The 55,637-nt window shown below is 74.1% G+C and carries 49 protein-coding genes (1 of these 49 running past the window's edge); 34 read left to right on the forward strand and 15 right to left on the reverse strand.

Translation table 11 applies throughout. The annotated features are described in order from the left end of the window. On the reverse strand, positions 1-685 hold the 5' portion of the coding sequence (locus OZ948_12215) for a crotonase/enoyl-CoA hydratase family protein (GenBank protein ID MEB2345497.1). 83 nt of this gene lie to the left of the window's left edge; 685 of the gene's 768 nt are visible here — the first part of the coding sequence; the start codon lies at positions 683-685; the stop codon falls past the left edge of the window. Positions 686-747: 62 nt separating this feature from the next. Between OZ948_12215 and OZ948_12220 the strand changes: the two genes are divergently transcribed. Beyond that, positions 748-1,545, forward strand: a complete 798-nt coding sequence (locus tag OZ948_12220; protein ID MEB2345498.1) for a hypothetical protein — start codon at positions 748-750, stop codon at positions 1,543-1,545. 68 nt (positions 1,546-1,613) lie between these two features. On the opposite strand, the gene OZ948_12225 is transcribed toward OZ948_12220, so the two are convergent. Further along, positions 1,614-2,219 (reverse strand): DsbA family protein, encoded by a 606-nt coding sequence (locus tag OZ948_12225; protein MEB2345499.1) that lies wholly within the window; start codon positions 2,217-2,219, stop codon positions 1,614-1,616. A 26-nt stretch (positions 2,220-2,245) separates the two neighbouring features. Beyond that, positions 2,246-2,851 (reverse strand): hypothetical protein, encoded by a 606-nt coding sequence (locus OZ948_12230; GenBank protein ID MEB2345500.1) that lies wholly within the window; start codon positions 2,849-2,851, stop codon positions 2,246-2,248. A gap of 139 nt (positions 2,852-2,990) precedes the next feature. Here OZ948_12230 and OZ948_12235 point away from each other — a divergent pair, with 139 nt between their 5' ends. Then, positions 2,991-4,196: a CoA transferase gene (locus tag OZ948_12235; GenBank protein MEB2345501.1), complete on the forward strand. Its 1,206-nt coding sequence runs from the start codon at positions 2,991-2,993 to the stop codon at positions 4,194-4,196. 24 nt (positions 4,197-4,220) lie between these two features. Here the strand turns inward: OZ948_12235 and OZ948_12240 are convergent, their stop codons facing one another. After that, on the reverse strand, positions 4,221-5,414 hold the full coding sequence (locus OZ948_12240) for a hypothetical protein (protein ID MEB2345502.1): 1,194 nt from the start codon (positions 5,412-5,414) through the stop codon (positions 4,221-4,223). A gap of 60 nt (positions 5,415-5,474) precedes the next feature. Between OZ948_12240 and OZ948_12245 the strand changes: the two genes are divergently transcribed. Genes OZ948_12245 through OZ948_12255 form a run of 3 tightly spaced genes read left to right on the forward strand, consistent with a single transcriptional unit; the run spans position 5,475 to position 8,043 of the window. Continuing rightward, positions 5,475-6,191 (forward strand): dienelactone hydrolase family protein, encoded by a 717-nt coding sequence (locus OZ948_12245; GenBank protein MEB2345503.1) that lies wholly within the window; start codon positions 5,475-5,477, stop codon positions 6,189-6,191. Between the two features lie 8 nt (positions 6,192-6,199). After that, the gene (locus tag OZ948_12250; GenBank protein ID MEB2345504.1) at positions 6,200-7,111 is read left to right on the forward strand and encodes a lysophospholipid acyltransferase family protein; all 912 of its coding nucleotides are present in this window, start codon (positions 6,200-6,202) and stop codon (positions 7,109-7,111) included. Next, on the forward strand, positions 7,108-8,043 hold the full coding sequence (locus OZ948_12255) for a cation diffusion facilitator family transporter (protein ID MEB2345505.1): 936 nt from the start codon (positions 7,108-7,110) through the stop codon (positions 8,041-8,043). Before OZ948_12250 ends, OZ948_12255 begins: the two co-directional genes overlap by 4 nt. A gap of 135 nt (positions 8,044-8,178) precedes the next feature. On the opposite strand, the gene OZ948_12260 is transcribed toward OZ948_12255, so the two are convergent. Continuing rightward, positions 8,179-8,835 carry a GNAT family N-acetyltransferase gene (locus OZ948_12260; protein MEB2345506.1) on the reverse strand — a complete coding sequence of 219 codons (657 nt, stop codon included), beginning with the start codon at positions 8,833-8,835 and terminating at the stop codon, positions 8,179-8,181. A 216-nt stretch (positions 8,836-9,051) separates the two neighbouring features. Between OZ948_12260 and OZ948_12265 the strand changes: the two genes are divergently transcribed. From OZ948_12265 to OZ948_12280, 4 genes are all read left to right on the forward strand, one after another. Beyond that, positions 9,052-9,423, forward strand: a complete 372-nt coding sequence (locus OZ948_12265; GenBank protein MEB2345507.1) for a hypothetical protein — start codon at positions 9,052-9,054, stop codon at positions 9,421-9,423. A gap of 190 nt (positions 9,424-9,613) precedes the next feature. Then, on the forward strand, positions 9,614-10,675 hold the full coding sequence (locus OZ948_12270) for a peptidoglycan-binding protein (GenBank protein ID MEB2345508.1): 1,062 nt from the start codon (positions 9,614-9,616) through the stop codon (positions 10,673-10,675). A 10-nt stretch (positions 10,676-10,685) separates the two neighbouring features. Continuing rightward, positions 10,686-11,270 (forward strand): hypothetical protein, encoded by a 585-nt coding sequence (locus tag OZ948_12275; GenBank protein ID MEB2345509.1) that lies wholly within the window; start codon positions 10,686-10,688, stop codon positions 11,268-11,270. Positions 11,271-11,455: 185 nt separating this feature from the next. Then, a complete protein-coding gene (locus tag OZ948_12280; GenBank protein ID MEB2345510.1) occupies positions 11,456-12,934 on the forward strand; it encodes an FAD-dependent oxidoreductase in 1,479 nt (492 codons plus the stop codon). 23 nt (positions 12,935-12,957) lie between these two features. Here the strand turns inward: OZ948_12280 and OZ948_12285 are convergent, their stop codons facing one another. Further along, positions 12,958-13,752 carry an SDR family NAD(P)-dependent oxidoreductase gene (locus OZ948_12285; GenBank protein ID MEB2345511.1) on the reverse strand — a complete coding sequence of 265 codons (795 nt, stop codon included), beginning with the start codon at positions 13,750-13,752 and terminating at the stop codon, positions 12,958-12,960. Next, on the reverse strand, positions 13,749-14,156 hold the full coding sequence (gene msrB, locus OZ948_12290; protein MEB2345512.1) for a peptide-methionine (R)-S-oxide reductase MsrB: 408 nt from the start codon (positions 14,154-14,156) through the stop codon (positions 13,749-13,751). The genes OZ948_12285 and msrB overlap by 4 nt, the downstream gene beginning before the upstream one ends. A gap of 112 nt (positions 14,157-14,268) precedes the next feature. On the opposite strand from msrB, the gene OZ948_12295 reads away from it, so the two are divergent. Genes OZ948_12295 through OZ948_12305 form a run of 3 tightly spaced genes read left to right on the forward strand, consistent with a single transcriptional unit; the run spans position 14,269 to position 18,157 of the window. Then, entirely contained in the window at positions 14,269-16,563 is a 2,295-nt protein-coding gene (locus OZ948_12295) for an MMPL family transporter (protein MEB2345513.1), read from the forward strand. A 42-nt stretch (positions 16,564-16,605) separates the two neighbouring features. Beyond that, positions 16,606-17,460, forward strand: coding sequence for an alpha/beta fold hydrolase (locus OZ948_12300; protein ID MEB2345514.1), 855 nt, complete (start codon positions 16,606-16,608; stop codon positions 17,458-17,460). Between the two features lie 16 nt (positions 17,461-17,476). Further along, complete coding sequence (locus tag OZ948_12305) at positions 17,477-18,157, forward strand: spermidine synthase (GenBank protein ID MEB2345515.1); 681 nt, start codon at positions 17,477-17,479, stop codon at positions 18,155-18,157. Between the two features lie 20 nt (positions 18,158-18,177). Here the strand turns inward: OZ948_12305 and OZ948_12310 are convergent, their stop codons facing one another. Beyond that, on the reverse strand, positions 18,178-19,563 hold the full coding sequence (locus OZ948_12310) for a sigma 54-interacting transcriptional regulator (GenBank protein MEB2345516.1): 1,386 nt from the start codon (positions 19,561-19,563) through the stop codon (positions 18,178-18,180). A 233-nt stretch (positions 19,564-19,796) separates the two neighbouring features. Between OZ948_12310 and OZ948_12315 the strand changes: the two genes are divergently transcribed. Beyond that, positions 19,797-21,326 carry a wax ester/triacylglycerol synthase family O-acyltransferase gene (locus OZ948_12315; GenBank protein MEB2345517.1) on the forward strand — a complete coding sequence of 510 codons (1,530 nt, stop codon included), beginning with the start codon at positions 19,797-19,799 and terminating at the stop codon, positions 21,324-21,326. 72 nt (positions 21,327-21,398) lie between these two features. Here the strand turns inward: OZ948_12315 and OZ948_12320 are convergent, their stop codons facing one another. Beyond that, positions 21,399-21,821: a hemerythrin domain-containing protein gene (locus tag OZ948_12320; protein MEB2345518.1), complete on the reverse strand. Its 423-nt coding sequence runs from the start codon at positions 21,819-21,821 to the stop codon at positions 21,399-21,401. A 70-nt stretch (positions 21,822-21,891) separates the two neighbouring features. Here OZ948_12320 and OZ948_12325 point away from each other — a divergent pair, with 70 nt between their 5' ends. The 3 genes from OZ948_12325 to OZ948_12335 all read left to right on the forward strand — a co-directional run bounded on the left by OZ948_12325 (position 21,892) and on the right by OZ948_12335 (position 24,388). Then, on the forward strand, positions 21,892-22,566 hold the full coding sequence (locus tag OZ948_12325; GenBank protein MEB2345519.1) for a Crp/Fnr family transcriptional regulator: 675 nt from the start codon (positions 21,892-21,894) through the stop codon (positions 22,564-22,566). A gap of 283 nt (positions 22,567-22,849) precedes the next feature. Further along, positions 22,850-23,830, forward strand: coding sequence for a hypothetical protein (locus OZ948_12330; GenBank protein ID MEB2345520.1), 981 nt, complete (start codon positions 22,850-22,852; stop codon positions 23,828-23,830). A 69-nt stretch (positions 23,831-23,899) separates the two neighbouring features. Continuing rightward, positions 23,900-24,388 (forward strand): LuxR C-terminal-related transcriptional regulator, encoded by a 489-nt coding sequence (locus tag OZ948_12335; protein MEB2345521.1) that lies wholly within the window; start codon positions 23,900-23,902, stop codon positions 24,386-24,388. On the opposite strand, the gene OZ948_12340 is transcribed toward OZ948_12335, so the two are convergent. Next, entirely contained in the window at positions 24,385-24,975 is a 591-nt protein-coding gene (locus OZ948_12340) for a cytochrome b/b6 domain-containing protein (protein ID MEB2345522.1), read from the reverse strand. The genes OZ948_12335 and OZ948_12340 overlap by 4 nt on opposite strands. Before the next feature lie 179 nt (positions 24,976-25,154). Between OZ948_12340 and mobB the strand changes: the two genes are divergently transcribed. From mobB to OZ948_12405, 13 genes are all read left to right on the forward strand, one after another. After that, on the forward strand, positions 25,155-25,733 hold the full coding sequence (mobB, locus tag OZ948_12345; GenBank protein MEB2345523.1) for a molybdopterin-guanine dinucleotide biosynthesis protein B: 579 nt from the start codon (positions 25,155-25,157) through the stop codon (positions 25,731-25,733). Beyond that, positions 25,730-26,389, forward strand: coding sequence for an ethylbenzene dehydrogenase-related protein (locus OZ948_12350; GenBank protein MEB2345524.1), 660 nt, complete (start codon positions 25,730-25,732; stop codon positions 26,387-26,389). Before mobB ends, OZ948_12350 begins: the two co-directional genes overlap by 4 nt. Positions 26,390-26,429: 40 nt before the next feature. Next, positions 26,430-27,434 (forward strand): 4Fe-4S dicluster domain-containing protein, encoded by a 1,005-nt coding sequence (locus tag OZ948_12355; GenBank protein ID MEB2345525.1) that lies wholly within the window; start codon positions 26,430-26,432, stop codon positions 27,432-27,434. Beyond that, positions 27,431-30,289: a molybdopterin-dependent oxidoreductase gene (locus OZ948_12360; GenBank protein MEB2345526.1), complete on the forward strand. Its 2,859-nt coding sequence runs from the start codon at positions 27,431-27,433 to the stop codon at positions 30,287-30,289. Before OZ948_12355 ends, OZ948_12360 begins: the two co-directional genes overlap by 4 nt. After that, positions 30,286-31,017 (forward strand): molecular chaperone TorD family protein, encoded by a 732-nt coding sequence (locus OZ948_12365; protein ID MEB2345527.1) that lies wholly within the window; start codon positions 30,286-30,288, stop codon positions 31,015-31,017. The genes OZ948_12360 and OZ948_12365 overlap by 4 nt, the downstream gene beginning before the upstream one ends. Positions 31,018-31,131: 114 nt before the next feature. Then, positions 31,132-32,337 (forward strand): acyl-CoA/acyl-ACP dehydrogenase, encoded by a 1,206-nt coding sequence (locus OZ948_12370; GenBank protein ID MEB2345528.1) that lies wholly within the window; start codon positions 31,132-31,134, stop codon positions 32,335-32,337. A gap of 17 nt (positions 32,338-32,354) precedes the next feature. Beyond that, entirely contained in the window at positions 32,355-33,143 is a 789-nt protein-coding gene (locus OZ948_12375) for a nitroreductase family protein (protein MEB2345529.1), read from the forward strand. 34 nt (positions 33,144-33,177) lie between these two features. After that, positions 33,178-34,410: a thiolase family protein gene (locus OZ948_12380; GenBank protein ID MEB2345530.1), complete on the forward strand. Its 1,233-nt coding sequence runs from the start codon at positions 33,178-33,180 to the stop codon at positions 34,408-34,410. 8 nt (positions 34,411-34,418) lie between these two features. Then, complete coding sequence (locus tag OZ948_12385) at positions 34,419-36,038, forward strand: AMP-binding protein (GenBank protein MEB2345531.1); 1,620 nt, start codon at positions 34,419-34,421, stop codon at positions 36,036-36,038. Positions 36,039-36,212: 174 nt separating this feature from the next. Further along, positions 36,213-39,698, forward strand: coding sequence for a molybdopterin-dependent oxidoreductase (locus OZ948_12390; GenBank protein ID MEB2345532.1), 3,486 nt, complete (start codon positions 36,213-36,215; stop codon positions 39,696-39,698). A 7-nt stretch (positions 39,699-39,705) separates the two neighbouring features. Next, positions 39,706-40,836, forward strand: coding sequence for a dehydrogenase (locus OZ948_12395; protein MEB2345533.1), 1,131 nt, complete (start codon positions 39,706-39,708; stop codon positions 40,834-40,836). A gap of 40 nt (positions 40,837-40,876) precedes the next feature. After that, positions 40,877-41,677: an ethylbenzene dehydrogenase-related protein gene (locus tag OZ948_12400; GenBank protein ID MEB2345534.1), complete on the forward strand. Its 801-nt coding sequence runs from the start codon at positions 40,877-40,879 to the stop codon at positions 41,675-41,677. Beyond that, entirely contained in the window at positions 41,674-42,375 is a 702-nt protein-coding gene (locus OZ948_12405) for a molecular chaperone TorD family protein (GenBank protein ID MEB2345535.1), read from the forward strand. Before OZ948_12400 ends, OZ948_12405 begins: the two co-directional genes overlap by 4 nt. Before the next feature lie 1,305 nt (positions 42,376-43,680). On the opposite strand, the gene OZ948_12410 is transcribed toward OZ948_12405, so the two are convergent. Further along, on the reverse strand, positions 43,681-45,933 hold the full coding sequence (locus tag OZ948_12410) for a hypothetical protein (GenBank protein ID MEB2345536.1): 2,253 nt from the start codon (positions 45,931-45,933) through the stop codon (positions 43,681-43,683). A gap of 132 nt (positions 45,934-46,065) precedes the next feature. On the opposite strand from OZ948_12410, the gene OZ948_12415 reads away from it, so the two are divergent. Genes OZ948_12415 through OZ948_12425 form a run of 3 tightly spaced genes read left to right on the forward strand, consistent with a single transcriptional unit; the run spans position 46,066 to position 48,189 of the window. Beyond that, complete coding sequence (locus OZ948_12415) at positions 46,066-46,797, forward strand: IclR family transcriptional regulator (GenBank protein ID MEB2345537.1); 732 nt, start codon at positions 46,066-46,068, stop codon at positions 46,795-46,797. After that, entirely contained in the window at positions 46,794-47,660 is an 867-nt protein-coding gene (locus OZ948_12420) for an aminotransferase class IV (protein MEB2345538.1), read from the forward strand. Before OZ948_12415 ends, OZ948_12420 begins: the two co-directional genes overlap by 4 nt. Then, entirely contained in the window at positions 47,650-48,189 is a 540-nt protein-coding gene (locus OZ948_12425) for an N-acetyltransferase (GenBank protein ID MEB2345539.1), read from the forward strand. The genes OZ948_12420 and OZ948_12425 overlap by 11 nt, the downstream gene beginning before the upstream one ends. Here the strand turns inward: OZ948_12425 and OZ948_12430 are convergent. The 4 genes from OZ948_12430 to OZ948_12445 are packed head-to-tail and all read right to left on the reverse strand — an operon-like array spanning position 48,162 to position 53,915. Then, positions 48,162-48,407 (reverse strand): hypothetical protein, encoded by a 246-nt coding sequence (locus OZ948_12430; protein MEB2345540.1) that lies wholly within the window; start codon positions 48,405-48,407, stop codon positions 48,162-48,164. The genes OZ948_12425 and OZ948_12430 overlap by 28 nt on opposite strands. A 13-nt stretch (positions 48,408-48,420) precedes the next feature. After that, on the reverse strand, positions 48,421-49,596 hold the full coding sequence (dusB, locus tag OZ948_12435) for a tRNA dihydrouridine synthase DusB (protein MEB2345541.1): 1,176 nt from the start codon (positions 49,594-49,596) through the stop codon (positions 48,421-48,423). Between the two features lie 13 nt (positions 49,597-49,609). Further along, positions 49,610-52,732: a hypothetical protein gene (locus OZ948_12440; protein MEB2345542.1), complete on the reverse strand. Its 3,123-nt coding sequence runs from the start codon at positions 52,730-52,732 to the stop codon at positions 49,610-49,612. Further along, positions 52,722-53,915, reverse strand: a complete 1,194-nt coding sequence (locus OZ948_12445; protein MEB2345543.1) for a hypothetical protein — start codon at positions 53,913-53,915, stop codon at positions 52,722-52,724. The genes OZ948_12440 and OZ948_12445 overlap by 11 nt, the downstream gene beginning before the upstream one ends. 397 nt (positions 53,916-54,312) lie before the next feature. On the opposite strand from OZ948_12445, the gene OZ948_12450 reads away from it, so the two are divergent. Beyond that, the gene (locus OZ948_12450; GenBank protein ID MEB2345544.1) at positions 54,313-55,101 is read left to right on the forward strand and encodes a MotA/TolQ/ExbB proton channel family protein; all 789 of its coding nucleotides are present in this window, start codon (positions 54,313-54,315) and stop codon (positions 55,099-55,101) included. Beyond that, positions 55,079-55,513: a biopolymer transporter ExbD gene (locus tag OZ948_12455; GenBank protein ID MEB2345545.1), complete on the forward strand. Its 435-nt coding sequence runs from the start codon at positions 55,079-55,081 to the stop codon at positions 55,511-55,513. The genes OZ948_12450 and OZ948_12455 overlap by 23 nt, the downstream gene beginning before the upstream one ends. Positions 55,514-55,637 lie beyond the last annotated feature (124 nt).

The raw sequence follows: 55,637 nt of genomic DNA on the forward strand, positions 1-55,637 counted from the left end.
GGCCGAGCCGGGTCTCGTTGGCCAGCGCGCCCGGCAGGTCGAGGCCCGCCTGCTGGTAGGCGGAGAGGCGGTCGCTGCGCAGGCAGTGCTGGGGGAAGCGGGTGAGCTGCGCCGCCAGCTCGCGGGCTCCCGCGAGCGCGCCGCCCGGCTCGACGAGCCGGCTCACGAGCCCCATGCGCAGCGCCTCCTCGCCCGAGACGCCGCGCCCGGTGAGGATCAGGTCGAGCGCGTGGCCGAGCCCGGCGATGCGCGGGAGCCGCACGGTGCCGCCGTCGACGAGCGGCACCCCGAAGCGGCGGCAGTAGACGCCGAGGACGGCATTGCGCGCGGCCACCCGCAGGTCGCACCAGAGCGCGAGCTCGAGACCGCCCGCCACCGCCGGGCCCTCGATCGCCGCGACGACCGGCTTCGAGAGGAGCATGCGGGTCGGGCCCATCGGGCCGTCGCCGTCCTCGGCGACGCGGTTGCCGCGGCCTGCGGCGGCCGCCTTCAGGTCGGCGCCCGCGCAGAAGGCTCCGCCGGCGCCGGTCAGCACCGCGGCCAACAGGTCGCTGTCGGCCTCGAAACGCCGGAAGGCGTCGGCCAGGGCGGCCGCGGTCGCGCGGTCGACGGCGTTGCGCACCCCGGGCCGGTCGATCGTGACGACGGCGAGCGCGCCATCGGTCTCGTAGCGCACGGTGGTCATCGCACCCTCCCGCTCTGCGGACTGTGGCACACTGCCGCCTCCGCTGTCTCCGGAGGACGCCGTTGGAGCCGTTCGCGCCGCCGCCCGTTCCCGCCGGCCCCGCCCCGCGCTCGCTCGGACAGATCCTCGACGCGGGCTTCGACGTGGTGCGCCGGCACTGGGTGGTGCTGGTCGGGCTCGCGGCGCTCGTCTACGTGCCGGTCTCGTTCGTCGAGGAGGTGCTGCCCGAGGATCCCTCGCAGCCGTTCGCCGGCGGCGCGGCGTGGCTGCTCGCGTTCGTGATCGTGGCGCTGCCGGTCGTGATCGCCGCCGTCACCGACGCGTGCGGCGACTACCACCACGGGCGCGAGACGGACGCGGGCCGCGCGCTGCGCCGCGGGCTCGGCCTCGCGCTGCCGCTCTCCTGGACCTATCTCGTCCTGGCGCTGGTGGCCTTCGTCGTCCTGCTTCCGCTCTTTGCGGTGATCGCCGTCTGGGAGCCGCTCGGCTTCGCGGCCGTACCGGTCGCCCTGCTCGCGGTGGCGCTGCCGTTCGTGGTGATGCTGCGCTTCTCGCTGCTCACGCAGGTGGCGGTCCTCGAGGGTCGCTCCGGCCCGGGCGCGCTCGTCCGCGCGAGCCGGCTCGTCGAGGGCCAGGTGCTGCGCGTGTTCGGGGTCTACGTCGTCGTGGGGCTCCTGATGGGGCTCCTCGGCGGCGCCGCGGGGCTCGCGCTCGGCACGCTCGCGGGGCTCGCTCCGGTCGCGATCGGGCTCGTGCAGGCAGCGGGCTTCGCCTACACGACGGCGGTGGGCGTCGTGCTCTACGAGGACGTGCGCGCGCGCAAGGGCGAGCACGAGAGGTTCGCAGCGCCGGGCTCCTGAACCGCGCCGGGGCCTCACGGGGTTGCCAGGAACGAGCGCCCCGCGGACGACGATTCCCGGCAAGCCCCTCAGGCCGCGGCCAGGGCCTTGCGGAACCAGCGCCGGTACACCGCCTCGGGCTGCGCGCCGACCAGCACGAAGTCCTGGCCGGCGAGCCGGACGGCGGGGACGCCGGTGGCCCCGAGCGCCTGCGCCTCCTCGTGGTCGGCGAGGACGCGCCCGGTGAGCGCCGGGTCCGCGATCGCCGCGAACGCACCCTCGTCGAGCCCGAGCTCGCGCCAGAGCGCGGCCAGGACGGCCTCGTCGCTGATGTCGCGGCTCTCGGCGAAGTAGGCGCGGAAGAGCCGCTCGCGCATGCGCCGCCCCGGCTCCGGGCCGAGCGCGGCCGCCGCCTTGGCGGCGAGCTGCGCGGGCAGGCTGTGGGTGGGCGGCCCGGCGTCGCCCTGCCAGGGCTGGAAGGGCGCGCGCGGCTCGTCCTCGGCCACCCGCCGCCACCCCTGCGTGTAGGTGCGGAAGGCCTCGAGCGCCGCGGCGCTGCGCGGCCGCGGCCGGGGCCGCAGCAGGTAGCTCCGCCAGTCGAGCGCGAGCGCGCCCGCGAGCTCGGCCTCGACGGCGGCGAGCCGGGTCGCCGCGTTCCAGCACCAGGGGCACAGGAAGTCCGAGTAGACGACCACCGTGATGCCGATCGGCCGTCCTCCCCTCAGCGGCGACGCAGGGCTCCCAGGGTGGCGATGGCGCCGAGCGCCAGGGCGAGGCCCGAGGGCTCGGGGGCGGGCACGAGCGGGCCGAAGCCGCCCTCGTCGTCGACGAGCGCCACGGGATCGACGAGGGTCTCGCCCTCGTGGCTCGCGACGAAGCTCCCGGAGTCGAGCGCGGTCCACGCGGTGCCGGCCGGGACGGTGAAGGAGAAGAGCGCGCTCGCGCTCGACCCGACGCCGAAGGCCGGGCCGGGGAGGTCGAAGCCCACGCCGAAGGGCGGGATCGCGACCTCCAGGTCCAGGACCCACTCCGTCGGCCCTGCTTCGCCGGCGACGTCGTCCAGGAGCCCCCCGAAGAAGAGCTTCAGCGACGAGATCCCGTTGGTGACGGTGGGCTCGGGATCCCAGTCGCCGCTGAGCTCGTACTCGAAGAGCCAGCGGCTCGGGTCGCCTTCGGCCTCGTCGTAGACGCGCGAGACGAGCGAGATCGTCCCGCCGTCGACGTCGACGGTGACCACGTTCGTGTCGACCTGCGCAGCCCCGGCCGGCGCTCCGACCGAGGCGAGAGCGCTGGCGGCCAGGGTGAGGAGGAGGTTCCGCGTCCGCATCGGGGGCGGACTCTACCGCAGGTCCGGCGCGGAAGGCGGGCCGGGACGAGCAGGCAGATCGCGCGCAGCCTGCCCGCGGACGACCGTCCGGGGCCCTGCCGCGCCATACTCGCCCGGGTACCCCCGCCTGGAGGACGAGATGAAGGCGCCGCTCGAGGGGATCCGCGTCGTCGAGATCGCCCACTACGTCGCCGTGCCGGCCGCGGGCGCGCTGCTCGCGGATCTCGGCGCCGACGTCGTCAAGATCGAGCTGCCGCCGGCCGGCGAGATCTACCGGCGCGGGCGCCCGAAGTACAGCGGCTACGCGAGCGACTTCCCCGAAGGCCCCGGCTTCCATCTCGACAACCGCGGCAAGCGCTCGCTCGTGCTCGACCTGGTCGATCCCGAGGCGCGCGGGGCGCTCCTGCGGGTGATCGACGGCGCCGACGTCGTCACCACCAACCTGCTTCCGGCGCGGCGCCGGAAGTACGGTCTCGACCACGAGTCGCTGCTGGCCCGCAAGCCGAGCCTGATCGTGGCGGGGCTCAACGGTTACGGCGGCGGCGGCGAGGAGGCCGATCGGCCCGCCTTCGACTACGCCGCCTACTGGGCGCGCACCGGCATGATGGACCTGATGCGCGACGAGGGGGTACCGCCCTCGATGCTGCGGCCCGGGGTCGGCGACCACGCGGCGGCCTCGAACCTCGTGATCGCGATCCTGGCCGCGCTGCGCCTGCGCGACGCGAGCGGGCAGGGCCGCTACGTCGAGGTGTCGCTGCTCCAGACGGGGCTCTACATCCTCGGCTGCGACACCGCGATGGCGCTCGTGACCCGCGAGCCGGTCCCGCGCCACGACCGCAGGCGCGCCGCGAACCCGCTCTGGAACAGCTACCCGGTCGCAGGCGGGCGCTGGATCATGCTGGTGATGATCGACCCGACCTTCTACTTCCCGCGCCTCGCCGCCGCGGTGGGGCGCCCCGAGTGGCTCGACGACCCGCGCTATGCCGAGCCCTTCACGCGCGCGCAGAACGCGCCCGCGCTGATCGCGGAGCTCGAGGCCGAGCTCGCCCGGCACACGCTCGAGGAGTGGCGGCCCCGGCTCGACGCGGCGGGGGTGATCTGGGCACCCGTGAAGCGCCTGGAGGAGGTCCTCGACGACCCCCAGGCACGCGCGATGGGCTACTTCCGCTCGCTCGAACACGGGACGCACGGCCCCTTCGAGACCCTGGCGCCGCCCTTCTCGATCGCGGGCGTCCCGCTCGGCGCCGCCCGCCCGTGCTCGGCGGCGGACGCCGACGCCCGGGAGGTCCTGCGCGAGGCGGGCCTCGACGAGAGCGAGATCGCGAAGCTGCTCGCGGGCCGCTGAGGGCCTCTGCGGCGGCGCGCGCGCTCAGCGCGCCCCCGGGCCGGCGGCCCACGCGCGCAGCCGTTCGGCCAGCAACTCGCTCGTGTTGCAGGCGGGGTCCTCGAGCACGCACTCGGCGAGATGTTGGAGCGCCCGGCCGACCCGCGGGCCGGGCGGGATGTCGAGCAGCGCCATCACCGCGGCGCCGTCGAGGGCGAGGTCGCGGGGTCCGAGCGCGAGCGTGCCGGCGCCGCGCAGCCGGGCGATCCGCGCGGCCAGCGCCTCGAGCTCCGCGGACGGGCCCCCGAGCTCGGCGCGGCGGAGCGCCAGCAGGGCCTCGACGCCCTCCTCGCCGGCGCGTGCGAGGAGCCGGCGCAGGTCGGCGTCGCTGCGCTGCGGCTGGCGCTCGATCGGATGGCGGGCGAGCAGGCGCGCCACGGCGCGGGCGCGGCGCAGGCCGAAGCGCAGCGCGAGGAGCACGGACTCGGCGCGCGCGCCGCGCAGCCAGCCGGCCAGGCGCAGCTCGAGCTGCGCGGGCAGGGCGGCCACCACCGCGGGCGCGTCGGGGCGCACGCCGGGCGCCAGGTCCTCCTCGATCCCGCTCGCTCGCAGGAGCTCGAGCCCCGCCGCGGCGCCCGGCGCGAGCACGAGCTCCTCGAGCTCGCGGCGCACGCGCTCGCGGGCCACGCCGCGCAGGCCGGGGCGGGCCTCGCGCATGGCCGGGAGCAGCTCGGGCCCGGGGGCGAGCCCGAGCGTGGCCACGAGGCGCGCGGCCCGCAGCGCCCGCACGGGGTCTTCCGCGAAGCGGTCCCGCGCCGCGCCCACCGCGCGCAGCCGCCCCGCCGCCAGGTCCGCGACGCCGCCGGCGGGATCGACCCAGAGCTCCGCCGCGGGGTCCCAGGCGATCGCGTTCACGCTGAAGTCGCGGTGTGCGAGGTCGTCCTCGAGGCGGGGGCCGGCGCGGAAGGTGGTCACGTCGAGGGGCGCGCCCGGGATCGGCACCATCACCGTGCCGTGTCGGATTCCCGTCGGGATCGCGCGCGGGAACAACGCGAGGACGCGCGCGGGCTCGGCGTCGGTCGCCACGTCGAAGTCGGCGACCGCGACGCCGCGCAGGAGGTCGCGCACGCAGCCGCCCACCAGGAACGCCCGATGGCCGCCCGCGCGCAGGGTGGCGAGCGCCGCCCGGACGGCGGCGGGGAGCACGTCGGCCGTGGGACGCGCGAGCGCGAGCGACATCGCGGCAGCGTACCTCTCGCGTGCGGGTTATTCTCGCCGCTCACGCCGGGAGGCCGAGGGATGCCGAAGCGGGGCGGGCGCGAGATCCAGTTCACCAGCGGGCCGGCGAGCGGGCCGGGCGGCGGCGAGCCGGAGCGGGCACGAGGCTATCTCGCGAAGCCGGCCTCGGGCCGCGGCCCCGGCGTGCTGGTGATCCAGGAGTGGTGGGGCCTCGTCGACCACGTGCGCGACCTCTGCGACCGCTTCGCGCGCGAGGGCTTCGTCGCGCTCGCACCCGATCTCTACCGCGGCGAATCGACGGGCGATCCCGACGCCGCCGGGCGCCTCATGCTGGGCCTCGAGATCCCGCGCGCCGCGCGCGACCTCGACGGCGCGGTGAAGGCGCTCCGCGACGAGCCCGGGACCGAGGGCCCCAAGGTGGGTGCCGTGGGCTTCTGCATGGGCGGCCAGCTCGCGCTCTTCGCGGCTTGCCGCAATCCCGCGATCGGCGCGGTCGTCGACTTCTACGGGATCCACCCGAAGGTGACGCTCGACCTGGCGCCGCTCCAGGCCGCCGTGCTCGGGGTCTTCGCCGAGCACGACGCCTTCGTGCCGCCCGAGGCGGCGCGCAAGCTCGAGGCGGACCTGCGCGCGGCCGGCAAGCGGGCGGTCTGCGAGGTGTACCCCGGCGTCGGCCATGCCTTCTTCAACGACACGCGCCCCGACGTCTACGACGCGCAGGCCGCCGCGCGCGCCTGGTCCGACACGCTGGCGTTCCTGCGCGCCGAGCTGCACTAGGCGACAGGATGGCGCGGCGCGCCGCGGCGCTGGTGCCCGTCGGGCGGCCGCGCGACCCGGGCGGGGGCCTCGCGCGGCGGCTGCTGCCGCCGCCGCTGCGCGCGCTCCAGGACGAGGTCGAGGCGCGCTTCGCCGAGCTGCCGGCCACGCTCAACGAGTACGGGGTGGACCCCTTCGGCTTCGAGCCGCGCTACGCGGCATCGCTCCTGCTCCCCGCCGCGCTCCTCTATCGCTACTGGCTCCGCGTCGCGACGCAGGGCATCGAGCGCGTCCCCGCCGGCCGCGTCCTGCTGATCGCGAACCACGCCGGCAACACCTTCGCCTACGACGGCGCCATGCTCGCGATGGCCATGCTGCTCGACGCGCGCCCCCCGCGCGCCGTCCGCGGAATGGCCGAGTACTACCTCCCGACGATCCCGTTCTTCTCGACCTTCATGCACCGGATGGGCTCGGTCGTGGGGACGCCCGGGAACTGCGCGCAGCTCCTCGAGCGCGACGAGGCGATCATGGTCTTCCCGGAAGGCGAGCGCGGCTTCGTGAAGACCTATGCCCACCGCTACCAGCTCCAGCGCTTCGGCACCGGCTTCGTGCGCCTCGCGCTCGGGACGGGGACCCCGATCGTCCCGGTCGGGATCGTCGGTGCGGAGGAGCAGTCGCCGGGGCTCGTGCGCTCGCGCTGGCTGGGCCGCCTGATCGGCGCCCCGGTGGCGCCGATCACGCTGACCTTCCCGTGGCTCGGGCTCGCGAGCATGCTGCCGCTCCCGGTCAAGTTCCGGATCCACTTCGGCACGCCGATCCACTTCGAGGGCGACGCGAGCGAGGAGGACGCCGAGGTCGAGCGCAAGGTCGAGGTCGTGAAGGACGCGATCCGCGGCCTGGTTGCGGAAGGGCTGGAGGCGCGGCGGGGCTGGTTCCGGTGAGCGCGAGCGGCCACGCGCATGCGCATGGCCCCCCGGAGCCCGGCGGCACCGCCCGCGACGCCGACCGCCGCGCGCTGCGCCTCGCGCTCGCGATCACGGTGGCGTTCCTGGCCGTCGAGGGGGTGGGTGGCTGGCTGGCGGGCAGCCTCGCGCTGCTGGCCGACGCCGCCCACATGGCGACCGACGCCTTCGGCCTGGCTCTCGCGCTGCTCGCGGCGCGCCTGGCGGCGCGCCGCCCGACCTTCGAGAAGACCTTCGGCCATCGGCGGGCGGAGGTGCTGGCCGCGCTCGCCAACGGCGTCCTGCTCGGGGTGGTCGCCGTGCAGGTGGCGATCGAGGCGGTGCGCCGGATCGACGCGCCGCCCGCGGTCGAGGGCCGGCTGATGCTCGGGGTTGCCCTCGCCGGCCTGGCGGCGAACGTGGCGTCGGCCGCCGTCCTGGCCCGCACCGGCAGCGGCAGCCTGAACGTGCGCGCGGCGCTCTGGCACGTCGTCGGTGACCTGCTCGGCTCGCTCGGCGCGCTGGCCGCGGCCGGCGCCATCCTCGCCTTCGGCTGGGCCTGGACGGACCCGGCCGTCGCGATCGCGATCGCGCTCCTGATCCTGGTCTCGTCCTGGCGGCTCGTGCGCGAGTCGCTCGACGTCCTGATGGAGGGGACGCCCGCGCACGTCGACGTGGACGCGCTGCTGCGGGCGATCCGCGCGGTGCCCGGCGTCGTCGACGTGCACGACCTGCACGTCTGGACGCTCACCTCCGGCTACCACGCGCTCTCGGCCCACGTCGACGTCTCGCCCGACGCGGACCCCCACGGCACGCTGCACATCCTCGCCGACCTCGCAGAAAAGCGCTTCGCGGTGGCGCACACCACCTTCCAGCTCGAGCACGCCGAGCGCCTGCTCCAGATCGAGGGCGTCGACGGGACGGGGGCGTGACGGCGGGCTCGCCTGGCGCGAGTGCCCTGTCTCGGAAGTTCGCCTGCATTCGATCTCGGTGCACACCGAGCCGCCCGCGACGGCTCGAGACTTCGACGGCGAACTTCCGACACAGGACCCTGGAGCGGCGCGCATTCAGCCCGGGGCTCGGGAGCCGTCGCCCCCGAGCGCCTTCCCGAGGAACACCCGCCCGCGGGAGCCGGTGATGCGCTCGTAGCCCCGGACCGTGCGTTCGCCGAGCGGCTCGAATCCGAGCCGCTCGTAGAGCCGGCGGGCCGGGTTCGCCGTGGCCGTGGTGAGGTCGAGGCGGTGGTAGCCGAGCTCCCCGGCGCGCCGCTCGGCGTGCCGCAGGAGAGCGGTGCCGATCGACCGCCCGCGGTGTCGCGGGTCGACGTGCAGCTCGACCACGTGGAAGGAGCCGGGCGGGATCGGGAAGTCGAGGCGGGAGCGGAGGTGGAGCCGGCGCAGCAGCCCGGGGATCTCCCAGGGCGCGTAGAGACGGAGAGCGCTGCGGAAGAGGGCGGCGCCGGCGCGCAACGAGATCGGGGAGCGGCTTTCGCCGCCGCGCCCGAGCAGCACCCCGACCGGCCGGCCGCCGAGCGTCGCCAGGTAGATCTCGTCGTCGGGCGTCCGACCGATCCCGGCCCGGAACAGCGCGAGGCCGAGCTGGGTCGCCCGCTCGGCTCCGCCGGCGAGGCCGCTCGCCTCCGGCGACGGGTGCCCGTAGACGAGGCGCGCGACGTCTCCGTCGTCCTCCGGCGTCCCGTTGCGGATGCTGGGATCGGGGGGCACGCAGCGGCGTGTCAGAGGGTGCCGGGGCGCTTCCGCCTGGGCACGATGGCTCGTTGGCGCTCCATTCGCTGCCTCCGCGTTGCACGACCGCGCGATTCTACCCCGGCGAGCGACGGCTTCCGAGCCGGGAGCGCGCGCCCGCTGCCGGCCGCTCCGGGGCGGTGCTTCCGCTCCGCGGTCGGATCCGGCATCCTCGGGACGAACCGGAGGAACGCCATGAGGCCGCTCGTGCCCCCCGCTCTTGCCTGCGTGTCGCTCGCCTGTGCGTCGCTCGCCTGGCTCGGCTCGGCGCCGCCCGCCTCGGGCCAGACCGCGGACGTCGTGGTGGGCGTGCCGATCCGGGACGGCCAGGCCGGCCGGCCCCAGCCCGGCGTGATCGTCGACCTCGAGGGCAAGGAGCAGCGCAACGACGTGCCGCCGCCGGTGGTCGTCGAGGAGCTGGGCCGCGACGGCGGCGCCACCGTGCGCCCGCGCTTCGGCGGCGGCTACGTGATCGAGCGCTCCGACGGCGGCACCACGGAGGTGGTGCCCCAGTTCGGCGGCGGCTACCAGGTGCAGCGCCGGCCTCCGCCGCCGCCCGGACGCTGACCGCCGGTCCGCCTGCGCGGGTGCCCAGCGCGAGCGCGCTGCCTCCGCTCCGCGAGCCTCCAGTCCAACGGCTGGCGGGCCGATCCCTGCGATCGCGATCACGGCCTTCCCCTTGACGGGCAGGCAGGCGGGCGCGTATCACACCGGCCGCAGGGTGCGCCTGCTCTGCGGCGCAGGAGGGGAGGGACACATGCTCGGATGCTCGACGACGACCCTGGACGGAGTCTCGCAACGGGAGAGGGACCGCGGGCCGCGGGGTGGCCGCCGTCGGGCCCACGCCGCGCTCGCCGCGGGCGCGGCGCTCGCGCTCGCCGCCTGCCAGGGCACGCCGCAGCTCGGCCAGGGCGGCTCGATGGTGCAGGGCTCGGGCGGCTCCGCCGGCGCCCAGGGCGCATCGCACCAGCTCGTGCGCTGCTCGGAGCCGCTCGGAACCGCCGCGCTCGTCGAGGCCAGCCCCGAGGCGCTGACCGGGCTGCAGAGCCTGGGCCTCTCGTCGCCGCTGCCGCTCATGCGGCTCATCATGGCGCAGTCGAACTGCTTCACGGTCGTCGACCGGGGCGCCGCGATGCGCAACATCGAGCAGGAGGAGATGCTGCGGCAGAGCGGGATGCTGCGCTCGGGCAGCCAGACCGCCCGCGGCCGGATGGTCACCACCCAGTACCTGATCACGCCCAACGTGATCTTCTCGAACCCGAACGCCGGCGGCGGCGCGATCGGCTCGGCGGTGGGCGGCCTGCTCGGCGGCGGCGCCGGCGCGCTCGCGGGCGCGGCGCTCGGCAGCATGCGCATCAAGGAGGCCCAGACGACGCTCTTCCTGACCGACGCCCAGAGCGGCGTGCAGGTCGGGGTGTCCGAGGGCTCGGCGAAGGTGCGCGACTTCGGCGGCGCCGGCGGGCTCGGCGGCTGGGGCGGCGGCGTCGCCGGCATCGCCGGCGTGTCGGGCTACGGCAACACCGACGAGGGCAAGCTGATCGCGGCGGCGCTGATGGACGCGCAGAACAACCTGGTGGCCCAGATCCAGGCCACGCGGCCCTCGGACCTGTACCAGCAGCGGCGCGGCAGCGCGACGCGCAACGCCCTGGTCGCCGACGTCCAGGGCGAGCTGATCCGGCACGGCTACCTGAGCGGGAGCGCCGACGGCGCGATGGGCCCGAAGACCCGCACCGCGATCATGGAGTACCAGCGCGCCCAGGGGCTGCAGGCCGACGGCCAGCCGACCCAGGGCCTGCTGCAGCACATGCGCTCGCACTGAGCGCGAGGCCGTGCAGGGCCTCGCCGTCTGGGTCTCGCGCGTCTTCCATCCCTTCGTCGTGCCGGTGCCGACGCTGCTCGCCGCGCTGCACCTGCTCGGCCTGGGTTGGCGCGCGGCGCTCGGCTGGACGGCCGCCTGCGTCGCGGTGGCGATCCTGCCCCCGGCGGCGCTCCTGGTGGCGCAGCGCCTCCGGCGCGGCGACGGCGACTGGTACGTGACGGTACGCGAGGAGCGCCGCGCGCTCTACGCGCTCGGCGGCGCCTGCCTGGTCGCGCTGCTCGTGCTGCTGCGCGCGGCCGGCGCGCCGGCCCTGCTGGTCGCCTGCCTGGTGGCCGCCATCGTGGCCAACGCGATCGGCGCGCTCCTCAACCGCGTGACCAAGGTGAGCGTCCACGCCGGCGCGGCCGCCGGCTGCGCGGTGCTGCTCGGCTCGCTGGCACCGGCCGCGGCGCTCCCGCTGGCGGCGGGCGTGGCGCTGGTCGGCTGGGCGCGGCTGCGGCTCGGCCATCACACGCCGGTGCAGGTGGTGCTGGGCGCCGGGATCACGGCGGCCTGCATCGGCGCGGCGCTCGCCTGGACGGGTCGGCCAGGTTGAGGCCCGGGCACCCGGCAAGACCGAAGCGGCAGGCACCCACGCCACGGCGCCGGCGCAGCGAGCAGGATCGACGCCCGCGTGGCGATCGCGCCGCTGCGCGGCCGATCGTCGTTGCACCCGGCCGGGGCCGCCCCTAGCTTCGGGCGCCCTTCGATCGGGCCGGACCCTCGGGAGGCACGGACGTCGTGAACGGCAGGGAGAGCTCGTCCTCGGGCTCGACGCGGGCGCTGCGCAGCGAGAGCGTGACGAGCTGGAGCCACGAGGCGGACGTGGTCGTCGTAGGCCACGGCGGCGCGGGCGCGTCGGCGGCGATCGAGGCGGCGCGCGCCGGCGCGCAGACGCTGGTGCTCGAGCGCATGAGCCGTGGCGGCGGCACCACCGCGCTCTCGACCGGCGTGATCTACTGCGGGGGCGGAACGCGCATCCAGAAGGCGTGCGGCTTCGAGGACACGGTCGCCGAGATGACGAAGTTCGTCCGGCTCGCCGCCGGGAGGCAGGCCGACGAGGAGCGGGTGCGCCTGTTCTGCGAGGGCAGCGTCGAGCACTTCGAGTGGGTGTCGGCCCTCGGCGTCGAGTTCCAGGCGAGCTTCGAGCCCGAGAAGACGACCCATCCCTTCGGCGCCGACGGCCTCTACTACAGCGGCAACGAGCTGGTCCACCCGTTCGTCGAGCAGGCGAAGCCGGCTCCGCGCGGGCACAAGCCCGCGCGGCCGGGCGAGGCGGGCGGCTACCTGATGGAGTGCTTCCTGCGCGCCACCGGCGAGGCCGGCGCCGCGGTCCTCGGGGACTGCCGCGCCGAGCGCCTCGTGCAGCGTGCGGACGGCCGCGTGGTCGGCGTCGTCGCCCGGCGCGCGGGCGACGAGCTGCGCGTCCGCGCCCGGCGCGGCGTCGTGCTGTGCGCGGGCGGCTTCATCGAGAACCCGGCGATGGTCGCGGCGCACGCCCCGAGCCTGCTCGCCTGCAACTGGAAGGCGTCGTCGCCCGGGGACGACGGGCTCGGCATCCGGCTCGGCCAGGGTGCCGGCGCCGCCGCGGTCAACATGCACGAGGGCCTGGTGCTGAACGCCTACTACCCGCCCGGCGCGCACACCAAGGGGATCCTCGTCGACGCGCAGGGCCAGCGCTTCGTCAACGAGGACGCCTACGCCGGCCGCACCGGGGACGCGATGCTGCACGAGGCCAAGGGACGCGCCTGGCTGATCGTCGACGACGCGCTCTACGGGCGCACCCAGGCCTTCCACAAGATTGCGGCGGTGGAGGAGAGCTTCGAGGCGCTCGAGCGCGCGCTCGCCATGCCCGAGGGCGCGCTCGTCCACACCATCGAGCAGTACAACCGCTTCGCGAGCCGCGGTGAGGATCCCCTCTTCCACAAGGCGGCGGCATCGCTGCGGGCGCTGCAGGTGCCGCCCTACGCCGCGGTCGACTGCTGCACCGCCACCTCCATCTACGCCGTCTTCACGCTCGGCGGGCTGGCCACGCGCGCGACCGGGGAGGTGCTGACCCCCGACGGCGAGGAGATCCCCGGCCTCTACGCCGCGGGGCGCAACAGCGCCGGGCTGCCGCGCGAGGGCCGCGGCTACGCGAGCGGGCTCTCGATCGGCGACGCCACCTTCTTCGGGAGGCTCGCGGGCCGCCGCGCGGCCGCCGCGCGCGACGCCGGCTGAGGCGGCCGGGCGCGCGGTCGCCTTCAGCGCTCGACGGGCAGGAGCTGCGCGAAGAGCGGCTGCAGGTCCGGGCCCTGGCGGATCGTGTGCCCGCCGTCGACGCCGATCACCTGGCCCGTGATCCAGGACGCCTCGTCGGAGAGCAGGAAGGCGGCCAGTGCGGCCACGTCCTCGGGCGTGCCGAGGCGCGCGACCGGCATCCGGCGCAGGTACTCCTCGACGACCTGCCCGTTGCCGACCAGCGGGCCCGTGAGCTCCGTCGGCACCAGGCTCGGCATCACGGCGTTGACGCGGATCCCGTGCTCGCCGAGGTCGTCGGCGGCGCAGCGGGTCAGCATGTTGACGCCGGCCTTCGAGGCGCAGTAGGCGCTCATCCAGCGGTGGGTGAGGGTGCCCGCGATCGACGAGACGTTCACGATCGCGCCGCCCCCGGCCGCCTTCATCGCGCGCGCCTCGGCGCGCAGGCAGCGGTAGACGCCGGTCAGGTTCGTGTCGAGGAGCGCCTGGAAGTCCGCCGCGGGGCCGTTCAGCACGCTGCCGATGTTGCCGGTGCCGGCGGCGTTCACGGCCAGGCGCAGGGGGCCCAGGCGCGCGGCCGCTTCGACGGCGGCCTCGACGGCCCCGTCGTCGGTGACGTCGCAGCGCGCGTAGGCCGCGCGCGGGCCGAGTTCCGCGGCGGCGCGTGCCAGAACCTCCTCGCGGCGGCCGGCGATCATCACCTGCGCCCCGCCCGCCACGAGCGCGCGGGCGCAGGCGAGGCCGATCCCCGTCCCGCCGCCGCTCACGAAGGCGACCCGCCCCGCGAAGCGCCCGCTCACGCCGGCTCCCTCTTCGCCAGCTCGAGCGAGACCGAGTTGATGCAGTAGCGCTGGCCGGCGGGGCCGGGGCCGTCGGGGAAGACGTGGCCCAGGTGCGCGCCGCAGCGGGCGCACAGCACCTCGATGCGCACCATCCCGTGGCTGCGGTCGGTCTCGGTGCGCACGCGGCCCTCCGCGACCGGGCGCGTGAAGCTCGGCCAGCCGCTGCCGGAGTCGAACTTGTCGCCGGCGTCGAAGAGCACGGCCTGGCAGCAGGCGCAGCGGTAGAGGCCGTCCTCGTGGCAGTCCCAGTAGGCGCCGCTGAAGGCGCGTTCCGTCCCCTTCTGGCGGCAGACCGCGTACTGCTCGGGCGTGAGCGTGCGGCGCCACTCCTCCTCGCTCTTGTGGATCGCCTCGTCGGCCATCGGAACCTCCGTTCGGGCGCCCCGGAGCTTCGCCCGCGCGTGTGGGGGTGTCGAGTGCGCGCACCCCGAGCGCGTGGCGGTGCCCGGGGGCCGGTGGTACACCCGCGCTGCCGTGGAGCGCATCGCTCGTCTGGTGACCCTGCACCCGCGCTGGGTGGTGGCCGCAGTGCTCCTGCTCACCGGGGCCTTCGCGGCGGAGCTGCGGCACCTCCGGCTCGAGGTGCATCTCGCCGACGAGGTGCCCCACGATCACCCCTATACGGTCATCGACCGCCGGCTCGACGAAGCGCTCGGGCTCGCGCAGACCTCGCTGATCGGGATCGCGGTCGCGGAGGGCGACGTCTTCACGCCCGACGTGCTCGCGCGCGTGCGGCGCGTGACGGAGGCGGTGGAGGCCCTGCCCGACACGGTCCCCGAGAGCGTGCTCTCGCTCACCTCGCCGCGCGCGAAGGTGATCTATGCCGACGGCGACCTGGTGCGCGTCGAGCCCCTGGTGCCCGAGCCGATCCCGGGCGATGCCGCCGCGCTCGCCGCAGTGCGCGAGCGCGCGCTCTCCCACCCGATGTACGTCGGCACGATCGTGGCGGCCGATGCGCGTGGCGCGATGGTGCTCGCCGACTTCCGGGATCACGGCTCGCCCGGGCGCATCAGCGCGGCGCTCGAGGCGATCGCCGCCCGCGAGCGCGCGCCCGGCGTGGAGGTCTGGGTCGGCGGGCAGTCGCCGGCGCTCGCCGCGCTCAACGGCGCCACCTACGGGATCGTGCCGCTGATCGTGCTGGCGCTGGGGGTGATCGCCGGGGTCCACTACGAGGCCTTCCGCACCTGGCAGGCGGTCTTCCTGCCGCTCGTCACGGCGGGGCTCTCGGTGGTCTGGGCAATGGGCATCACCGCAGCGCTCGGCTTCGAGCTGACCCCCTGGACCGCGATCACCGCGGTGCTCGTGCTGTCGGTGGCGGCGGGCCATGCCGTGCAGATCCTGAAGCGCTACTACGAGTGCTACCACGAGCTCGGCGACAACCGCGCGGCGGTCGTCACCTCGCTGCTCCGGATCGGGCCGGTGATGGCGATCGCCTGCGGGATCGCCGCGGCGGGCTTCGCCTCGCTCGCGACCTTCCGTGTCCCCGCCGTGCGCGACTTCGGCCTGATGGCGGCCTTCGGGATCCTCTCGACGCTGGTGCTCGAGCTCACCTTCATCCCGGCCTGCCGGACCCTCCTGCGCGCGCCGGCCTCGGCCGAGGCGCTGCGCGAGCGCAGCCATCGCCGGCTCGACCGCCTGCTCGACGGGCTGGTGCGGATCGTGCTCGCGCGGCCCGCTGCGCTGCTGGCCGCCGTGATCGCCTTTGCCGCCGCTTGCGGGCTCGGGATCGCCCGCATCGAGGTCAACACCGCCTTCCGCTCCTGGTTCGACGACGACGAGCCGGTGATCGCGGCCGACCGGGCGATCCGCGAGCGCCTGACCGGCACCTCGACGATCCGGGTCCTGGTCGAGGGCGAGGGCGTGGACTCGCTGCTCGAGCCTCCGGTGCTGGCCGGCATCGCCGAGCTCGAGGCCGTGCTGCGCACGGACCCGGCGGTGACGGCGACCGTCTCCGTCGCCGACTACCTGCGCACGATGAACCGCGCGATGGACGGTGGCCGCGAGGCCGCGCTGCGGGTGCCCGGAGACCGCGCGCTGATCGAGCAGTACCTGCTCCTCTTCGACCCTGGCGACCTGCGCCGCGTGCTCTCGAGCGACCGCGACGTCGCCGCGATCCACGCGCTCGCGCGCGCCGACCGGGTGGCGTGGACCGAGGAGATCTTCGCGAAGCTGCGGGCCACGGCCGCCGGGCGCTTCCCGCCCGGCGTCCGGGTGCGGGTCGGGGGCGGCGAGCTCGGCCAGGCGGCGGCGCTCAACGGCAGCGTCGTGCGCAACAAGATCGAGAACATGGCCCAGATCGGCCTCGTGATCTTCGCGCTCGCAGCGCTCGTCTTCCGCTCGCCGCTGGTCGGCCTGCTGGTGCTCGCGCCGCTGGCGGCGGCGGTGGTCGTGAACCTCGGCGTGATGGGCTGGATCGGGAGCTGGCTCTCCTTCGCCACCGCGAGCTACACGGCGATGGGCGTGAGCCTCGGCGCCGACTTCGCGATCTACCTGCTCTTCCGGCTGCGCGAGGAGACCCGGCTGCGCCCGCTCCGCGAGGCGGTGGCGGAGGCCCTGCGCACCTCGGGCCGCGCCATCTTCTTCGTCGCCTCCGCCATCGCGGCCGGCAATGCGACGCTGCTGGCCTCGGACTTCGCGCTCTGGCGGCAGCTCGGCGGCTACGTGGCGCTGATGATGGCGACGAGCTGCCTCACCACGCTCACGATCGTGCCGGCGCTGGTCCTGCTGCTGCGCCCGGGGAAGCTGCTGGGCGACCGAGCGGGCTCGTGAGGCCGCGCGCGGGCGAGCGCGGCGGGGGGAGGGTCGAGAGACATGGCGCAGATCCAGGCGGGCGGGCTCGTGGTCCACTACGAGGAGCAGGGCACGGGCGGGCGCCCCTTCGTGCTCGTACACGGCTTCACCGGCTCGAGCGACGACTTCGCCGACGTGCTGCCGGCGCTGGCGACGCGCGGCCGCACGCTTGCCCCGGACCTGCGCGGGCACGGCGGGACGAGCCGGCCCGGGGCGCCCGAGGACTACACCTTCGAGCGTCTCGCCGGCGACCTCCTGGCCTTCCTCGATGCCGCCGGCGTGCCGTGCTGCGACCTGCTCGGCCACTCGATGGGCGGGCTGGTCGCGCAGCACCTGACGCTCCGGGCGCCCGCGCGGGTGGCCTCCCTGATCCTGATGGATACCGCCGCGGGGCCGGTGCTGCGCGAGGCGCTGCCGTTCCTCGAGGGCGCCGCGCGGCTCGCGCGCGAATCCGGGATGGCGGCGCTCTTCGAGCTCTCGCGGGCGAGCTTCGCGGGCCAGGCGCAGAGCGCGCCCGCGCTCGCGCGCTGCGTCGAGCGCATGGGCGAGGAGCGCTTCTGGGCGCGGATGCGCGCGAAGTCGCTCGCGATGGACCCGATCGCCTTCGCGACGCTCGGCCCGGCGCTGTGCACGGGTGACGGCCTGCTGCACCGGCTGGCCGAGATCCGCTGCCCGGTGACGGTGCTGGTCGGGGAGCAGGACTCCGCGCCGCTCCTGCGGGGCTCGCGGGAGCTCGCGGCCGGGATCCCGGACGCGAGGCTCGTCGTGATCGCGGAGGCCGCCCACAGCCCGCAGCTCGAGAATCCCGAGGCCTGGCTCGCCGCGGTGCTCGCGCACCTCGACGCGGTGCGCGGCGGCGCGCCGCGCGCGGCCTGAGCCGGCGCTCCGCGCGGTGACGCGGCCCTGGGAGACGCTCGAGGTCGTGGAGACGGCCGAGGGCCGGCTCGAGCTGCGCCGCCGGGGCCCGGACGAGCTCCTGATCACGATCGGGGGGCGCGTGCTCATGAACAGCCGCGCGAACCGCTCGGAGCTCGCGCTCGGCCGGCTCGCGGCCGAGGCGATCGCCGGGCGCGCGGCGCCGCGCGTCCTGGTCGGCGGCCTCGGCATGGGCTGCACCCTGCGCGCCTGCCTCGACGGGCTCGGGCCCGACGCGCAGGTCGTCGTCGCCGAGCTGAACCCGGCCGTGGCGGCCTGGTGCCGGCGCGGACCGCTGGCCGCCCTGAGCGGAGGCGCCGCGGGCGATCCGCGCGTCCGGGTCGAGATCGGCGACGTCGCCGAGACGATCCGCGGGGCGGCGCGGCCCGGCGGCGCGCGCTTCGACGCCGTGGTGCTCGACCTCTACGAAGGGCCGGGCCCGCGCTGCCGGCCGGATCACCCCCACTTCGGCCGCGAGGCCCTCGCCCGGACGCGCGCGGCGCTCCGCGCGGGCGGGGTGCTCGCGGTCTGGCTGGAGGAGCCGGCCCCCGCGTTCGAGCGGAGCCTCGCGCGCGCCGGCTTCCGCGTGCGCAGCGAGCGCGCCGGCGCCGGCGGGCGGCGCCACGCGGTGGCGCTCGCGACGCGCGGCCGGCCGTAGCGATCGCGGCCGCGATCGGATCACTGGATCCGGTGGCGCTTCAGCTTCTTGTAGAGCCCCTCGCGGGTGATCCCGAGCGTGCGCGCCGTCGCCGCGCGGCGCTCGCCGTGGGCGGCGAGCGCACGCCGGATCAGCCAGGCTTCGAGGCGCGCCATCTGGGCCCGCAGCGTCTCGGCACCGGGCACGGCGGCGGTCTCCGCGATCGGGGCGAGGGCGGCGCGCAGGCGATCGGAGAGATCGTGCGCGCCGATCGCGTCGCCAGCCTCGACCAGCGCGAGCGCGCGCTGGATCTCGTTCTCGAGCTCGCGGACGTTGCCCGGCCAGGCGTGGAGCAGCAGCAGGTCGGCGGCGTCGGGAGCGAGGCGGCAGCCGGGCTTGGCGTCGCGCTCCCCGTGGCGGCGCAGGAAGTGCTCCGCCAGCGGGACCACGTCTTCGCGGCGCTCCCGCAGCGGGGGCACCGCGACGTGGAAGACGGCGAGCCGCCAGTAGAGGTCCTCGCGGAAGGCGCCGCGGGCGATCTCGTCCTGGAGCGAGCGGTTGGTGGCCGCTACCAGGCGCACGTCGATGCGGCGCGGCTTCGCGGCTCCGAGTGGCCGCACCTCGCGCTCCTGGAGTGCGCGCAGGAGCTTCGCCTGGAGCGGCGGCGAGGTCTCGCCCACCTCGTCGAGGAAGAGCGTGCCGCCCTCGGCGGTCTCGAAGAGTCCCTTCTTGTCGCGATCCGCTCCCGTGTAGGAGCCGCGCAGGGCCCCGAACAGCTCGCTCTCGAGCAGCGCGTCCGGGAAGGCGGCGCAGTTGAGGGCGACGAAGGGCCCGGCGCGGCGCGTGCTGCCGTCGTGGATCGCGCGGGCGAGCAGCTCCTTGCCGGTTCCGGTCTCACCGGTGACGAGCACGGTCGCGTGCGAGCGCATCGCGCGGGCCGCGAGCGCGAGCACCGCGCGCATCGCGGGGCTGCGCGCGACCAGGGCGGAGCGCGGCGGGGCAGGGCGCTCGTCGAGGTCGTCCCGCGCGGCGGCCGCGGCCGGGCGCGAGGCCGGCCGCGGCGGGCCGACCCGGGCGAGGAGTGCGGGCAGCGGCTCGCCTCCACGCTGCGCCGAGGGCCGCGGAGCCACCACCGCCGCGCCCGCCCGGCGCAGCGCGTGCTCGGCCTCCGCGTCGGGATCCGGCAGCCGGACCACGATCGGGGGGAAGCCCTGGGCGCCGGCGCGGCGCAGGCGGCGCAGGGCCTGGTGGGCGTCGTCGGCGTCGTCGCTGTCGAGGATCAGGGCGTCGAAGGCGGCGAGCGGGAGCGACGCCGCGTCGTCGGCGTCACGCGCCCAGGCCACGTCGAGCAGCGGCGCGTCCGCAACCGCCTCGTCGCGCAGCCGCTCCGCCCCGCCGACCCACAGGATCGAACGCATCCGCTCCATCGCGCCCTCCAGCCCCCGGAGCGGGGGAGAGCAATCCCCGTGCCCGTCGGGCGGGGATCGCGCTGAGGGCACGCGAGGGCGCGCGGCCGGGTCCGGCGAGCCGCGGCCGGAGTCGGCCGCCGCCATCGGCCGGATTCCGTGCGGCGCCGCTTCTCGACGCGGCTGCGTGTCGCGAGTCCATGGAAGAACCGCGATGCGGTGCGAGGGGAGCCGGGATCCGGACTGCTGCCGCCATGACCCGGGTCATAACGGCCGCGGAGCTGCGCCAGCAGGTTCTGCGCATGACGAAGGCGGGCTGGCAGCGGCTGAGCACCCAGGACACCTCGTTCCTCCACTTCGAGCAGCGCGCCACGCCGATGCACGTCGCGGCCGTGGCGCTCTTCGAGGCCGGGCCGCTGCGCACCACCGACGGCGGGATCGACGCCGCCCGGCTCGCAAAGCACGTCGAGGGGCGCCTGCAGGAGCTGCCGCGCTACCGCCAGCGCCTCGTGTCCCATCCCCTGACCGGGGAGCTGCTCTGGGTCGACGACGCCCGCTTCGATCTCAGCTACCACCTGCGACACGTGGCCCTGCCCCGGCCCGGATCCAGGGCGGCGCTGCAGGAGCTCACCGGCCGCCTGCTCGCCCAGCCGCTCGACCGCAGCCGGCCGCTCTGGGAGATGTGGATCGTCGAATGGGTGGAGGGCGATCGCTTCGCCCTGGTCTCGAAGGTCCATCACTGCATGGTGGACGGAGTCGCCGGCTCGAGCCTGCTCACGCTGCTCTTCAGCACGCGGCCCGACGAAGGGATCCGGCCGGCTCCGGAATGGCACCCGCGAGCGGCGCCCGGCGGTCTCGAGCTCCTCGCGGACGAGCTCGCGCACCGGGCGCAGGGAGGCGCCGGGTGGCTGCGCTGGCTCGGGAGCGTTGCGGCGCACCCGGGTCCTGCGCTCGCGGGCGTGCTCCGGACCGGCACGGCCGTTGCGCAGGCGCTCGATGCAGCCCTGCGCCTGCCGGACCCGACGAGCCTGAACCGGCCGATCGGGCCCCATCGCCGGGTCGAGTGGTGCTCGCTCGAGCTCGACGCGGTGAAGAAGGTCAAGAACGCTCTCGGCGGGACCGTGAACGACGTGGTGCTGGCGATCGTCGCCGGTGCCCTGCATCGTTTCCTCGGCGGGCGTACGGCCTGGCCGGTCCGGCTGGACCACCGGGTGGTGATCCCCGTGAACATGCGGCCACCCGGCGATCCGGCACCCGTGGCCAACCACGTCTCGGCGCTGTTCCTCTCGCTGCCGGTCGCGGAGCCCGATGCGCGGCGCCGCTACGAGCGGATCCGCCGCGAGACCGAGCGGCTCAAGGCCTCGCGGGCTGCGGAGGGGATCGACGCGCTGGCGCGTCTGGCCGACGGGCTCGCCACACCGTGGGTCACGCGCCTCGGCGTCCGCCTCGTCGCCCGGCTGCGGCCCTACAACCTGATCGTGACGAACGTGCCGGGGCCGCCCATGCCGCTCTACGTGCTGGGTGCGCGGCTGCTCGAGCTCTACCCCCACCTCCCGCTCTTCGAGCACCAGGGCCTGGGGGTCGCCGTCCTGAGCTACGACGGGCGGCTCGGCTTCGGACTGATCGCCGACCGCGAGGTGGTGCCGGACCTCGCGAAGCTGGCCCGGGCGATCCCGGCCGCGTTCCGCGAGCTCGCGGAGCTGGCCGCGGCGGCTGCCGATGCACCTGGAGCGCCGAGGCCCGCAGCCCGTCGCCCGCAAGGCCGCGCCCGGCGAGCGCCCTGATCGCGATCAGCCGGATCCCCCCACCACGTCCCTGTGGGGGGGGCCTTCTTCCCTTGGTGACGACCCGGGGCCTCAGGGCCCCATCCCGGCGGCTTCCTCGACGCGGTGCAGGAGGCGCTCCTCGAGCGCCTCGTGGTGCTGGAAGGCGCGGGTCATGGCGGCAAAGCTGCGCCGGGCGGCCGCCAGGCTGCCCCGCTCGAGCTGGTCTCCGATCGCGGCCAGGGCGAGGCGGAAGCCGCGATGGGCCTCGGAGATGGCGAGGATCTCGGGCTTGAGGTCCGGCCGGAGCGCCGCGATCGAGGCGTAGTAGAGCCGGTCCTCCTGCTCGAAGTGCAGGTCCAAGGCCTCGGAGAGGGCGGCGAAGGCGTCGCGCATCTCCTCCGCAGCCCCGGGCGGAGCGAACACGGCGATCACCTCGACGAACAGCTCGTCGAGTCGGCGATGCTCGCTTCGCACCGTCTGTCCCACGGTGTCCCCACCTCGGCTCTGGTTCACCCCGGCTCCTCGTGTAACGGGTCGCGCGCCACTTCCCTATGATGCCGATCATAAGACGGGGAGCGAGTCGGTGCACAGCGGCAAGCCCATCGAGCCGGAGGCGGCCCTGCAGGGGGTGGAGCTCTTCCGCGTGCTGTCGCCCGAACGCCTGGCGCGGTTGCGGCCCCGCCTGCGGGAGAAGAGCTTCCAGCGCCAGCAGGTGCTCTACTTCGAGGGGAGCCCCGCCGACCGGCTCTGGGTGGTGCGCACGGGCCAGGTCCGGCTCTACAAGAGCTCGAGCGACGGCCAGCTCACGACCCTCGACGTGCTCGCCGAGGGCGAAGCCTTCGGCGTCCTGTCGGCGCTCGAGACCCACGTCTACCCCGCGAGTGCCGAGGCCGTCACTGCCGGCAGCGCGTGGTGGCTGCCCCGCGAGAGCTTCCAGCGCCTGCTCGAGGAGGAACCGGCCCTCAACGCCGAGATCCTGCGCATCCTCTTGCGCCGCTTGCGGGAAGCGCACGACCGCCTGCGGTCCTTCGCCCACGATCCCGCGCCGGCGCGGCTCGCCGCCGCCCTGCTGCGTGCCGCCGCACCGAAGGGCGAGGCGCACGTCACGCGCCGCGCGCTCGCCGAGGCCGCCGGGACCACGGTCGAGACCGCGATCCGGGTGCTGCGGCGCCTCGAGCGCGAAGGGATCGTCGAGGGGCGCGTCGGCTGCATCCGCATCGTCGACGAATCGCGCCTGCGCGAGGTCTCCCGCGGCTGAGGCGAGGCGCGCCGGCGGGCACGTGGCCGCCACCGCGGCCGGTGATGGCACGCCGCGACCCGCGGGGGGCCGCCGAGACGCTCGATGACAGCGGTGACATGATCGCCGTCATACGCAAGACACGGGGCAGGGGGCTATACGCTGCCCCTTGTGGGCTCCCCGCAGCCTCCGTGCGGAACAGGCACGGTGGCTCGAGGCTTCGGTTCGAGGCCTCGGTTCGAGGCGTCGGTTCGAGGCGTCGGGGGGGGGGCACGAACACTCGGATGGGAGGGTGAGAGAGACCATGGCCGATTCCACATCGGGCTCTACATCGGGCTCCACGCCGGAGCGCAGCACGCAGAAGCCCTGCGTGTTCATCCACGTCAACCACAAGCAGATCCTCGGCGCCATCGTGGGGGCGCACTCGCTGCGCCGGAACAGCGCGCACGCCGACCGCTTCGACGTGCGCCTGATCGAGACGAAGGACCACAAGTTCCTGCAGGATCGCGAGGGGCAGCCCTTCCTGCGCAACGGCGTCATGCGCCCGTGGCGGAACAACGACCTGCAGTCGTTCACGCCGCTGCGCTTCATGCCGCCCGAGCTGATGGGCTACAGCGGACGCGCCGTCGTCATCGACCCCGACGTCTTCGCCGTCGGTGACGTCTGGGAGCTCCTGTCGCGGGACATGCGGGGCAAGGCCATCATGTGCCGGCCGCGCAGCCGCACCAGCCGGAGCATCAACGGGCCGATGGCCACCAGCGTGATGCTGCTCGATTGCGCGAAGCTGGGCCACTGGAACGTCGAGAAGCAGTTCAACGACATGTTCGACGGCAAGCTGGACTACAAGGACTGGATCACGCTGCGCCACGAGGACCGCGACACGATCGGGCTCTTCGAGAGCCACTGGAACGACCTCGACGTCCTCACCAAGCACACCAAGATGCTGCACACCACCAAGCGCTGGACGCAGCCCTGGAAGGCCGGCCTGCCGATCGACTTCACGCCGGCCGACAAGTTCCCGCAGTTCCCGCCGATCGGGTGGCTGATGCGGGTCCGGCGCGAGTGGTTCGGGGACTACGCCTTCCTCGGCCGCTATCGCCAGCACCCGGACCGCAACCAGGAGAACTTCTTCTTCGGCCTGCTGCGCGAGTGCATCGAGAACGGCACCGTGACCGAGGAGATGGTCCGCGAGCAGATGCGTCACGACCACGTGCGCCACGATGCGCTGCGGGTGGTAAGGGAGGTTCCGCCCCTCCAGCAGACGATGGCGCTGCTGCCGGCCTAGCGGATGGCGCCCGCTGGCGAGAGCGCGGGTCCGACGGCCGACGCACGACGGCGGGCGGCGCCCGCCGTCGTGGTCGCCCAGGAGGACGGGCGGCTCGTCGCGCTCGACCCGGCCGCGCGCCGGCTGCTCGGGGACGCCCTCGGGCGGGAGTGCTGGCGCGCGGTCGGAGGCCTCGCGGACGCCGAGGGGCTTCCGTGCCAGACCGGCTGCGTGGGCGCGCTGCTGCGGCGGGGCAAGATGGCGTCGCAGCACACGCCGGTCCGGCTGCGCGGCGCGCGCCACCTGCTCACCTGCGTGCCGCTCGACGACGACCGGGTCGTCTGCGTGCTGAGCGCGAGCGCGGATCGACCTCCCGAGACGTGGCAGATCCTGAGCCCCCGCGAGCACGAGGTGCTCCAGCTCCTCTCCGAGGGCCGCACCACCGCGGCGATCGCGGCGCGGCTCGAGCTGAGCGAGGCCACCGTGCGCACGCACGTGGAGCACATGCGGGCGAAGCTCGGGGTGAGCACCCGGGCCGCGCTGGTGGCGCGTGGCTTCGCGCTGGGCTTCCTCGGTTAGGACCGGCCCGGCTCGTCGGGGAGCTCGAGCGGGTCGCCGGGCTCGTCGCCGGGGCTCGCGCGGCCCTCGCGCAGGTCGCGGAAGCGCGCCCCGAGCTTGCGCCGGACGGCCAGGAGGTGGGCCGCGAGCATCGCGAGGAAGAGCCACGCGAGCGCGGCGTGGGCCTCGAGGGCGAGATCGCCGATCGCGGCCGGGATCCGCGCGCCGAGCCACGGCAGGAGCCCGGTGAGGGCCAGGAGCGGCGTGGCGCCGAGCGAGAGCACGAGGTGGAGCTGCCGCCAGGCACGGGGATCCGGCGGGTCGAGGCGGCGCAGCGCGTCGCGGGCGAGCGGGCGCCCCGCCCGCAGGAGCGCCGCGAGCGGGACGAGCACGAAGAGCACGCCCGCGGCCCGGTGGACGAGCGAGATCTCGCGCCCGTAGCCGCCGACCAGGCCGGCGCGCAGGTCGGGCGCCTGGAGGAGCACGCCCGACGCGAGCAGCACCAGCGTGGCGGCGGCGTGGGAGCGGTGCAGGAGCCGGCGCCAGCCGACGGCGCTCACTCCTGCGCCCGGGTGCCGCGCACCGCGCCGGCCGGGCGCCACGCGCACGAATGCTCGGCCGATCCGGTCCGGGCGAAGGCGTCGCCTCGCATCGCGGAATCCATGCCGGTCGCGACCGTAGGGGTGCCGCACGCCGCTTCGATATGACGCGGGTCATGCCCCGGCCCTGCCGGCTCTCGTAGCGTGCGCGGCGAGGTCGGCGAGGCAGCGCGTTCGAGGAGGGGGACGTGGGCGAGAGGGCGAAGGAGCGCAAGCGGCGCGGGGTCCCGGTGGTCGGCGTGGTCGGCCGATCGGGTGTCGGGAAGACCTCGCTGCTGGAGCTCCTGATCGCGGCCCTCGAAGAGCGGGGGATCGCGGTCGGCGCGGCGAAGCACGCATCCCATGGGTTCCTGGCCGATCGGCCGGGCAAGGACTCGCACCGGCTCTACGAGTCGGGGGCCCGTGCCGTGGCGCTGCTCTCGGGTGAGCAGAGCGCCACCTTCGTGCGTCGCCAGGATCCGCCCAGCATCGACGCCGCGCTCGAGGCGCTGCCCGCCGATCTCGACCTGGTGCTGGTCGAGGGCTTCTCGTGGGAGCCGATCCCGCGCGTGGTGGTCGCCGGCCCGGGGCGCGAGCCGCGCAGCGAGGGCCTGACGGCCGGCGAGGTGATCGCCGTCGTGACCGTGCAGGGCTACCGCGAAGCGGGGCCGCCGCGCTTCGACGGGGCGGAGCTCGAAGCGCTGCTGCAACGGCTCGTCGCGTGGGTGGCCAGCGGAGCGGACGCCCCGGTCGCCGCCGACGCGAGCCCCGAGGAGGCGAGCCCGTGAACGTCCGCTACCTGGCCGGCCGGGACCCCGCGGAGCTGCTGGACCCCGCGGCCCCCTTCTGGAAGGACTCGCGACCCGAGCCGCTGCGCCTCGTGGGAACGCCGTCGAGCCTCCAGCCGACCGCCGCGGTACGCGCCGCCTGGCCCGACGCGCGGATCGGCGCGATCGGCGCGGTCACGGTCGACGCCGTGCACGACGGCACGCAGCTCGCCTTCCGGCTCGAGTGGGAGGACCCGAGCGAGGATCGTGCGATCGGCGACACCACGGTGTTCCCCGACGCCGCCGCCGTCCTGCTGCCGTCCGTGCCCGGCGCGCCGGTGATCACGATGGGCGCGCCGGGCGTCGCGGTGAACGCCTGGTACTGGCGCGCCGACGAGGAGCGCGCGGGCCGGCAGGTGGTCGCCGAGGGCCTCGGCACCACGCGCACCGTGGACCACGAGCTCGTGCGCACCCACGCCACCTGGAAGGAGGGGCGCTGGCAGGTGGTGATCGCGCGCGCGCTGCGCGTCGACTCGAAGGAGCCGGTGGCGCAGCTCCGCGCGGGCGAGAGCACCGGTTACGCCGTGGCGGTCTGGGAGGGGAGCCGCGGCGAGCGCGCCGGGATCAAGTCGTACTCGGGCAACTGGCGCGAGCTCGTCCTCGCGCCGGTCGCGTAGCGGGACGGTCGCGGTGGCAGCCTCGCGACGGCAGATCGCGATGGTGATGGACCTCAACAAGTGCATCGGCTGCCAGACCTGCACGATGGCCTGCAAGCGCCTGTGGACCCGCGACGAGGGCATGGAGTACATGTGGTGGAACACCGTGAACACCATGCCCGGCCGGGGCACGCCCCGCGACTGGGAGCAGATGGGCGGCGGCTTCGCCGACGGCCAGCCGCGCCCGGGCCGGCTCCCCACCCGGCGTGACTTCGGCGAGGCCTGGGACTTCAACCACGACGAGGTCTTCTTCGGCGGCCAGGGCGACAAGGTCCACCTGCAGGTGAAGGGCGAGGCGCCCGACTGGGGGCCGAACTGGGACGAGGACCAGGGCGCCGGCGAGTATCCCAACGCCTACTACTTCTACCTGCCGCGCATCTGCAACCACTGCACCCATCCCGCCTGCCTCGAGGCCTGCCCGCGCCAGGCGATCGTGAAGCGCGAGGAGGACGGCATCGTCCTGATCGACGAGGACCGCTGCCGCGGGTACCGCTTCTGCATGGAGGCCTGCCCCTACAAGAAGATCTACTTCAACCACCAGAAGAAGGTCTCGCAGAAGTGCATCTTCTGCTTCCCGCGCATCGACCAGGGCGTCGCGACGGCCTGCGCGCGGCAGTGTCCGGGCCGGGTCCGCTTCGTCGGCTACCGCGACGACCAGAGCGCGCCGATCTGGAAGCTGGTGGACCAGTGGAAGGTGGCGCTGCCCCTGCACCCGGAGTTCGGGACCGAGCCGAACGTCTTCTACGTCCCCCCGATCGCTCCGCCCCGCCTCGACGCGGACGGCAACGTCGACGAGTCGAAGCCGCGCATCCCGGACGAGTACCTGGTCTCGCTCTTCGGGCCCGACGTCCTGCGCGCGCTCGAGGTGCTGAAGGGCGAGATGGCGAAGACGCGCGCCGGAGGCAGGTCGGAGCTCATGGACCTCCTGATCGGCCACAAGTGGAAGGACATGTTCGGCGGCTTCGACCGGGATCCCGCGAGCATCGAGTGGGAGAAGGGGGCGTGAAGCTCGACCGGCGCGCCTTCCTGCTGGGCGGCGCTGCCGGCCTCGCCGGCCTCGCCGGGCTGCGGCTCGGCCTCGGGCGCCTGCGGCCGGCGGAGGCGCCCGTGACCGCCGCGCTGGAGGCGATCCGCTACGGGGACTTCCGCGACGTCTACCTGGAGCGCTGGAAGTGGGACAAGGTGGTGCGCTCCAGCCACTGGGTGAACTGCTGGTACCAGGCGCACTGCGCCTGGAACGTGTACGTGAAGGACGGGGTGGTCTGGCGCGAGGAGCAGGCCGCCGACTACCCGCAGATCCGGCCCGACGTCCCCGACTTCAACCCGCGCGGCTGCCAGAAGGGCGCCTGCTTCAGCGAGCGCATGTACGACCCGGCGCGGGTCCGCTACCCGCTCAAGCGCGTCGGCCCGCGCGGCGCCGCGCGCTGGCGTCGCGTCTCCTGGGACGAAGCGCTGCGCGAGATCGCCGACTCGATGATCGACACGATCGTCGAGGAGGGCAGCGACCGCGTGATCTGGGACCTCGGGCCCGGCGTCACGCTCGGCACCCAGATGGCGGGACAGGCGCGGCTGCGCGTCCTGCTCGACTCGACCAGCCTCGACATGAACACCGAGATCGGCGACGGCCACCGCGGCACCGCCGAGACCTTCGGCAAGATCGTCTTCGAGCGCTCCGCCGACGACTACTTCTTCTCCGACCTGATCCTGTGCTGGGGCGCGAACCCCGCCTACACGCAGATCCCGAACGCCCACTTCCTGACCGAGGCGCGTTACCACGGAGCGCGCCTGTTCTGCATCTCGCCGGACTACAGCGCCTCGGCCATGCACGCGGACCGCTACATCCCCGTGAAGCCGGGCGGGGACGCGGCGCTGGCACTCGGCGTGGCCCACGTGCTGCTGGCCGAGGACCGCGTCGACCGCGCCTTCGTGACCGAGCAGACGGACCTTCCCTTCCTGGTGCGCGAGGACACCCGGCGCTTCCTGCGCGGGTCCGACCTGCGGAGCGGAGGCGACGAGGACGAGCTCTACGTCCACGACGAGCGCCAGGGCATCGTCCCCGCCGAACGCAAGACGCTCGCGCTCGGCGAGCGGCGCCCGCAGCTCGAGGGCCGCTTCGAGGCGGTGCTCGCCGACGGCAGCCGGGTGGGCGTCGCGACCGTGTTCACGCTCCTGCGCGAGCACCTCGCCGCCTACACCCCGGAGCGGGCCGCCGAGATGGCGGGCACGCCCGCTGCGCAGATCCGGGACCTCGCCCGCGCGCTCGCCGACGCCCGGGCGGCGTCGATGGTCACGACCAGCAACTTCGCCAAGTACTACCACGGGAACCTGGTCGAGCGCGCGCAGGCGCTGGTCTTCGCCCTGACCGGGCACTTCGGCAAGAAGGGCAGCGGCTACGTCGGCTTCCCGTTCCTGGTGCACGACGGCCTCGAGCGCTTCCTCTTCTCGATGTTCGACCTGCCGACGCAGGCGCGGATCGTGGCCGGCGTGAAGATCGACGAGGCGCGTCTGCGCCTCGCCGGCTTCACGGACGAGATGGTCGTCTACGAGCGCAGCCGCAAGAGCTTCGAGAGCGGGCAGGAGGTGAGCGGCGCCCTCTTCTGGTACGTGCACGGCGGCCTGCTCGAGGCCAGCGAGCAGCTCCAGGACTGGGATCCCTACCTGAAGCGGCCGATCCGCGAGGTGCTCGACGAGTCGCTGGCCCGGGGCTGGCAGCACGTCTGGCCGCGCCCCGGCAACCCGCCGCGCGTGCTCTTCTCGCTGGTCAGCAACCCGCTGCGCCGGATCCGCGCCTACCCGCTCCTGCTCGAGCACCTGTGGCCGAAGCTCCGCACGGTGGTGACGATCGACTGGCGCATGACCTCGACGGCCCTGTGGGCGGACTTCGTCCTGCCGGCGGCCGCCTGGTACGAGCGGACCGAGCACAAGTGGGTGACGCCGCTCACCCCCTTCCTCCACGCCGGCGAGAAGGTCACCAGCTTCTACGAGGCGCGCTCGGACTGGGAGATCATGGCGCTGCTCGCGAAGGCGGTGGACGATCGCGCTCGCGAGCGCGGCATCCGGAGCTTCCGCGACCGCGCCGGGCGCGAGCGCTCCTTCGAGGGCCTCTACGAGCGCTTCAGCTCGAACGGCCGCTACGGCCCCGAGGACGACGAGCGCGTCGCGCAGGACCTCGTCGAGGGCGCGAGCAACCTCGAGGGGGTGGAGTGGGAGGCGCTCAAGCAGAAGGGCTGGGCGCGCTTCACCGGGGTCGGGAGCAGCATCGTGTCGATCGGCAACGCGACGACCGTGAAGCCCGACGACACGGTGACGCCGCTCACCGATCACGTCTTCGACAAGAAGCCCTACCCGACGCTCTCACGCCGGATCCAGTTTTACCTCGACCAGGAGCTCTACCTCGAGATGGGCGAGACGCTCCCGGTCCACAAGGACCCGCCGGCCGCCGGCGGCCGCCATCCGCTGCAGCTCACCGGCGGCCACACGCGCTGGAGCATCCACGCCGCCTGGCGCGACGACCGCCTGATGCTCCAGCAGCAGCGCGGCGAGCCGGTGGCCTACATGAGCGTGGCCGACGCCGAGGCGCGCGGGATCCGCGACGGGCAGCACGTGCGCTGCTTCAACGACATCGACGGCTTCGAGATCATGGTCAAGATCTCCCCCGCGGTGCGCCCGGGGCAGTTCATCGTCTACCACGCCTGGGAGAACTTCCAGTTCCGGGGCCAGCGCGGCTTCCAGAACCTGATTCCCTCGCCGCTCAACCCGGTCGAGCTGGCGGGTGGCCAGTTCCACCTGCGGCCGATGACGATCTGCCTCCAGCCGAGCCACACGGACCGCGACACGCGGGTGGAGGTGGTTCCGCTGTGAGGAGGGCAGGAGACGCCGTGCTCGGGACGCTCGACACCGGGGAGCAGCGGCTTGCCGCGGCCCGCAGCCGCGCCTACCGGGTCTTCTGCGCCGCCTTCACCTATCCCGACGACTGGTTCCGGCAGGTGATCCGCGACGGCGACCTCGCCGAGGCGCTGCGCGAGGCGCTCGGCGCCGTCGATCCGGCGCTCGCCGGGGCGGGGGACTGGCCGGCGCTCGCGGACGGGGGCCACGACGACGACTTGGCCGTCGAGTACACGCGCCTGTTCGACGTCGGGATGTCGGGGCCGCCCTGTCCGCTCCACGGCGGGCTCTACGGGGGCGTGCGCATGACGGTGATGGAGGAGGCCGTCCGCTTCTACAACCACTTCGGGCTCCGGCTCGACGAGGACGAGCGGGAGCTGCCCGATCACCTCCAGACGGAGCTCGAGTTCCTGCACTTCCTCTCGTTCCGCGAAGCGGAGCTGCTCGTCGCGGGCCAGGATCCCGGCGCCTTCCGCCGCGCGCAGCGTGACTTCGTCGCCCGTCATCCGGGGCGCTGGGTGCCGCGCCTGCAGGCGCTCCTGGCGGAGCAGGAGCCGCCGCGCTTCTTCCGCGCGCTCGTGGCGCTGCTCGCCGCGTTCCTCGCCCACGAGCAGCGCCATCTGCTCGCGGTGGCCGGCCCGGCGCCCGCCGCGGCCACGGGCCGCACGCGGCCCGCGGGACCGCAGGCGACGGCGGTGTCCTGAGCGAGCGACGCCCGCGCTGGCTTCGCGTCGCTCCTATGACCGACGTCATACGAGACCCGCCCCCGGGTCCGTAGCTTCCCGTCGATCGCGATCCCGATCCGGGAGGACTCCGCGATGACCCTGCCCGACATCGAAGTAGGACTCGGCGAGCTCGAGCGCGAGATCCGCGACACGGTCCACAAGTTCGCGGAGGACGTCCTGCGGCCGGCGGGCCGGCAGCTCGATCGGCTCCCGGACCCCGCGGCGGTCGTCGCGCCCGACTCGCTCCTCTGGTCGGTCTTCGAGCGCCATCGCGCGCTGGGCCTCGACGATCTCGAGGAGGGCGGCGCCGGCCTCGACCCCGTGGCGCAGGCGCGCCTGCGCTGCCTCGTCCACGAGGAGCTCGGCTGGGGCGACGCGGGGCTCGCGATCAGCCTCGGGGTGGCGGGCTTCGCGCGCATGTTTGCGCGCATGTCGGGCCGCCCGGCCCTGATCGAGCGCTTCGCGAGCCCGCGCCACCACGACATCGCGTGCTGGGCCATCACCGAGCCGGACCACGGCAGCGACACGCTGGCCGTGACCGAGCGCGCGTTCTCGGACGCTCGTCTGCGGGCCAACTGCGTCGCCCACCGCGAAGGCGAGGAGTGGGTGATCCGCGGCCAGAAGGCGGCCTGGGTCTCGAACGGCACGATCGCGACGGTGGCAGCGCTCTTCTGCACGATCGATCCCGACGAAGGCTTCAAGGGCGGGGGCGTGTGCCTGGTGCCGCTCGACCTGCCGGGGGTCTCGCGCGGCAAACCGCTCGACAAGCTCGGCCAGCGCGCCCTCAACCAGGGCGAGATCTTCTTCGACGACGTGCGCATCCCGGCCGACTACATGGTGGTCGGCAAGGAGGCCTACTCGACGATCGTGGAGATGGTGCTGACGATGGCCAACGCGTCGATGGGCGCGATCTTCGTCGGGACCGCGCGGGCGGCGCTCGAGCTGGCCCTCGACTACGCGCGCGAGCGGGTGCAGGGGGGAGTGCCGATCTTCGCGCACCAGGGGGTCAGGGCGCGGCTGTTCCGGATGTTCACCGAGGTCGAGGCAGCCCGCTCGCTCGCGCGCCGGGTGTTCGTCCACAACACCACCCAGCCGCCGCTCCTCCAGTACTCGATCGCGTCCAAGGTCTTCTGCACGAACACGGCCTTCGAGGTGGCCAGCGCGGCGCTCCAGGTCTTCGGGGGCAACGGCCTCACCCGCGAGTACCCGATCGAGAAGATCCTGCGCGACGCCCGCGCCTCGATGATCGAGGACGGCTGCAACGAGGTCCTGTCGCTGGTGGGCGCGGCGAAGCTCTGACGCGCCGGGGAGGAGCCGTGGAACTACGTGAGGTGATCGGCCGGCGCCGCTCGATCCGCTTCCTGCTGCCCCACAAGCCGGTCGAGCCCGCCAAGATACAGCGCATGCTGGAGGCGGCGCGGATCGCCTCGCACTGGGGCAACGTGCAGAGCCTGCGCGCGGTGGTGGTGCGCAAGGACAGCGCGCCGCCGGAGGTGATCGAGGCGATCACGGCGCCGATCGCCGGCTTCCAGATCCGCCTCGCCCCGGTGGTGATCGTCTGGTACCTCGACACCAGCGCGGTCGACGCGCAGTCGCAGCGGCTGCGCGAGCTCTTGGCCGCCGGGGCGCTCGGCCTGGGCGCGGGCAAGCAGGAAGCGCTCGAGACGAAGCTGATCCCGATCTTCGACCAGCTCCGCGACGGCCTGAAGCAGCCGGGCCTCTCCGAGATCGACTGCGGGCAGGGCATCGCGCAGGCGACCCTGATGGCCTTCGAGCAGGGGCTCGGCACCTGCTGCCTGGGCACGCCCAACACCGACAAGATCCGCGAGCGGCTCGGGCTCCCCGCGCACTGCCGGGTGCTCCTGCTGCAGACGGTCGGCTATCCGGCGGAGAGCCCCGAAGCCGGCGGCCAGCGCCCGCGCCAGCCCTTCGAGGAGCTCTTCCACCTGAACGGCTTCGGCAAGCCCTTCCCGCGCGATCCCGAGGTCGTGGCGGGCCTCGAGCGCGACGGCCTGCTGCAGGACCCGGCGCCGCTGCCGTGGCGCGAGGCGGAGCTCGAGTACCTGAAGCACGCGCTCGGGATCAAGGGCCACGGTCTGCTGTGAGCGCCCGCGTCCAGCGCGACGGAAGGAGCAGGGCATGAAGGTCGATGCCTGTCTGGCCGGCCTCGGCATGACGCGGTTCGGCAAGCACCTGGAGACGGGGCTCAAGGCGCTCGGGGCCGAGGCGGTGCGCGAGGCCCTCGCGGACGCGGGGATCGCCCCCGGGCAGCTCCAGGCGGCGTTCGTGGGCAACGCCGCGGCGGGCCTGATCACGGGCCAGGAGAGCATCCGCGGCCAGGTCATCCTGCGCGGGATGGGGCTCGGGCGGCTTCCGGTCGTGAACGTGGAGAACGCCTGCGCGAGCGGCTCGACGGCCCTCCACCAGGCCTGCGTCATGGTCTCGGCCGGCGTCTACGACGTGGTCCTCGCGCTCGGGGTCGAGAAGCTCTACCACCCCGACAAGAAGCGCAGCTTCTCGGCCTTCAGCGGCGCGGTCGACGTCGAGGCGCTCGCCGCGATCCTCGCGGGCCTGCAGAAGAGCGCGCAGCAGGGGGGGGCCTCCGAGGCCGCCTCCGGCGCCGGCGAGAAGCGCTCGATGTTCATGGACATCTACGCGCTCGCCGCGCGGGCCCACATGGCCCGCTACGGCACGACGAAGGAGCAGTTCGCGGCGGTGGCCGCGAAGAACTCGCATCACGGGAGCCTGAATCCGCGCGCGCAGTTCCGCGACGAGCTGAGCGTCGCCGACGTGCTGGCCGCGCCGGTGGTGGCCGAGCCGCTCACGCGCCCGATGTGCTCGCCGATCGGCGACGGGGCGGCGGCGGTGGTGGTGGTGAGCCCGCGCCGGGCGCGCGCGCTGGGCATCCGCAAGCCGGTGCGGGTGGCCGCCACGGTCCTGTGTTCCGGATGGGACCACGGCGGCGACGAGCCCGGCACCGTCGAGGTGTGCGCCGCCGAGGCCTACGAGCAGGCGGGCGTGGGCCCGCAGGACCTCCACGTCGTCGAGGTGCACGACGCGAGCGCGCCCGCCGAGATCCTCGCCTACGAGTCGCTCGGGCTGTGTCCGGCCGGAGAGGGCGGGAAGCTCGTGGAGTCCGGCGCCACCCGGCTCGGCGGGCGCGTCCCGGTCAACCCCTCCGGCGGGCTCCTGCGCAAGGGGCATCCGGTGGGCGCGAGCGGCGTGGCGCAGATCGTCGAGCTGGCCGAGCAGCTCCAGGGCCGCTCGGGCGCGCGCCAGGTCGAGGGTGCCCGGGTGGCGCTCGCGCAGAACGGCGGCGGCAACATCGGCACCGACGCCGCTGCCATGTGCGTCACCGTCCTCACCAGCTAGGAGGCGCCGTGCCTGCGCTCGGCGAGGCGATCCTGGGGGACCTGGTCCGGCTGCGCGCCGAGGCGAAGCCGGAGCTGGACGTGCTCACCTTCGAGCACCTGAGCCTCGACGGCGAGGCCACGCCCGACGAGGTGCGCAGCTACGCGCAGCTCGCCGAGAACGGCAACCGCATCGCCGCCGAGCTCCTGCGCCGCGGGATGCGGCGCGGCGACCGCTTCGGCCTGATGATGCGCAACCACCCGGCCTTCGTGGAGACGATGGTCGCCGCCTCGCTGACCGGGGCGATCTTCGTGCCGATCGACCCGCGCACGCGCGGCGAGAAGCTCGCCTATTTCCTGCGCGCCGCAGGCTGCCGCGGGATCGTGTGCGCGGACTACTGCCTCCCGGCGGTCGACGCGGTGCGCGCGCGCGCCGGGGCGCTCGAGTGGCTGCTCGTGCTCGAGACCGGTGAGGACGTGGGGGCGCCGGCACCGGGTGACGTCGCAGGTGCCGAGCCGCTTGCCGCCTGCCTCGCGCACGCGGTCCCGGCCGTCGACTTCGGGCTCGAGAAGCCCGAGGATCCGCTCCAGATCATCTTCACCTCGGGCACGACCGGCGATCCCAAGGGCGTCGTCTTCCCCAACGCAAGGTTCGGGGCCTTCGGCCTGCTCGGGCACCTGGTCGGCTATCGCCCGGACGAGCGTCCCTACACGGGGCTCTCGCTGACCCACGGCAACGCCCAGGCGGTGACGCTCGGGCCCTCGCTGGCCATGGGCCTGCGCGCCGTCTTCAGCCGGCGCTTTACGAAGTCGCGCCTGTGGGACGTGTGCCGCCGGCACGGCTGCACGACCTTCTCGCTGCTCGGCGGGATGGCGACGGCCATCTACAGCGAGCCGCCGCGGCCGGACGACGCGCGCAACCCGGTGCGCTTCGTGATCAGCGCCGGCATGCCGGCCGCGCTGTGGGCGGACTTCGAGAGGCGCTTCGGCGTGCGGATCTTCGAGTGGTACGGCGCCGTCGAAGGCGGCCTCGCCTTCCATCCGATCGGGGCGGGCCCGATCGGCTCCTTCGGCAAGCCCGCGCCGGGCCTCGCGATGAAGATCCTGGACGAGCAGGACCGGGAGTGCGCGCCCGGCGAGATCGGCGAGATCTGCTCGCGCCCCGCGAGCGGCGAGGCGGCGGCGGTGGAGTACCACGGGAACGCGGCGGCCTCCGCGGCGAAGACGCGCGGGGGCTGGCTGCGCAGCGGCGACATGGGCTGGCGCGACGAGCAGGGCTGGCTGTTCTTCTCGCACCGCAAGGGCGGCGGCATCCGTCACAACGGCGACTTCGTCCATCCGGGCTTCGTCGAGAAGGTGATCGCGGAGCTGCCCTGCGTGGACGACGTCTTCGTCTACGGCGTGCCGGCCGCGTCGGGGGCGCCCGGCGAGAAGGACGTGGTGGCCGCAGTGGTGGCCACCCCGGGTGTGCCGTTCTCCGCAGCGGCGATCTTCACGGCGTGTCGCGAGCAGCTCGAGTCCAACTTCGTTCCCGCCTTCGTCCAGGTCGTGGACGAGATCCCGAAGACCGCCTCCGAGAAGCCCCAGGAGCGGTTCCTGCTCGATGGCTTCGCGCCCGACGCCCCGGGCGTCTTCGTCGAGGCGCGTTGATGCGACGATTGCGCCACGGCCCAGCCTTCTTGGCGGTTCCACGGGCGTGACACCTGGGCGCAGGTCGCCGCAGGGGATGTGGCAGGACGCACCACGGGCGGTGGGCGCGCACGCGCCGGGTGCAAGGAAGCGCCGGCACGCGGGTTGCTTGGTCGCTACAGCGGGGGGTCGGACATGACGCTCGACGGCGGTCTCTCTCGGCGGCACTTCCTGCGGATGGCAGGTGCCGTCGGACTCGGCACGGCGGCGCTTCCGAACGAGCTGCTCGCCAGCTACCAGTTCCTGAGCCCGACGGCGGTCGCCAACCCGCTCGCGCACTACCCGAACCGCGACTGGGAGGAGCAGTACCGCAAGATCTTCCGGACCGACGGCTCCTTCCACTTCCTGTGCGCGCCGAACGACACCCACAACTGCCTCCTGCGCGCCTACACCAAGAACGGTGTGATCGTCCGCATCGAGCCGAGCTGGGGCTACGGCAAGGCGAAGGACCTGGACGGCAACCAGGCCTCGGCGCGCTGGGACCCGCGCGGCTGCCAGAAGGGCTTCGCGCTCGGGCGGCGCGTGTACGGCGACCGCCGGATCGACGGCGCGCGCGTGCGGCGCGGGTTCCGCCAGTGGGTCGAGAAGGGCTGTCCGCGCGGTCCCGACGGGCGCCCGCCGGCGGAGCTGTTCCGGCGCGGCGCCGACGCCTGGGAGAAGGTCCCCTTCGAGAAGGCCTTCGACCTGCACGCGCGGGCGCTCGTCGACATCGCCCGCACCTACTCCGGCGAGGCCGGCGCCGAGCGGCTGCGCCAGCAGGGCTACGACCCCGCCATGATCGAGACCGCCGAGGGTGCCGGCACCCGGACCCTCAAGCACCGCGGCGGCATGCCGCTGCTCGGGCCGCTGCGGATCTACGGGCTCGCGCGCTTCGCCAACTCGCTCGCCCTGCTCGATGCCAAGGTCCGCGGCGTCGGGGCGGACGAGGCGAAGGGCGCCGTGAACTGGGACTCCTATGCCTGGCACACCGACCTGCCGCCGGGCCACCCCATGGCGACCGGGGAGCAGACCGTCGAGTTCGACCTGTTCTCGGCCGAGCGCTCCAAGCTCCTGATCGTGTGGGGCATGAACTGGGTCGCCACCAAGATGCCGGACGGCCACTGGCTCACCGAGGCGCGCCAGCGCGGCACCAAGGTGGTCGTGATCGCGTGCGAGTACAGCGCGACGGCCAACAAGGGCGACGAGGTGGTGGTCGTGCGCCCCGGGACCACGCCCGCCCTGGCGCTCGGCCTCGCCCAGGTGGTCCTGCGCGAGAAGCTCTACGACCCCGCGTTCGTGCGCGGCCACACCGACCTGCCGCTGCTGGTCCGGATGGACACGCTCGCCCTCTTGCGCGCCGACGAGCTGCCGGGCGCCGGCGCACCGAAGCCGCTCACGAACTACGTGCGCCTGCTCGAGGACGGCGAGAAGCCGCCCCCGGCCTACCAGCAGGACACCCAGCTCGTGCCGCGCAAGCTGCGCGAGGCCTGGGGCGACCTCGTGGTCTGGGACACCAAGGCCGAAGCCCCCGCGGTGATCAGCCGGGACGAGGTCGGCGCCCGCTTCGCCGCGCGCGGGATCGAGCCGGCACTCGAGGGCCGCTTCGAGGTGACGCTCGCGAGCGGAGAGACCGTCGAGGTCCGCCCCGCCTTCGAGCTGGTGCGCAGCTACGTCACGGACAACTTCGACCCGAAGACCGTGTCGCGCATCACCTGGGCGCCGGAGAAGGCGATCGTCTCGCTCGCGCGCGAGATCGCGGCGAACCCCGAGCACGTGCTCTTCGCCCTCGGCATGGGCCCGAACCAGTTCTTCAACAACGACCTGAAGGACCGGGCGGTGTTCCTGCTCGCGGCGCTCACCCGCAACATCGGCTTCCTGGGCGGGAACATCGGCTCGTACTCCGGCAACTACCGGCTGACGCTGTTCGGCGGCGTGCCCCAGTGGGCGTCCGAGGACCCCTTCGACCTCGAGCTCGACCCGTCGAAGCCGGCGCACCAGCGCTACTACGTGCGCTTCGAGTCCGCCCATTACTTCAACTACGGCGATGCACCGCTGCGCGAGGGCAACAAGCTCTTCACGGGCAAGACCCATGTGCCGACGCCCAGCAAGGCACTGTTCCTCGCCAACTCGAACTCGATCCTGGGCAACGCCAAGTGGCACTTCGACGTGGTGCACAACACGCTGCCGAAGGTCGAGTGCGTCGCGTTCTCGGACTGGTGGTGGACGGCCTCGTGCGAGTACGCCGACGTCGTCTACGGGGTCGACTCCTGGGCCGAGTTCAAGCTCCCCGATGTCACGGCCTCCTCCACGAACCCCTTCCTCCAGGTCTTCCCGCGCACCCCGCTCGAGCGCATCTTCGACACCCGCAGCGACGCCCAGGTGCTGGCGGGCCTGTCGAAGCGGCTCGGCGAGCTGCTCGAGGAGCCGCGCTTCGTCGACGCCTGGAAGTTCGTGCACGAGGATCGCCCCGAGGTCTACCTGCAACGGATCCTGGACGGCAGCACGATCGCGCGCGGCTACCGGATCGAGGAGCTCGAGAAGAGCTGCGCCGCCGGCACGCCGGCGCTGATCATGTCCCGGACCTATCCGCGGACGACGGGCTGGGAGCAGAGCCACGAGGACAAGCCCTGGTACACCCGGAGCGGTCGCATCGAGCTCTACCGCGGCGAGACGGAGTGGGTCGAGTCGGGCGAGAACCTGCCGGTCTACCGCGAGCCGGTCGATTCCACCTTCTACGAGCCCAACGTGCTGGTGGCGAAGCCGCACCCGGCGATCCGCCCGATCGCTCCCGCCGGCTTCGGCATCCCGGACGACGACCGGCGCGCGCCGGTGCGGCAGGTACGCCACGTGGTGCGCTCCTGGCCGGAGGTCGAGAAGACCCGCCATCCGCTGGCCGCGGAGGGGCACCGCTTCGTCTACCACACGCCCAAGTACCGGCACGGCGTCCACACGACCCCTGCGGACACGGACGTGGTGGCGGTGTTCTTCGGGCCCTTCGGCGACATGTTCCGGCGCGACAAGCGCATGCCCTTCGTCACCGAGGGCTACGTGGACATCAACCCCGCCGACGCCCGCGAGCTCGGCATCGAGGACGGCGACTACGTCTGGATCCAGGGCGATCCGGCCGAGAAGCCCTTCCGTGGCTGGCAGCAGGACCCCGCCTTTGCGGAGGTGGCGAAGCTCGTGCTGCGGGCCCGCTACTACCCCGGCACGCCGCGGGGGGTGCTGCGCACCTTCCACAACATGTACGGCTCGACGATCGGCTCGGTGCAGGGCAGCCGCGAGCGGCCGGACGGGCTCGCGAAGAGCCCCACGACCGGATACCAGTCGATGTACCGGACCGGCTCGCATCAGAGCGCAACGCGCGCCTGGCTCAAGCCTACGCTGATGACCGACTCGCTGACCCGGCGCAGCTCCTATGGGCAGATCGTCGGCACGGGCTTCGCCGTCGACGTCCACGGCCCGACCGGCTCGCCGCGCGAAGCCTTCGTGCGGATCGAGAAGGTCGAGGACGGCGGCATCGGGGGCGTGGGGAAGTGGCGGCCGGCCGCGCTCGGCTTCCGGCCGGCCAACGAGAACGAGGCGATGAAGCAGTACGTGGCCGGCGCCTTCGTCGAGGGCGGCGGGAAAGAGGAGGCCTGAAGCGGCCATGGCGCGCGTCTTCAACTGGCAGATCGGCCGTGAGATGGACTACCCCTACGAGGAGGCCCGCCCGCAGCGGCAGTTCGCCGCCGTCTTCGACACCAACAAGTGCATTGCCTGCCAGAGCTGCACGATCGGCTGCAAGTCGGCGTGGACCAGCGGCCGCGGGCAGGAGTACATGTTCTGGAACAACGTCGAGACCAAGCCCTACGGGTTCTTCCCGCTGGGCTGGGACGTCCGGATCCTCGACAAGCTCGGCGTGCGCGAGATGGGCGGGGCCGTCTACGAGGGCAAGACGCTCTTCGAGTCGGCACCGAACGGCGAGCGCGTGCTCGGCTACCTGCCCGACGAGTCGGACTGGACGCACGTGAACATCGGCGAGGACGACTCGGCCGGGGACGGCATCGAGCGGGGCGCCCACCTCGCGATGCCCCACGTGCAGTGGATGTTCTACCTGGCCCGGATCTGCAACCACTGCACCTATCCGGCCTGCCTGGCGGCCTGCCCGCGCCAGTCGATCTACAAGCGCCCCGAGGACGGCGTGGTGCTGATCGACCAGACCCGCTGCCGTGGCTATCGCGAGTGCGTGAAGGGCTGCCCCTACAAGAAGACCTTCTACAACCCGGTGACGCGCGTCTCCGAGAAGTGCATCGCGTGCTACCCGCGGATCGAGGAGGGCCTCCAGTCCACCTGCATGAACGCCTGCATCGGCAAGATCCGGCTCCAGGGCTTCATCTCGAAGCCGGACCAGGTGCGCGAGGACAACCCGATCGACTTCCTGGTGCACGTGCGCAAGGTGGCGAAGCCTCTCTACCCGCAGTTCGGGCTCGAGCCGAACGTCTACTACGTGCCGCCCATCCACGTGCCGGCCTCGTTCCTGCGCCAGATGTTCGGCTATGGCGTCGAGGACGCGGTGGCGGCCTACCGGCGGCTGCCGGACGACAAGGACCTGATGGCGGCGGTGGCGGTGTTCGGCAACTCCCCGTTCATCGTCCACCGCTTCAAGCGCGAAGGCGATCTCGCCCTCGGCTTCGACGAGCAGGGCACGGAGATCGTGCGCGTCCCGATCCACGAGCCGGCGATCATCCGGGCCTTCGAGGATCCGGCTCGCGCCACCTTCCGCCACAACATCACCTGAGGTCGAGATGAGACGGCTCCTTGCGTGGACGATCCTTGCCTTGGCGCTCCCGGCCGCCGCCGGCGCGCAGTCGGGACCGGCGGTGGTGACGGCGCTGGCCGTGTCCGGCCGCGGGCCGATCGAGGGCCCCGAGTCCTTCGCCGGCGCGACGGCCGTCCCCGTCGCGCTGATCCCCCAGCTCATGGCGACGCCCCACGCGCCGGCGCCCTCGGTCGGGACGGTCACGGTGCGGGCGGTCCGCAACCGCGATCACGTGGGCTTCCTGCTCGAGTGGCAGGACGCGACGGCTGGCGCCCGCACGGCGCTGACGGGCTTCGGGGACATGGCGGCGGTGGCGTTTCCGGTGCAGGTGTCCGCGGTTCCGCCCGCGCCGTTCATGGGCAACCCTGGCGGCCGCGTGCAGATCCTCCAGTGGCGGGCGGACTGGCAGACCGACGTCGAACGGGGTCCGATCACGCTGGCCGAGCTCTACCCGCACGCCTACGGATCGGACTTCTACGTCGACGAGCACGTCTCGAAGGCCGACGCCGAGCCCTACCGCTTCTCGGCGCGCCAGGCGATGGGCCCGCAGCACGGCACGGCCGTGCAGGACCTCATGGCGGAGGGCTTCGGGTCGCTGACCCCGCGCGCGCAGCAGATGGGCCGGGGGGAGGGGACGCACGACGGCTCGAGCTGGCGGGTGGTGATCACGCGCCCGCAGGCCGGCGACGGGGAGTCGTCCGCAGCGCTCGTGCCGGGCACGAAGACCCAGCTCGCCATCGCGGTATGGGACGGCGCCAAGAACGAGGTGGGATCGCGCAAGGGGTGGGCGGGCTGGATCCCGCTCGAGATCGCCCCGTGAGGAGCGGGGCTTCGCTGCAGAGCGCGCTCGAGCGCGCGCACGCCTTCCGGACGCTCGCACGCTCCTTCGCGCCTCCGCGCGAGGACGCCGCGTGCGAGGCCGATCTCGCCGCCTGGGCGCAGCGTGCGGAGGGGAGCCTGCGGCGATCGCTCGACGAGGCGCGGCGGCTCGCGGCGTGCTCCGCGGCGCTCGGTGACGAGCACGAGCGGCTGTTCGGAGGGCGCGGGGGCGGTGTGCCCGCGCGCGAGACGAGCTACGCGGACGCGCGGCGCATCGCACCGACCGACCTCGCCGACCTCGCGGGGTTCCTCGAGGCCTTCGGGGTCTCGGCCGCGGGCGCGCCGCCCGACCACGTCGGCACCGAGCTCGAGCTGGCCTCGCTGCTCGCGCTGAAGGAGGCCTACGCGGACGCCGAGGGCTGGCCCGAGCGCGCCGAGCTGGCCCGCCACGCCTACGAAGAGCTGCTACGCGCCCACCTGGCACGCTGGCTCCCGCGCTTCGCGGCGCGCGTGCAGGAGGCCGCGCCGGACTCGTTCTACGCGGCCGTGGCCGGCGTGCTGGCGCAGCTGATCGACGAGGAGAGCGCGCGTGTCGGCGTCGAGGTGACCTGCGATTCCGCGCCGCTCGCGCGCGACGACGACGAACCCTTCGACTGCGCGAGCGCGTGTCCGCAGGCCGCCGCGGGGCGCTGCGACTGACGAGCCCGGCGCCGGCCCGCTACGCCCGCTCGCGGTGCCTCGCGAGCGCGGCGAGGGCGCACAGGGCGGCGAGCCCGCCAGCCCCTGCCCCGGGCTCCGGTGCCGCCCGCCGCAGCGGCGTCTCGCCGTTGATGCGCGTCATCCGCTCGACGAGCGGCTCGTGCGGGTCGTCCTCGATGTCGACGAGGCCGATCAGCTGGTTCTCGCCGTCGGAGCGGCCCTCGACGGGCTGGTCGCTCCACTCGAACCAGTGGGTCCCCACCACGAACGGCCGCGCCAGCATCTCGTCCTGGTAGCGCGTGTAGGCGGCCACCCGCTCGGTCTCGTCGGCGACCTCCGGGAGCCCCACCGGCCAGCTCGCGATTCCCTCCCGCGCGAGCCGGTAGAACCACTCGGTGATCATCTGGGGCCTGCCCGTCAGCTCGTAGACGGTGTCGAGGTCGGTGAAGGGCCCGTCGAGGAACAGGTTGCCGAGCGCGCCGAGGTCGCCGGCCAGCGCCAGCACCCCGGGATGGAACTCGTAATCGTTGAGGCTCACGACGTCCACCCACGGGCCGGCGGCCTCGATCACGCGCCGCGAGGTGAAGGGCGGGGAGAAGCGCGCGCCGAGGATCAGCAGCTCCGGGTCGAGCGCCCGCAGCGCGTCGTGCACCACCTGGAAGTAGCGGGACGCGGCAACGCCGAGGAACGCCTGGCGTGCGTCCTGGCGCTCCGGGGACTCGAGGAAGATGTTCGTGCCCAGGGCCGTGAGCCCCTGCAGCTCGTCGAAGCTCGCGAGCTGCACGCCCCAGACCTGGTTGAAGAGCCCGACGTCGCCCCCGTAGCGCTCCTCGAAGAACTCCTGGAGGGCCACCTTGCCGGGAGCGCCGGCCGGCAGCGTCAGGAAGGCGTCCACCCAGGTGCCTACCTGGAAGATCCCGGGTCCCCAGGCGAGCTCGTTGTCGCTGTACACACCGATGCACCAGGGATTCTGGGCGCAGGCGGCGAGCTCCCCGGCGTGGGCCGCCGCGGCCGCCGGGAAGGAGGGGTCGAAGACGTCGTGCGGCGCGCGACCCGTGAGGCCGGCCGGCCAGCCGGGCACCGCGGGCGCGAGCCGCAGGAAGCTCCCGTTCACCGCGAAGGGGATGCGGTCCGCGAACAGCGTGGTGTCGCTCCAGCCGCCGACGCAGCTCAGGTTCCAGGCCCGGAAGCGGTCCTGGGCCACCTCTGCCCACGCTGCCTCGCTCCCGTAGCGGTCGAGGACGTTGTCGTGGTAGGGGCTCGTCCCGAGTGAGGGCACGAAGTCGCCGAAGGGGTCGAAGCCGGTCACGCCGGCGCAGTAGAACGCGTGGCCTTCCGGGGTGACCAGCCACCAGACCCCGTCGATCGACTCGACGCGGAAGCGGCCCGTGGCCTCGCGCGCGATGGCCTTCCAGCCGCCGTAACGGTCCATCTCGAGCCAGGTGAGCGCGGCCGGGTCGAAGGGCACGCCCTGGTCGTGGCGGATGCGGAACCCGTCCGTGCTCGCGACCGTGGCGCCGGATGCCACCGGGCCGAAGCGCAGCGCGCCGTCGAGGATCTCGGTCGCGGCGCTGCGGCTCGTGACCCAGGCCAGGATCTCGTCCGGCTCGGCGCCCTGGTTCGTGAGGCGAGCCTCGAAGTCGTACTCCCAGTGGGTGGGCGAAACCGGTCGCGCCGCCACCTCCCAGTACTCGAGAACGAAGCTGCCGAGCTCGACGCGGTGGACGACCGGGTCGCAGCCGGACGCCGGAGCCAGGAGGGCGGCGAGCAGGAGGAGGCGGAGGGCGGCCGCGGCCAAGAGAGCTCCCTTCGAGAGGCGGGGATCCAGGCACGGGTGCGCGATGCTAGCCCGCCTCGCCCGGGCACGGGTTCCGGGCGGGAGCCGGGGGCGCGGAGCGCTCGCGTTCGGCGCAGGCGACGCGGGGATACCTGCCGCGCGAGCGCGGCGAGTGCGCACAGGGCGGCGAGCGCACCCGCTCCCGCCTCCGGCTCCGGCGCCGCGCGCGTGAAGCCGCCGCGGCTGGTCGCCCAGACGAGGCGGGCACCCGCGCTGCCCGGCAGCTCGTGGGCGACGAGGCCCATGCTCGTGGTGCCGCTCAGCACCTCGAGCGCGGGGTCGGCGTCGATGTTCGCGAGCGTGGGCGCGCCGAGCGCGCCGCTCCAGCTCTTCCCGTTGCGGGCGATCGGGACGCTCGCGAGCGGCTGACCCTGCCAGTCCACGATCCGCAGCTCGCCGTCCAGGTTCGAGCCCTTCCCGGTCCAGACGTGGAAGAGCACCTCGAGCCGGCCGTCGCCGTCGAGATCGGCGGACACGGCCTCCGAGGCGAAGCGGATCCCCGCTGCGGCGCCGGGGTTCAGGTCGATCGGCCAGCCGTGCTTCTCGGTGCCGTCCAGCCAGAAGGCGTGCAGGCGGCCGTCCGAGGACGGGAACACGATCTCGCGCAGCTCGTCGCCGTCGAGGTCCACGACCATCGGGTTCGGCTGGACGCTCTCGATCTCGTCGTAGTCGACCGAGAGCGGCGCCGAGGCTGCGTCTGGATCCGGTGTCACCGACCAGTCGTAGGGGCCCGCGGCCCAGCGCCGGCGGTCGGGCGCGAAGACGACGGGGAGCTGGAAGAGCAGGTCGTAGCTCACGCAGGGGTCGTAGAAGTCGCCGACGATCACGGTCTCGGGCACGCCGTCGCGGTCGAGGTCGGAGACGACGGGCGCGGCGCTCGCCAGGTTCGGCCGCCGGTGATCGCGGGCGGCGCTCCCGCAGTCGACGTAGCCGAAGAGGTCGACCGCCTCCTCGAAGTGCACGCCCACCTGGGCCCAGACCCGGCGGTCGCCGAAGCCCCGGAAGACCTCGCTCACGCCGCGCTGCGTTCCGTCGGCCTCGAAGGTCGCCAGGTAGTGCACGTCGCTCGTCGCGACCACCTCGGGCAGGCCGTCGCCGTCGAGGTCGCCGGCGCCGAGGTTCTGGTTGTAGCAGCCGGCGGCGTAGCCGAGGTCGCCGCCCTGGAGCCGCGGCCAGCCCGGGCGCGTGGCACCGTTGCTCTGCACGACGCTCCACACGGTCGGGCCGCTGCCGGTGCGGCCGGTGAGCAGCTCGAGCGCGCCGTCGCCGTCGAGGTCGGCGGCCGCCAGGCTGCGCAGCTCGTTGGACGTGCCGAAGGGCTGGGTGGGGAAGCCCGGCTCGGGGCTCCCCGTTCCGTCCAGCACGACGAGCTCGCCGTGTCCGTTGCCGATCGCGATCTCGAGCCCGGGCGTGCCGTCGAGGTCGGCGACGACCGGGCTCGGCCACAGGCGCCCGTGGTTGCCGCTCGGCGGCCAGGTCCACTCGAGCGTGCCCGTGGCGCCGTCCACGGCCATCAGGCGGTAGCCGCCCCAGAGCACCTCGACCTGGCCGTCGCCGTCGACGTCGCCCACCGCGGGGGAGGCATACCAGCCCGTGTCGCAGTAGCCGGCCGGGCAGCGCGACCACTCGAAGACCGGCGGGGCCGGCAGGCCGGCGCCGGCATCGGGCGCGAACGTGCCGAGGGCGAGGGCGATCGGGAGGAGGGCGCGGCAGCGCGACATCCCCCTCGTCTCGGCCGGGCGGGCGCCCGGGCGAGGTGACGGGGCGCACCGGTGGCGGAACGGGCGGTGCCCGGTACCTTCCCGCGTACAGGAATCGTGTTCCGTATTCTGGAACGACCCCGAGGAGCTGCCGTGGACGCGACGACCAGCGTCGAGAAGGCGCTCGACGTGCTCTTCCACCTGCACGGCGCCGGCGCTGCGGGGGTGAGCGAGATCGCACGCGCGCTCGCGCTGCCGAAGTCCACGACGCACCGCCTGCTCGGGTCGCTGCTGCGCCGCGGCCTCGTCGAGCAGGACGAGCAGGGCCGCTACCGGCCGGGGCTGCGGCTGGTGGCGCTCGGGCTCGGCGTGCTCGACCGCGAGCCGGTGGTGGCGGCGGCACGCCCGCAGCTCGAGGCCGAAGCCCGGGCCACCGGCGAGACCCTGTTCCTGGCGGCGGCGCGCGGCGGGCGCGTCGTGGTGCTCGACAAGGTGGAGGGCACCGGCTTCCTGCGCGCGTCGCCGCGCGTGGGCGAGGAGGTGCCGCTGCCGGTGACGGCGACCGGCCTCCTGCATCTCGCCTTCGCCCCCGAGAGCGTCGCACGCTCGGCATCGACGCCGTCTGGTTTTGCCGAGCGGCAGGCGCTGGCGCGCGAGGTGGCGTTGGCGCGGCGGCGCGGCTGGGCGCAGAACCGCGAGGAGTGGATCCCGGGCCTCGCGGTGGTGGCCGCTCCGGTGCTCGCAGCCGGGCGCCTCGTCGCGGTCGTCGCGCTGGCGGCGCCCGCGGTGCGCCTGCCCGCCGGCCAGACCGGGCGCTTCGCACGCCGGGTGGTGGCCGCGGCGGAGCGGATCGGCGCCACCCTCGAGGGGAGGAGTGCGGCATGAAGATCTGGATCGACGGGCGGGTCGTGGACCCCGCCGAGGCGTACGTCCCGGTGACCGACCACGGCCTCCTCTACGGCGACGGCGTCTTCGAAGGCATCCGCGCCTTCGGCCGCCGCGTGTTCCGCCTCGACGACCACCTGGCGCGGCTGCGGGTCTCCGCCGCCGCGATCGGTCTGGCACTCCCCCTCGACGAGGCGGGTCTGCGCGAGGTGGTGCTCGCGCCTCTGCGCGCGCTCGGCCGCGACGACGCCTACGTGCGGCTCGTGGTCACGCGCGGGGAGGGGGCCCTCGGCGTCGACCCGAGCAGCTGCCCGCGGCCGCGCGTCTTCTGCATCGCCGCCGAGGCGGCGATCTTCCCGGCCGCGAAGCTCGCCGCCGGTCTCGACCTCGTGACGGTGAGCTGGCGGCGCCCCGCGGCGGACGTGCTCGACCCGCGCGTGAAGAGCCTCAACTACCTGAACAACGCGCTCGCCAAGCTCGAGGCGCGCCGGCGCAGCGCCGACGAGGCGCTCCTGCTGAACGCGGCGGGCACGGTCGCGGAGGCGAGCGTGGCGAACGTCTTCGTGCTCCGCGGGCGTACCCTCGCCACGCCGCCGCCGGGCGACGGCTGCCTCGAGGGCATCACGCGCCGCACGGTGTTCGAGCTCGCGCCCGGGCTCGGGCTCGAGGCGCGCGAGCGTTCGCTCGCGCGCAGCGACCTGCTCGGCGCCGACGAGGTCTTCCTGACCGGCACCGGGGCTGGCATCGTGCCGGTGCGCTCGCTCGACGGGCAGGCGATCGGAAGTGGGCCGCCCTTCGCGGTGGTCGAGCGGCTGCGCGCGGGCTATCGCGAGCGCGCCAAGGTCCTCGGCGTTGCCTTCTGAGCGCTGCGAGGCCGGCCGCGGCAGCGTGGAGATCCGTGCCGTGCGCGCCGGGGACCACGCAGCGGTGGGGGCGCTGCACGAGCGCGCCTTCGGCCAGCCCGCCGAGGCACGGCTCGTCGAGGCGCTGCACGCGGCGGGTGCAGCCATGCTCTCGCTCGTGGCCGAGCGCGACGGCCGGGTCGTCGGCCACGTGCTCTTCAGCCCGGTCACCGTGCGGGACGGAGCGCGCGCGTGGGACGCGATCGGGCTCGGACCCGTGGCGACGCTTCCGGAGCAGCAGCGCCAGGGGATCGGCTCGGCGCTCGTGCGCGCGGGCCTCGACGCCTGCCGCGTACGGGGACACCCGGTGGTGTTCGTGCTCGGGCACGCCAGCTACTACCCGCGCTTCGGCTTCCGGCCGGCCGCCGAGGCGGGCCTGCGCTGGGAGCACGGGCACGAGGGGTCGTTCTTCGTCGTCGAGCTCGAGCCGGGCGCGCTCGCGGGGCGCCGGGGAGTCGTCCGCTACCGGCCGGAGTTCGCGGGGGTCTGAGCTTCCGCGCTGCCGTCCGCGGGCGCGCCGCGCCTGCGCCAGCTCGCGAAGAGGGCCGTGAGCACGCCGAGCAGGAGCTCGTCGGCGAGCGGGATCGGGTCCGGGAAGACGAGCGTCAGGAGGAAGAGCACCCCCGCCACGAGGAAGAGCGCCGGGAAGCGCAGGCGGGTGAGCCGGCCGAGGAGCCATCCGACGATCGCCGCCCGCGGTGCGCGCATGGGGTCCTCCCGGTCACCCGCCCGAGCCCGGGTCCTCGGCTTCGACTCCGAGCGGTGTCGGATCGTCCCGGTCGAGCAGCCAGCCCTCGGGGAGCAGGACGCGCTGCACGCCGCCGGTCTTGCCGCGCGGCACCCGCAGGGCGGCGGGCGGGAAGGGCTCGTCCGTGACGTGCGCAGCGAGCAGCGCCTCGAGCTGCGCGAGGGTCTCGACCTGCATGAGCTGCGGCCGCAGGCGCGAGCTGTGGCGGAAGCCCTTGGTGTACCAGGAGCCGTGCTTGCGGAAGCTGCGCACACCGTGGCGCTCGCCGAACCACGCGGCCAGCAGGCGCGCGTGCTCCCCCATGATCGCGAAGACCTCGCGCAGCGTGGGGGGGGCCTGGGGCGGGCGGCCGGCAAAGGCGTCGGCGAGGTCGCGGAACAGCCACGGCCGGCCGAGGCAGCCGCGGCCGACCACGACGCCGTCGCAGCCGGTCGTGCGCATCATGCGCAGCGCATCCTGCGCCTCCCAGACGTCGCCGTTGCCGAGGACCGGGATCGAGGCGACCGCCTGCTTGAGCCGCGCGATCGCGTCCCAGCGGGCTTCGCCGTCGTAGAGCTGGGCGGCGGTGCGCGCGTGGAGCGCCACCGCGGCGCAGCCCTCGTCCTCGGCGATGCGGCCGGCGTCGAGATAGGTCTCGTGGCGGTCGTCGATGCCGATCCGGAACTTGATCGTGACGGGGATCGGGCCGGCGTGACGGACGGCCGCCCGCACGATGCGGCGGAGCAGCTCGCGCTTCCAGGGCAGCGCGGCACCGCCGCCGCGTCGCGTCACCTTGCGCACCGGGCAGCCGAAGTTCATGTCGATGTGGTCGACGCGGCCCTCGCCCGCCAGCCAGGCGACCGCCTCGCCGACGGACACGGGGTCGACGCCGTAGAGCTGGAGGCTGCGCGGCTTCTCGTCGGGCGCGAAGGCAGCGAGGTGGAGGGTCTTCGCATTGCCCTCGACGAGGCCGCGCGCGGTGATCATCTCGCTCACGTAGAGGCCCGCGCCGAAGCCGCGGCACAGCGTGCGGAAGGCGGCGTTCGTGATGCCGGCCATCGGCGCCAGCACGACCGGCGGCCAGGCCTCGATGCCCCCGCGCGCGACCGCGCCGATCGCGAGCGCCCGGAACGGGGACAGACCCGGCGATTCGGCGATTCTCGGGGCCATCGCGCTGGCGACCCTAGCGAATCGCCGAATCGCCGGGTCTGTCCCCGCGCCAGGAGGGGTCGATGGAGCCGCAGTCGAGGGGGGGGAAGGAGGGAGGGACGGCGCCGCCGGCGGCGGCGGGGACGAGCTGCTGGCCGCGGAAGACGCGGTCGATCCGGCCGTCGAAGTCGGTGTCCTCGTCCTGCTGGGTGACGGCGTCGCCCGAGAGGTGCTGGATCACGTCGGGCTTGCGGTCGCGATTGGTGTCGGCGTCGATCCGCACCCGCACGCCACCCTCGTAGACCTCGCGCTGGTCGCCGATCCCGTTCTTGTCGGTGTCGAGGAGCGCCTCGACGACCTGGCCGCCCTCGACCCGCGCGCGTGCGTCGAAGGTCCCGTCGCCGTTCGCGTCGATGCACTGGGCCACGACGGACCCGTCGGCCGCCAGCACGAGCTTCTTGTTCGGGCGTTTGCCACCGCCCTCGATCAGCTCCTGCGCGACGGCGCGGCCCTCGCCGTCGAAGAGCGTCAGCACGTCGACCTTCCCGTCGCCGTCCGTGTCGCGCGCCTCGCGCACCGGGCGGCCGGCCGAGAAGGTGATCCAGGTGTCGAAGCGCCCGTCTCCGTCGCCATCCCGCTGCTCCTCGGCGACGTTGCCGGCCTCGTCGTAGGTCTGCGCCACGCGGCCGCCGCCGCCCGCCTGGACCAGCTCGAGGGGCTTGCCGTCCTTGTACCTGACCGTCACGTCGGGCTGCCCGTCGCCGTCCTTGTCCTCGCGCCGCTCGAGGATGGTTCCCTGCGCGTCGGCCACCACCCAGGTGTCGACCTTGCCGTCGCCGCTCGTGTCGGACTCCTGGATCTGGCGGCCGCTCGCGTCGGCGCGCACCACACGCTCGAAGGACCCGTCGAAGTCGGCATCCTCGCGGGTCAGCACCGGCTGGTCGTCCCGGAACTCGACGACCAGGTCTGCCTTGCCGTCGTGGTTCGCGTCGCGCTCGGTCCGGACCTTGGCGCCGCTCTCGAACACCGTGACCTGCTCGAACTTCTTGCCGTCCCGGTCGAGGTCCTCCTCGATGCGCGCCGGCCGTCCCTCGGCGTCGAAGCTCGTCACCACGTCGACCTTGCCGTCGAAGTCGCGGTCCTCGCGCTGGCGCAGCTTGCGCTCGCCCTCGTACTCGACGAAGACGTCCGGCTTGCCGTCGGCATTGGTGTCGCTCTCGGCCTTGCCGTTCCGGAAGGTGGTGACGAGCTCGAAGCGGCCGTCGCCGTCGCGGTCCTCCTGCTCGTGCACGAGCTGGCCCTTCTTCCACTCGCGCACGCGCTCGGGCCGCCCGTCGCCGTCGGCGTCCGTGACCTCCCGCGCGGGCCGGCCCTCGCGGTCGAACTCGACGGTCGTGTCCGGCTTGCCGTCGCCGTCGCTGTCGCGCACCTGGCCGCTCTGCTTGCCGTCGCGGAAGGTCGCCACCGACTCGAAGCGGCCGTCGCCGTCGGCGTCCTTCTCCTGGCGCACGGGCTCGCCGCCCTCGAAGACGGTCGCCACGTCGAACGTCCCGTCGCCGTCCTCGTCGCGCTCCTGGCGCACGACCGAGCCGTCGGGCGCGAGCTGCCCGCGCAGGTCGATCTTGCCGTCGCCGTTGGTGTCCTGCTCGAAGCGGGTCGCGACGCCGCCCTCGAAGGTGACGAAGCGGTCGGCCTTGCCGTCGCCGTCCTCGTCCTCCTCGAGGTCCGTCGTGCGGCCCTGCGCGTCGTTGGTGCGCCAGGCGTCGATCTTGCCGTCGCCGCTGCGGTCGGAGAGCACGCGCGTCTCCTTGCCGGTCGCGACGTCGAGCGTGACCCAGGTGTCGACCCGGCCGTCGCCGCTGCGGTCCTGCTCCTGCTTCTCGAGCTTGCCGGCCGGGTCGTAGAAGTTCCAGAGATCGACGCGACCGTCCTCGTCCTCGTCGAGCTCGACCCGCACGAGGCGCCCGTCGGCGTGGAACTCGCTGCGCTTCGGCGTCCCCTTGGCGGTCGTGGTGACGCGCTTCACGACCTCGCCGTCCTGGTACTCGGCGGTGGTCTCGAAGCTCCCGTCGAAATCGGCGTCGACCTGCTCGCGCGCGAGCTTCTCGTGCGCGTCGAAGTCGAAGACCGCGTCGACGTCGCCGTCGGCGTTGCGGTCCTCCTCCTGGCGCGCCTTCCGGCCTTCGCGGAAGGTGATGAAGGTGTCGCGCTTGCCGTCGTGGTTGGCGTCGGCCTCGCTGCGCAGCGGCGCGTCACCCGAGAACTGGGTCACGAGCTCGGGCCGGCCGTCACCGTCCTCGTCCTTCTCCTCGCGCACGCGCACGCCGTTCTCGTAGACGACGACCACCTCCGCGCGCCCGTCGCCGTCGAGGTCGCGCTCCTGCGCCACCTCCTGGTCGTTCTCGAAGCGCGAGACGGTGTCCATGCGCCCGTCGCCGTCGCTGTCGGCCTCGCGCTTCACGCGCTTGCCGCCCGCGAAGGTCGTGACCGCGGTGGGGCGCCCGGTACCCTCGGGATCCTCCTCGATGCGGACCTTCTCGCCGTTCTCGTAGAGGATCGTCACGTCGAAGCGGCCGTCGCCGGTCGTGTCCTGGAGCTCGCGCAGCTTCTGGCCGGCCGCATCGAAGGTGGCGACCAGCTCGGGCTTGCCGTCGCCGTTGGCGTCCTCCTCGATGCGCGACGGCTTGCCGTCCTGGTAGGTCACGCGCCGGTCGGCGCGGCCGTCGCCGTCACGGTCGCTCTCCTCGCGGGCCGGCTGGCCGCCCGCGTAGGTGATGGTGGTGTCCGGCTTCCCGTCCTGGTTCGTGTCCGAGCGCTGCAGCGCCGGCTGGCCGCCCGCGAACTCGAGCCAGAGGTCCGGCTTCCCGTCGCCGTCCGTGTCCCGCTCCTGCGCGGCGGGCTGGCCGGCGGCGTCGTAGGTGACGGTCGTGTCGAAGCGGCCGTCGCCGTCGGAGTCCTGCTCGGCGCGATGGGGCTTCCCGCCCTGGTACTTCACGATCTCGTCGGGGCGGCAGTCGCCGTTCGCGTCGGTGCGCTTCTCGGCGAGCTCCTCGTGGTCGTCGTAGAGCAGCTCGACGGGCGGGCACTTGCGCTGCGCCGTGGCGTCGGCGCCGAGCAGCAGGACGCCCGCGACGAGCCAGACGGAGCTAGTTCGCAACGGCGGTGCTCGTGGTCTCGAGGGTGAAGGTGGCGGTGAGCTGGGAGCCCGCGAGGCAGCGGACCCGGTCCGGCATCGGCGGGAAGGGCGAGGCCGCGCGCAGCGCGTCGACGACCGAGGAGCCGACGCCCGGGTCGTCGGCCGTGACCATCTCGACGCGGCTCGCGGAGCCGCCGGCGTCCACCTGGAAGCGCAGCTTCGCCCGCACCCGGCCGACCGGCGTCCGGCCCGCGGTGGCCCAGCGCGCCAGCGTGCGCTGCTTGATCTGGTCCATGTAGGCGCGCACCTCCGGCCGGGTGTCGCAGTCCGGGTCGCCGCCGCCGAGCACCGTGCCGGAGCCGCCCGGCCCCTTCAGGTTGCTCTGGCCGACGCGGGTGTTGACGTTCGCGAGCCGGGGCCCGTCGGGGCTGCCGAGCACGTCGCGGCTCGAGAGCTGGCCTTCGCGCACCGACGAGCCGTCGCCGGTCGTGGCGCTGCCGGTGCCGACCGTGGTGCCCGACGCGACCACCTGGCGGGGCCCGACCGAGGCCCCGACCGGCGCGTCCCGCTCGATCGGCCCGCGCAGGGCCGGCGCCCCCGCGGCGCCGAGGTCCACCCGGCTCGGGGTCGCGGCGACCGGCGAGGGGGCGGCCTGGACCGACTCGACGGCGAGGGGCGCGCTCGAGATCTCGCGCGGCGCGGTGACCGAGCTGACGGTCTTCATGTCGAGCTTGGGCGCCTCGACGGCCGGCGCGGCCCGCGCGATCACCGTCGGGTTCACGACCTGGGGCTGGATGGCCTGGGCCTGCGGCGCGAACGTGAGGCTGCGCCGCTCGGCCAGGGCCTTCGGCGCGGGTGCCGGAGCGGGCTTCGGGCGCGCGACGGGGACGGGCTCCGGCCGCGGCGCCGGGACGGGCGCCGGCGTCGGCGCGCGCTCGACCCGGGGCTCGGGGCGCGGCTTCGGCGGCGGAGGCGGCGGCGGGGGAAGGAGCGCAACCGGGATCGGCTTCTCCTTCTCCTCGGGGGGAGCGAGCCAGGTCGCGAGCACCAGCGCGCCCAGCAGGAGCGCGTGCACCCCGAGAGCTCCGAGACCGGCAAGCAGCCGGCGGCTCCGGCCCTCCGGGCGCGGGTACGCAAAGCCCGGGAACGAGAAGCGCGGGGCCGCACCGGCACGCGCAGCGGCGCCGACGCGCAGCAGGTGCATCGGCGAGGGGCGAGGCTCACGGCGTCGGATGCGGATCGCTGCGGCCATCCCGGCCTCCAACCTGGCCTGACTGGAACCCTGACTGGAACCCTGACTGGAACCCCGACTGGAACCCCAGCGGGAAACGCGGCTGGAACCTCCGGCCTGACTGGGGCCTCCGCTGGGCTGGCTGGCTCGGGAGATGGACGGCGCTGCGCCGGAAATCTTCGGCGTCGCTCGGGAATCTCCGCCTCGCCCGATCGTAGGGGCCACGGCCGGTGAGTGTCAACGCGGCCGGGGCAGGTGTCGAGTTGCACATCCCCGGATCCCGCGGGCGTGGCCGACCCGAACGCATCGGATACGGTACTCACCCGTCAGAGCCTCGCCCCCTTTCCCGGACGAGGAGCCCGGAGCACCGATGGAAGAGCAGGCCCAGACCCCTCCCGCCAACCCCGCGCAGCTCGATCCCGCGCAGGTCGTGGGCGACGCCAGCACGGCGGCGCCCGCCACGACGGCCACCACGCTCCAGCCGCACGAGCTCACGGTCGTGCAGATGATGCAGCAGGGCTGGTACGCGAGCGTGCCGCTGCTGCTCTGCTCGGTGCTGGTGCTCGCCGTCGCCGCGGAGCGCTTCCTCCGCTACCTCGGCCTCGAGAAGCGCTCGCGCGAGCTCACCCGCAACGTGGTGGAGGCGATCGCCAAGCGCGACCTCGCCACCGCCAACGCCCTGTGCACGACCGCCAAGACGCCGCTCGGACAGGTCTTCAAGGAAGGGCTGGCCTGGAAGAACATCGCGCTCGAGGATCTCGAGCGGATCCTCACGACCTCGCGCCAGGAGGCGATCAGCGACCTGCGCAAGGGCCTCTGGCTGCTCGGCACGATCGGCTCGCTGGCGCCCTTCGTCGGCCTGTTCGGCACCGTGGTCGGCATCATGAAGGCCTTCCGCCAGATCGCGATCGAAGGCTCGGGCGGCTTCGCGGTCGTGGCGGCCGGCATCTCCGAGGCGCTGATCGCGACCGCGATCGGCCTCGGCGTCGCGATCGTGGCGCTCGCCTTCTACAACTTCCTGCAGGTCAAGATCGGCAACGTGGGCGCCTCCTGGGCGCGCTCGACCGAGCGGCTCGTGCAGGCGCTGCTCTACGTCGAGTCCGCCGCGCAGCCGCTGCGTGCCGAGGAGGTGGGCCGTGGCCATCCACTCCCTGCCTAGCGCCGAGGAAGCGACCGGCGACGACATCGTCGCCGAGATCAACATCACCCCGCTCACCGACATCTTCCTGGTGCTGCTGATCATCTTCATGGTCACGACCAGCGTGATCTCGAGCCAGGGCAAGGAGGTGGCGCTGCCGGAGGCCGCCGTCGCGGCCCAGGCGCCGCAGGGGGTCACGGTCACCGTCACGGCCGAGGACGAGATCGCCGTCGACGGCACCGTCGTCCCGCTCGAGCAGCTCGAGCCGACGCTGAAGGCCGCCCTCGAGGGCGCGCGCGAGAAGGTGGTCGTCCTGCGCGGCGACCGCGCCGTCGAGCTCGGCCGCGCGGTCGGGATCCTCGACACGGCGCAGCGCGCGGGCGCCACGGGCATCGCGCTCGCGACGCAGCCGCCGAAGGGTGGCGCGCGCTGAGCGGCTAGTGTCCTGTGTCGGAAGTTCGCCGTCGAAGTCTCGAGCCGTCGCGGGCGGCTGGGTGTGCACCGAGATCGCGGCTACGGGCCGCTCGCAAGGCGCGCGACCGAGCCATGGCCGTCGC

This window comes from Deltaproteobacteria bacterium, assembly GCA_035063765.1.
Taxonomy (GTDB): Bacteria; Myxococcota_A; UBA9160; order UBA9160; family PR03; genus CAADGG01.

Bases quoted from the DNA above. Each gene is read 5' to 3' on its own strand.
- OZ948_12230 (MEB2345500.1), bottom strand. From the start codon at position 2,851: ATGCGGACGCGGAACCTCCTCCTCACCCTGGCCGCCAGCGCTCTCGCC.
- OZ948_12330 (MEB2345520.1), top strand. From the start codon at position 22,850: ATGGCCGATTCCACATCGGGCTCTACATCGGGCTCCACGCCGGAGCGC.
- OZ948_12235 (MEB2345501.1), top strand. From the start codon at position 2,991: ATGAAGGCGCCGCTCGAGGGGATCCGCGTCGTCGAGATCGCCCACTAC.
- OZ948_12310 (MEB2345516.1), bottom strand. From the start codon at position 19,563: ATGGAGCGGATGCGTTCGATCCTGTGGGTCGGCGGGGCGGAGCGGCTG.
- msrB (MEB2345512.1), bottom strand. From the start codon at position 14,156: ATGGCCGACGAGGCGATCCACAAGAGCGAGGAGGAGTGGCGCCGCACG.
- OZ948_12380 (MEB2345530.1), top strand. From the start codon at position 33,178: ATGAAGGTCGATGCCTGTCTGGCCGGCCTCGGCATGACGCGGTTCGGC.
- OZ948_12355 (MEB2345525.1), top strand. From the start codon at position 26,430: ATGGTGATGGACCTCAACAAGTGCATCGGCTGCCAGACCTGCACGATG.
- OZ948_12245 (MEB2345503.1), top strand. From the start codon at position 5,475: ATGCCGAAGCGGGGCGGGCGCGAGATCCAGTTCACCAGCGGGCCGGCG.
- OZ948_12265 (MEB2345507.1), top strand. From the start codon at position 9,052: ATGAGGCCGCTCGTGCCCCCCGCTCTTGCCTGCGTGTCGCTCGCCTGT.
- OZ948_12420 (MEB2345538.1), top strand. From the start codon at position 46,794: ATGAAGATCTGGATCGACGGGCGGGTCGTGGACCCCGCCGAGGCGTAC.
- OZ948_12410 (MEB2345536.1), bottom strand. From the start codon at position 45,933: ATGTCGCGCTGCCGCGCCCTCCTCCCGATCGCCCTCGCCCTCGGCACG.
- OZ948_12270 (MEB2345508.1), top strand. From the start codon at position 9,614: ATGCTCGGATGCTCGACGACGACCCTGGACGGAGTCTCGCAACGGGAG.
- dusB (MEB2345541.1), bottom strand. From the start codon at position 49,596: ATGGCCCCGAGAATCGCCGAATCGCCGGGTCTGTCCCCGTTCCGGGCG.
- OZ948_12250 (MEB2345504.1), top strand. From the start codon at position 6,200: ATGGCGCGGCGCGCCGCGGCGCTGGTGCCCGTCGGGCGGCCGCGCGAC.
- OZ948_12445 (MEB2345543.1), bottom strand. From the start codon at position 53,915: ATGCACCTGCTGCGCGTCGGCGCCGCTGCGCGTGCCGGTGCGGCCCCG.
- OZ948_12395 (MEB2345533.1), top strand. From the start codon at position 39,706: ATGGCGCGCGTCTTCAACTGGCAGATCGGCCGTGAGATGGACTACCCC.
- OZ948_12370 (MEB2345528.1), top strand. From the start codon at position 31,132: ATGACCCTGCCCGACATCGAAGTAGGACTCGGCGAGCTCGAGCGCGAG.
- OZ948_12240 (MEB2345502.1), bottom strand. From the start codon at position 5,414: ATGTCGCTCGCGCTCGCGCGTCCCACGGCCGACGTGCTCCCCGCCGCC.
- OZ948_12315 (MEB2345517.1), top strand. From the start codon at position 19,797: ATGACCCGGGTCATAACGGCCGCGGAGCTGCGCCAGCAGGTTCTGCGC.
- OZ948_12300 (MEB2345514.1), top strand. From the start codon at position 16,606: ATGGCGCAGATCCAGGCGGGCGGGCTCGTGGTCCACTACGAGGAGCAG.
- OZ948_12390 (MEB2345532.1), top strand. From the start codon at position 36,213: ATGACGCTCGACGGCGGTCTCTCTCGGCGGCACTTCCTGCGGATGGCA.
- OZ948_12430 (MEB2345540.1), bottom strand. From the start codon at position 48,407: ATGCGCGCACCGCGGGCGGCGATCGTCGGATGGCTCCTCGGCCGGCTC.
- OZ948_12450 (MEB2345544.1), top strand. From the start codon at position 54,313: ATGGAAGAGCAGGCCCAGACCCCTCCCGCCAACCCCGCGCAGCTCGAT.